55 protein-coding genes (2 of these 55 only partly in view) are annotated in these 56739 nt (G+C 71.9%); 32 read left to right on the forward strand and 23 right to left on the reverse strand.

From position 1 onward, the window contains the following. The 3 genes from AXK61_RS11720 to AXK61_RS11730 form a co-directional block, all read right to left on the reverse strand. On the reverse strand, positions 1 to 839 hold the 5' portion of the coding sequence (locus tag AXK61_RS11720) for an O-antigen ligase family protein (protein WP_082789319.1). It extends 535 nt beyond the left edge of the window; only the first 839 of its 1374 coding nucleotides appear in the window; its start codon is at positions 837 to 839; its stop codon lies off the left edge, out of view. After that, positions 836 to 1612 carry a hypothetical protein gene (locus AXK61_RS11725; protein ID WP_068573537.1) on the reverse strand — a complete coding sequence of 259 codons (777 nt, stop codon included), beginning with the start codon at positions 1610 to 1612 and terminating at the stop codon, positions 836 to 838. Before AXK61_RS11725 ends, AXK61_RS11720 begins: the two co-directional genes overlap by 4 nt. A 77-nt stretch (positions 1613 to 1689) precedes the next feature. After that, positions 1690 to 2403, reverse strand: coding sequence for a hypothetical protein (locus AXK61_RS11730; RefSeq protein WP_139058040.1), 714 nt, complete (start codon positions 2401 to 2403; stop codon positions 1690 to 1692). 169 nt (positions 2404 to 2572) lie between these two features. Between AXK61_RS11730 and AXK61_RS11735 the strand changes: the two genes are divergently transcribed. Then, positions 2573 to 4042 (forward strand): hypothetical protein, encoded by a 1470-nt coding sequence (locus AXK61_RS11735; RefSeq protein WP_068745447.1) that lies wholly within the window; start codon positions 2573 to 2575, stop codon positions 4040 to 4042. A gap of 30 nt (positions 4043 to 4072) precedes the next feature. On the opposite strand, the gene AXK61_RS11740 is transcribed toward AXK61_RS11735, so the two are convergent. Beyond that, entirely contained in the window at positions 4073 to 5374 is a 1302-nt protein-coding gene (locus AXK61_RS11740) for a lipase family protein (protein WP_068573534.1), read from the reverse strand. Positions 5375 to 5548: 174 nt separating this feature from the next. Here AXK61_RS11740 and AXK61_RS24950 point away from each other — a divergent pair, with 174 nt between their 5' ends. Beyond that, positions 5549 to 5692 (forward strand): preprotein translocase subunit YajC, encoded by a 144-nt coding sequence (locus AXK61_RS24950; protein WP_139058039.1) that lies wholly within the window; start codon positions 5549 to 5551, stop codon positions 5690 to 5692. A 20-nt stretch (positions 5693 to 5712) separates the two neighbouring features. On the opposite strand, the gene AXK61_RS11745 is transcribed toward AXK61_RS24950, so the two are convergent. After that, on the reverse strand, positions 5713 to 6339 hold the full coding sequence (locus AXK61_RS11745; protein WP_068573533.1) for a TetR/AcrR family transcriptional regulator: 627 nt from the start codon (positions 6337 to 6339) through the stop codon (positions 5713 to 5715). A gap of 81 nt (positions 6340 to 6420) precedes the next feature. Here AXK61_RS11745 and AXK61_RS11750 point away from each other — a divergent pair, with 81 nt between their 5' ends. The 10 genes from AXK61_RS11750 (at position 6421) to AXK61_RS11795 (ending at position 15875) form a co-directional block, all read left to right on the forward strand. Continuing rightward, on the forward strand, positions 6421 to 7302 hold the full coding sequence (locus tag AXK61_RS11750; RefSeq protein WP_068745449.1) for an SDR family oxidoreductase: 882 nt from the start codon (positions 6421 to 6423) through the stop codon (positions 7300 to 7302). Next, positions 7299 to 8216 (forward strand): patatin-like phospholipase family protein, encoded by a 918-nt coding sequence (locus tag AXK61_RS11755; RefSeq protein WP_068573531.1) that lies wholly within the window; start codon positions 7299 to 7301, stop codon positions 8214 to 8216. The genes AXK61_RS11750 and AXK61_RS11755 overlap by 4 nt, the downstream gene beginning before the upstream one ends. Next, entirely contained in the window at positions 8213 to 9679 is a 1467-nt protein-coding gene (locus AXK61_RS11760; RefSeq protein WP_068745451.1) for a flavin-containing monooxygenase, read from the forward strand. Before AXK61_RS11755 ends, AXK61_RS11760 begins: the two co-directional genes overlap by 4 nt. A 211-nt stretch (positions 9680 to 9890) precedes the next feature. Beyond that, entirely contained in the window at positions 9891 to 10775 is an 885-nt protein-coding gene (locus AXK61_RS11765) for an SDR family NAD(P)-dependent oxidoreductase (protein ID WP_068745453.1), read from the forward strand. After that, the gene (locus AXK61_RS11770) at positions 10772 to 12343 is read left to right on the forward strand and encodes an AMP-binding protein (RefSeq protein ID WP_068745455.1); all 1572 of its coding nucleotides are present in this window, start codon (positions 10772 to 10774) and stop codon (positions 12341 to 12343) included. The genes AXK61_RS11765 and AXK61_RS11770 overlap by 4 nt, the downstream gene beginning before the upstream one ends. Beyond that, a complete protein-coding gene (locus tag AXK61_RS11775; protein WP_068745457.1) occupies positions 12340 to 13119 on the forward strand; it encodes an MBL fold metallo-hydrolase in 780 nt (259 codons plus the stop codon). The genes AXK61_RS11770 and AXK61_RS11775 overlap by 4 nt, the downstream gene beginning before the upstream one ends. Beyond that, positions 13116 to 13847 carry a dienelactone hydrolase family protein gene (locus AXK61_RS11780; RefSeq protein ID WP_068573526.1) on the forward strand — a complete coding sequence of 244 codons (732 nt, stop codon included), beginning with the start codon at positions 13116 to 13118 and terminating at the stop codon, positions 13845 to 13847. The genes AXK61_RS11775 and AXK61_RS11780 overlap by 4 nt, the downstream gene beginning before the upstream one ends. Continuing rightward, positions 13844 to 14641 carry an MBL fold metallo-hydrolase gene (locus AXK61_RS11785; protein ID WP_231855520.1) on the forward strand — a complete coding sequence of 266 codons (798 nt, stop codon included), beginning with the start codon at positions 13844 to 13846 and terminating at the stop codon, positions 14639 to 14641. Before AXK61_RS11780 ends, AXK61_RS11785 begins: the two co-directional genes overlap by 4 nt. Continuing rightward, the gene (locus AXK61_RS11790) at positions 14638 to 15246 is read left to right on the forward strand and encodes a TetR/AcrR family transcriptional regulator (protein WP_068573525.1); all 609 of its coding nucleotides are present in this window, start codon (positions 14638 to 14640) and stop codon (positions 15244 to 15246) included. The genes AXK61_RS11785 and AXK61_RS11790 overlap by 4 nt, the downstream gene beginning before the upstream one ends. A 71-nt stretch (positions 15247 to 15317) precedes the next feature. After that, positions 15318 to 15875: a YdcF family protein gene (locus AXK61_RS11795; RefSeq protein WP_068573524.1), complete on the forward strand. Its 558-nt coding sequence runs from the start codon at positions 15318 to 15320 to the stop codon at positions 15873 to 15875. A 4-nt stretch (positions 15876 to 15879) separates the two neighbouring features. Here AXK61_RS11795 and AXK61_RS11800 read toward each other — a convergent pair whose 3' ends face one another. From AXK61_RS11800 to AXK61_RS11810, 3 genes are read right to left on the reverse strand one after another with little or no spacing between them, the layout of a single operon-like run. Beyond that, positions 15880 to 16623, reverse strand: a complete 744-nt coding sequence (locus tag AXK61_RS11800; RefSeq protein ID WP_068573523.1) for a sulfite exporter TauE/SafE family protein — start codon at positions 16621 to 16623, stop codon at positions 15880 to 15882. A 58-nt stretch (positions 16624 to 16681) separates the two neighbouring features. After that, complete coding sequence (locus AXK61_RS11805) at positions 16682 to 17701, reverse strand: agmatine deiminase family protein (RefSeq protein ID WP_068573522.1); 1020 nt, start codon at positions 17699 to 17701, stop codon at positions 16682 to 16684. Next, positions 17698 to 18672: a nitrilase-related carbon-nitrogen hydrolase gene (locus tag AXK61_RS11810; protein ID WP_068573521.1), complete on the reverse strand. Its 975-nt coding sequence runs from the start codon at positions 18670 to 18672 to the stop codon at positions 17698 to 17700. The genes AXK61_RS11805 and AXK61_RS11810 overlap by 4 nt, the downstream gene beginning before the upstream one ends. 120 nt (positions 18673 to 18792) lie before the next feature. Between AXK61_RS11810 and AXK61_RS11815 the strand changes: the two genes are divergently transcribed. Next, positions 18793 to 19431 (forward strand): TetR/AcrR family transcriptional regulator, encoded by a 639-nt coding sequence (locus AXK61_RS11815; protein ID WP_068573520.1) that lies wholly within the window; start codon positions 18793 to 18795, stop codon positions 19429 to 19431. Here AXK61_RS11815 and AXK61_RS11820 read toward each other — a convergent pair. Then, positions 19402 to 20916: a PucR family transcriptional regulator gene (locus AXK61_RS11820; protein WP_068745459.1), complete on the reverse strand. Its 1515-nt coding sequence runs from the start codon at positions 20914 to 20916 to the stop codon at positions 19402 to 19404. The genes AXK61_RS11815 and AXK61_RS11820 overlap by 30 nt on opposite strands. 125 nt (positions 20917 to 21041) lie before the next feature. Between AXK61_RS11820 and AXK61_RS11825 the strand changes: the two genes are divergently transcribed. From AXK61_RS11825 to AXK61_RS11850, 6 genes are all read left to right on the forward strand, one after another. Further along, positions 21042 to 22469, forward strand: a complete 1428-nt coding sequence (locus AXK61_RS11825) for an aminobutyraldehyde dehydrogenase (RefSeq protein ID WP_068573518.1) — start codon at positions 21042 to 21044, stop codon at positions 22467 to 22469. 31 nt (positions 22470 to 22500) lie between these two features. After that, entirely contained in the window at positions 22501 to 24474 is a 1974-nt protein-coding gene (locus AXK61_RS11830; protein ID WP_068573517.1) for a primary-amine oxidase, read from the forward strand. Then, complete coding sequence (locus tag AXK61_RS11835; protein WP_068573516.1) at positions 24471 to 25337, forward strand: universal stress protein; 867 nt, start codon at positions 24471 to 24473, stop codon at positions 25335 to 25337. Before AXK61_RS11830 ends, AXK61_RS11835 begins: the two co-directional genes overlap by 4 nt. Next, entirely contained in the window at positions 25334 to 26893 is a 1560-nt protein-coding gene (locus AXK61_RS11840; RefSeq protein ID WP_068573515.1) for an APC family permease, read from the forward strand. Before AXK61_RS11835 ends, AXK61_RS11840 begins: the two co-directional genes overlap by 4 nt. Beyond that, entirely contained in the window at positions 26890 to 28254 is a 1365-nt protein-coding gene (gene gabT / locus AXK61_RS11845; RefSeq protein ID WP_068573514.1) for a 4-aminobutyrate--2-oxoglutarate transaminase, read from the forward strand. Before AXK61_RS11840 ends, gabT begins: the two co-directional genes overlap by 4 nt. A 111-nt stretch (positions 28255 to 28365) precedes the next feature. Beyond that, on the forward strand, positions 28366 to 29823 hold the full coding sequence (locus tag AXK61_RS11850) for an NAD-dependent succinate-semialdehyde dehydrogenase (protein WP_068573513.1): 1458 nt from the start codon (positions 28366 to 28368) through the stop codon (positions 29821 to 29823). Between the two features lies 1 nt (position 29824). Here AXK61_RS11850 and AXK61_RS11855 read toward each other — a convergent pair whose 3' ends face one another. The 4 genes from AXK61_RS11855 to AXK61_RS25705 are packed head-to-tail and all read right to left on the reverse strand — an operon-like array spanning position 29825 to position 32288. Next, positions 29825 to 30184: a hypothetical protein gene (locus AXK61_RS11855; protein ID WP_139058037.1), complete on the reverse strand. Its 360-nt coding sequence runs from the start codon at positions 30182 to 30184 to the stop codon at positions 29825 to 29827. After that, positions 30181 to 30594, reverse strand: coding sequence for a hypothetical protein (locus AXK61_RS11860; protein WP_068573511.1), 414 nt, complete (start codon positions 30592 to 30594; stop codon positions 30181 to 30183). The genes AXK61_RS11855 and AXK61_RS11860 overlap by 4 nt, the downstream gene beginning before the upstream one ends. A 20-nt stretch (positions 30595 to 30614) precedes the next feature. Continuing rightward, positions 30615 to 31622 carry a sugar transferase gene (locus AXK61_RS11865; protein ID WP_068745461.1) on the reverse strand — a complete coding sequence of 336 codons (1008 nt, stop codon included), beginning with the start codon at positions 31620 to 31622 and terminating at the stop codon, positions 30615 to 30617. A 36-nt stretch (positions 31623 to 31658) separates the two neighbouring features. Beyond that, positions 31659 to 32288 (reverse strand): hypothetical protein, encoded by a 630-nt coding sequence (locus AXK61_RS25705; protein WP_068745463.1) that lies wholly within the window; start codon positions 32286 to 32288, stop codon positions 31659 to 31661. 453 nt (positions 32289 to 32741) lie between these two features. Here AXK61_RS25705 and AXK61_RS11875 point away from each other — a divergent pair, with 453 nt between their 5' ends. Genes AXK61_RS11875 through AXK61_RS11890 form a run of 4 tightly spaced genes read left to right on the forward strand, consistent with a single transcriptional unit; the run spans position 32742 to position 36439 of the window. Continuing rightward, positions 32742 to 33989: a class I SAM-dependent methyltransferase gene (locus tag AXK61_RS11875; RefSeq protein WP_068573509.1), complete on the forward strand. Its 1248-nt coding sequence runs from the start codon at positions 32742 to 32744 to the stop codon at positions 33987 to 33989. A 1-nt stretch (position 33990) separates the two neighbouring features. After that, complete coding sequence (locus AXK61_RS11880; protein WP_068573508.1) at positions 33991 to 34776, forward strand: glycosyltransferase family protein; 786 nt, start codon at positions 33991 to 33993, stop codon at positions 34774 to 34776. After that, positions 34773 to 35426: a PIG-L deacetylase family protein gene (locus tag AXK61_RS11885; RefSeq protein WP_068745465.1), complete on the forward strand. Its 654-nt coding sequence runs from the start codon at positions 34773 to 34775 to the stop codon at positions 35424 to 35426. Before AXK61_RS11880 ends, AXK61_RS11885 begins: the two co-directional genes overlap by 4 nt. After that, entirely contained in the window at positions 35423 to 36439 is a 1017-nt protein-coding gene (locus AXK61_RS11890; protein WP_068745467.1) for an NAD-dependent epimerase/dehydratase family protein, read from the forward strand. Before AXK61_RS11885 ends, AXK61_RS11890 begins: the two co-directional genes overlap by 4 nt. An 8-nt stretch (positions 36440 to 36447) precedes the next feature. Here AXK61_RS11890 and AXK61_RS11895 read toward each other — a convergent pair whose 3' ends face one another. Then, on the reverse strand, positions 36448 to 37002 hold the full coding sequence (locus AXK61_RS11895) for a dTDP-4-dehydrorhamnose 3,5-epimerase family protein (protein ID WP_068745469.1): 555 nt from the start codon (positions 37000 to 37002) through the stop codon (positions 36448 to 36450). Positions 37003 to 37016: 14 nt separating this feature from the next. Between AXK61_RS11895 and AXK61_RS11900 the strand changes: the two genes are divergently transcribed. From AXK61_RS11900 to AXK61_RS11910, 3 genes are read left to right on the forward strand one after another with little or no spacing between them, the layout of a single operon-like run. Beyond that, the gene (locus AXK61_RS11900) at positions 37017 to 38120 is read left to right on the forward strand and encodes a class I SAM-dependent methyltransferase (RefSeq protein WP_068745471.1); all 1104 of its coding nucleotides are present in this window, start codon (positions 37017 to 37019) and stop codon (positions 38118 to 38120) included. After that, positions 38117 to 39469: a glutamate-1-semialdehyde 2,1-aminomutase gene (locus AXK61_RS11905; RefSeq protein ID WP_068745473.1), complete on the forward strand. Its 1353-nt coding sequence runs from the start codon at positions 38117 to 38119 to the stop codon at positions 39467 to 39469. The genes AXK61_RS11900 and AXK61_RS11905 overlap by 4 nt, the downstream gene beginning before the upstream one ends. Next, positions 39466 to 40548 (forward strand): glycosyltransferase family 4 protein, encoded by a 1083-nt coding sequence (locus tag AXK61_RS11910; protein ID WP_068573502.1) that lies wholly within the window; start codon positions 39466 to 39468, stop codon positions 40546 to 40548. The genes AXK61_RS11905 and AXK61_RS11910 overlap by 4 nt, the downstream gene beginning before the upstream one ends. Here AXK61_RS11910 and AXK61_RS11915 read toward each other — a convergent pair. Genes AXK61_RS11915 through AXK61_RS11925 form a run of 3 tightly spaced genes read right to left on the reverse strand, consistent with a single transcriptional unit; the run spans position 40514 to position 44927 of the window. Continuing rightward, positions 40514 to 41542, reverse strand: coding sequence for a glycosyltransferase family 4 protein (locus AXK61_RS11915; RefSeq protein ID WP_068575225.1), 1029 nt, complete (start codon positions 41540 to 41542; stop codon positions 40514 to 40516). The two genes, AXK61_RS11910 and AXK61_RS11915, sit on opposite strands and share 35 nt — an antisense overlap. Before the next feature lie 8 nt (positions 41543 to 41550). Then, positions 41551 to 43530: a glycosyltransferase gene (locus AXK61_RS11920; RefSeq protein ID WP_068573501.1), complete on the reverse strand. Its 1980-nt coding sequence runs from the start codon at positions 43528 to 43530 to the stop codon at positions 41551 to 41553. Beyond that, the gene (locus AXK61_RS11925; RefSeq protein WP_082778119.1) at positions 43527 to 44927 is read right to left on the reverse strand and encodes a flippase; all 1401 of its coding nucleotides are present in this window, start codon (positions 44925 to 44927) and stop codon (positions 43527 to 43529) included. The genes AXK61_RS11920 and AXK61_RS11925 overlap by 4 nt, the downstream gene beginning before the upstream one ends. A gap of 92 nt (positions 44928 to 45019) precedes the next feature. Between AXK61_RS11925 and AXK61_RS11930 the strand changes: the two genes are divergently transcribed. Next, positions 45020 to 46063, forward strand: a complete 1044-nt coding sequence (locus AXK61_RS11930; RefSeq protein WP_068575223.1) for a glycosyltransferase family 4 protein — start codon at positions 45020 to 45022, stop codon at positions 46061 to 46063. Here the strand turns inward: AXK61_RS11930 and AXK61_RS11935 are convergent. Next, positions 46023 to 46820 (reverse strand): WecB/TagA/CpsF family glycosyltransferase, encoded by a 798-nt coding sequence (locus AXK61_RS11935; protein ID WP_068573500.1) that lies wholly within the window; start codon positions 46818 to 46820, stop codon positions 46023 to 46025. The genes AXK61_RS11930 and AXK61_RS11935 overlap by 41 nt on opposite strands. Before the next feature lie 130 nt (positions 46821 to 46950). On the opposite strand from AXK61_RS11935, the gene AXK61_RS11940 reads away from it, so the two are divergent. Together AXK61_RS11940 and AXK61_RS11945 are read left to right on the forward strand one after the other, a co-directional pair. Continuing rightward, complete coding sequence (locus tag AXK61_RS11940) at positions 46951 to 47940, forward strand: GumC domain-containing protein (protein WP_068573499.1); 990 nt, start codon at positions 46951 to 46953, stop codon at positions 47938 to 47940. Further along, positions 47937 to 49559 carry a hypothetical protein gene (locus AXK61_RS11945; protein WP_068573498.1) on the forward strand — a complete coding sequence of 541 codons (1623 nt, stop codon included), beginning with the start codon at positions 47937 to 47939 and terminating at the stop codon, positions 49557 to 49559. Before AXK61_RS11940 ends, AXK61_RS11945 begins: the two co-directional genes overlap by 4 nt. Positions 49560 to 49572: 13 nt before the next feature. Here AXK61_RS11945 and AXK61_RS11950 read toward each other — a convergent pair whose 3' ends face one another. From AXK61_RS11950 to AXK61_RS11965, 4 genes are all read right to left on the reverse strand, one after another. Then, a complete protein-coding gene (locus AXK61_RS11950) occupies positions 49573 to 50553 on the reverse strand; it encodes an NAD(P)H-dependent flavin oxidoreductase (protein ID WP_068573497.1) in 981 nt (326 codons plus the stop codon). A gap of 157 nt (positions 50554 to 50710) precedes the next feature. After that, positions 50711 to 51637 (reverse strand): metal-dependent hydrolase, encoded by a 927-nt coding sequence (locus AXK61_RS11955; RefSeq protein WP_068573496.1) that lies wholly within the window; start codon positions 51635 to 51637, stop codon positions 50711 to 50713. A gap of 91 nt (positions 51638 to 51728) precedes the next feature. Next, positions 51729 to 52571, reverse strand: coding sequence for a MurR/RpiR family transcriptional regulator (locus AXK61_RS11960; RefSeq protein ID WP_068573495.1), 843 nt, complete (start codon positions 52569 to 52571; stop codon positions 51729 to 51731). Between the two features lie 62 nt (positions 52572 to 52633). Next, on the reverse strand, positions 52634 to 52930 hold the full coding sequence (locus tag AXK61_RS11965; protein ID WP_068745475.1) for a hypothetical protein: 297 nt from the start codon (positions 52928 to 52930) through the stop codon (positions 52634 to 52636). A 73-nt stretch (positions 52931 to 53003) separates the two neighbouring features. Here AXK61_RS11965 and AXK61_RS11970 point away from each other — a divergent pair, with 73 nt between their 5' ends. Further along, positions 53004 to 54416: an MFS transporter gene (locus AXK61_RS11970; protein ID WP_068745477.1), complete on the forward strand. Its 1413-nt coding sequence runs from the start codon at positions 53004 to 53006 to the stop codon at positions 54414 to 54416. An 11-nt stretch (positions 54417 to 54427) separates the two neighbouring features. Continuing rightward, entirely contained in the window at positions 54428 to 55657 is a 1230-nt protein-coding gene (locus tag AXK61_RS11975) for a metal-dependent hydrolase family protein (RefSeq protein ID WP_068745480.1), read from the forward strand. Positions 55658 to 55667: 10 nt separating this feature from the next. Here the strand turns inward: AXK61_RS11975 and AXK61_RS11980 are convergent, their stop codons facing one another. Next, the gene (locus tag AXK61_RS11980) at positions 55668 to 55961 is read right to left on the reverse strand and encodes a hypothetical protein (RefSeq protein ID WP_068745482.1); all 294 of its coding nucleotides are present in this window, start codon (positions 55959 to 55961) and stop codon (positions 55668 to 55670) included. 312 nt (positions 55962 to 56273) lie between these two features. On the opposite strand from AXK61_RS11980, the gene AXK61_RS11985 reads away from it, so the two are divergent. After that, positions 56274 to 56739, forward strand: the 5' end (the start) of a protein-coding gene (locus AXK61_RS11985; RefSeq protein WP_082789322.1) for a LysR family transcriptional regulator. It continues 509 nt past the right edge of the window; 466 of the gene's 975 nt are visible here — the first part of the coding sequence; its start codon is at positions 56274 to 56276; its stop codon lies beyond the right edge, outside the window.

Below are 56739 nucleotides of genomic sequence, written 5' to 3' on the forward strand. Positions count from 1 at the left end.
CGCACCGGCCAGCGCCAGCACATCACGGCCACCGCCGCGGCGCCGCCCACGATCGCCGATCGGGACAGCGAGGCCAGGTCGGCCGCCACGATGATCGCCGTGCACAGCGCCCAGGGCCACACCTTCGCGCCGCGCCTGCGGGCGCTGAGGATCAGCGCCACCCCCAGCGGGACCAGCACCGTGAGCACCGCGCACAGCTCGAGCGCGTGACCCGCGCTGCCCTGCGGACGGTTGAGGCCGGCGCGAGTGAAGTTCTTGATCAGGACGAAGTCACTGGCCTTGGTGATCACCGGGATCCGGAAGTTCGGCGCGAGGTCGAGCCCCGTGGCCGCGTACACGAGCGCGAACAGCGCACTGACCGTCCCGCCGAGAACGAGCCCGCCCAGCACCACCCGCAGCGGGTGCTCCGACCGCACCACCGCGAGGATCAACAGCACCATCCCGACCAGGAGCATGTCGACCATGACATAGCGATCCATGGCATCGACGGTGATGCCGCTCGGTACGCCGCGCGCCATCGCTCCGCCGTAGGAGACGAAGGACGCGAACGCGTAGGCGAGCACCGCGGCCACGATCGACCGGTCGCGCACCATGGGGGCGTAGCCCGTGAACGCCGCGGCCCCCCACACCACGGCGCCGATCGCGAACAGTGTCTGCGCCAGGGTGAGGCCGTAGGTCGCGGGCACCAGGATCGACTGTCGCATCGACAGCAGCGCGAATCCGCCGGCCGCGACGAACACCGCGCCGGGCGGGCCGATCGTCTGCGCGATCCGCCGCGTCACCGTCGACCCGACCTCGACGGGGTCGACCGCCGGCAGCGATTCCCGCAGCCTGCTCACAGCGGGACCCGGTCTCGGCCGTCGGCTCCCGTCGGGGTGCCCGACGGTGCCTCCGGCGCGGAGTCCGGTGCGTCCCCCGTGCCCGGCGGTGCCTTCGGCTCGCCGTTCCCGCCCGACGGATCACCGTCCCCGTCCGGCGGACCATCGCCCTGCGTTCCGCGGACGGCGCTCCGCAGGCCCGCGATCATGACGAAGACGAACATCGTCAGCAGGACGCCGCCCATGGCGTATCCGACGGCGGCGCGCACCGGGTCGGCGCCACTCAGGACGCCGGGCCGCGGTTCCACGCTGACGCGCAGGTCCGCGAGTGTGCCCGGGAGCGCACCGGCCTCCTCCTGCATCGTCTTCAACCGAGTGCGCAGGAAGTCGATCAGCGCGACCGCGGCCTCGCGGGAGGTCCACTGGTCCGGGGCGCGGACGGCGAACAACACCTGCGGCGAGAGCAGGGCGGACGAGCCCTCGCCCGCCACCGTCGAGACCACGTAGTCGGGCGAGCCGCCCTTGGCCTCCACGACCTTGCGGGCGTCCTCGCTGAGCGCGACCGTCGAGAGCACGTGCGCCAGCTGGGCCGTGTTGGACAGATTGGTGAACGGGTTCAATGTGGGGTTGGGGTTACCGGCGCCGGGCGGGATCGCGACGACGGCGCCGACCGACTCGTACTCGACCGTGACGGACTTCCATCCCGCGGCGCCGCACACGACCGCAGCGATGACCGCCACGGCCACCACGACGCGCCGGAGGAAAACGGCGCGAACCATGCCCGCGATGTCCATCTCGTGTCCTTCCTGCCGCCGGCCCGGGCGCCCGTGCCCAGTTCTGTGCGATCGCAATGATAGCCGGGCCGGCCGGCTCATTCCGAGGCCACGCCCGCGGTGCGCCGGTCCGCCGCGGGCGTCGGCGACGACTGCGACGATCCCGCCCGGGGCCGGCGACCACCTGCACGCGCGTTCCGGACGAAGCGCCGGACCAGCAGCAGCGCGACCACGATCACCGCGGCGATCCCACCGTCCTTCAGCGCTGCGATGACGAGTCCGCCGGTGACCTCGTGCGCGGCGGGTGCGGGTACGGCGACCTGCAGTTGCGCCATCCGCTCCGCGGGGATTCCGGCGTCGCTCTGGATGGTGCGGATGGCGTCGCGGATCGCGGCGACGAGCGCATCCGCCCCGCGCTTGGCCGCGTCGGGATCGGGAGCGTTGATCGTGTACTCGATCTGCGCCGCGTTCTGCGCGAAGTTGGCCCGCACCTCGCGGGCCACAGTCTCGATCACGTAGTCGCGCCGGGCGCCGGACGCGGCCACCCGGTCGCGCGTGGCCTCCGACCGCACGTTGGTCGCCACGACGGCGGTGAACTGCGTGGAGTTGTAGAGGTTCGCGAACGGATTCTGGCCGGCGTCCGGGTTGCCCGCCCCCGCCGGCAGCACCACGACCGCGCCCTGCGTCGCGTAGTACGAGTCCGTCGTGCTGTACCCGACGTATCCTCCGGCGACGGCCGCCACCAGGACCAGCGCCACTGCGAGCACCCTGCCCCGCAGGCTGCGGAGCCATCGGGCGAGATCAGTCCACACGTTGCCTCAGCCCTCGGTCGGTCTTCACGATCGCAACCGACTCTAGCGTGCGGCGGCCCGGGGCCCAACCCACGTCGCTTGACCGCCACGGACCGCCACCAGCAGACTGGTCGCTGGTAATCGGCGTTACGAAACCAGCGCTTGTGCAGTCCGAACGATCGGATCCGTCATGAACGCGAAGCACGTGGGCGCGCTGGCAGTCGCCCTCATCACCGTCGCCGGCCTCACGGCGTGCGGCTCGAACGACAAGCCCACGGACAGCTCGGTCGCCTTCTCGCCGACCACCGGGGACGACTTCGGCTCCAACCCGGGCGCCTGGCAGACCGACGGTGTGCCCGTCCCCGGCAAGGGCGTGACGATGGTGGGCGATCCGGTCGCGGCGCAGGCCGTGGCGAACGCGGGTCTGCAGCAGGGCACCGTCACCGCGACGGCCGGAGACGCCACCGTCTACTACCCGAAGGCCCCGGACGTGCCCGGTCTGCCCGTGACTCCGCAGGAGGTCGCGCCGCCCCCGCCGCAGTTCACCCGCCCCGTGAACACCCGGCCGTGGAACTACACGCCGCACCAGATCGACGTGTACCGGCAGATCTGCGAGACGGGCCGCTGGAACGACTGGGTCGCCGGCGTCGAGGTGCAGTCGCAGACCTGCTGGACCGTGTACGGCCGGCAGCTGGGCGTGCGTCCCTGGTACCCCGGACAGCCGAAGCCGTGGGAGCGGCCGAGTTGGCCGAAGCCGTGGTTCGAGGCGAGCTTCCGCGCGGACGTGCCCGTGATGTGGGTGTACCCGCGGGACTGGTCGCAGCCGCGACCGCAGCCGCTGATCTCCGTGTCCATCGGCATCGACGTTCCGCAGAACCCGCACGCCCGGCCCAACCCGCGCTACCGGGACCAGCCCTACTACCCGGTCTGGGCCGCCACGCCGGGCCGCCCGGTCGCGGTGCACGACCAGGGTCGCGTCGTGGCGCCCTGGCTGCCGGCGTACGGCTCGGCGACCGCCGGCTACACCGCCGCGCCCCTCTACCCCGGCGTCGTGCTCGCGCCCATGCCCACGTCGGATCGGGCGGAGGTCGTGACGGCGGTGCCGGGCACGCAGGTCGTCGGCAATCCGTTCCGGGATTCGACGGTGCTGGCCCCGACCGCCGCCGCGATCGCCGGGGCGACGGTCTACAACGGCACGCGGACCCAGCTCGCGCAGGCCCTGGGCGAGGACGTCGACGTGCGGGTCCCGACCAGCGGCCGGGCGTCGGCGCGGACCTCGGACGCGACGACGAGCACGACGACGACCACCCGGTCCGCGACGAAGACGACCACCGAGCCCACCACCTCGGAGAAGGCCACGACCACGTCCGGGACGACTGCGGACCGGACCTCCGACGCGACCACCACCACGAGCACGAAGACCACCACCACGACGCCGAAGACGACGTCACCGTCGGGCTCGACGACGACGGCACCGTCGGCCACGCGGACCACGACGACGGCCCCGAAGACGACCACGACGGAGAAGCCGGCCACCACCACCGAGAAGCCCGCGACCACGACGACTCAGGCGCCGACGACGAAGACGGACACGCCGGCCACGACCACGACCACCACGAAGAAGGTCGTCACCACCACGACGACGAAGCCCGCGCAGTAGCGCGGGCTTCGGGGTCGATCGGTCGAGCGGTCAGATCCGGCGGGCGAGTCCCACGCGGGTCAGCGTGCCGACCAGGCGCAGCGTGCGCCCGACCTGCCGCGGCGAGGCCATGATGGTGCGCTTGTGCGTGTGTCCGGCGTCGGCGACGGGCTTGCCGTCGAGGCGGTCGGCCAGCCAGCCGAGCAGCATGGGTGCCGACAGGAAGTGCATGGAGAAGTGGTCGCTCCACTGGTCGGTGCGGTACTCGACGTGGGTGCCGCCGTCGGCGTAGCGCGCGACGTGCGCCTCCGCGTCCGTCACCGGTGAGATCTGGTCCTTCGTGGACTGCACGACGAGCATCGGCACCGTCGGCGCGGACTGCCCGGGCCGGATGTCGTCGAAGATCTCCAGCAACTTCGGCAGCCGCGCGACCTCCTCGAAGGTCAGATCGGGGCAGTAGTAGCCGAAGTCCTTGTGCGCCATCTTGCGGATCGCGCGCTCGGGCGACCACTCGAGGGCGTCCTCGTAGAACACCTTGCGGCCCTTGTCGTCGACGTGCTCGGCGAGCACCTCGCGCAGCGTCGGGTACTCGCGGGCGAGCGCGGCGATGACCAACGTCGGCAGGCCCGTGAACAGGGTGTTGTTCAGGTAGACGAAGACATTGCCCGGGTCGGAGACGGGCGCGCCCACGGCCCCGGCGATCAGGTTCAGCTCCGGCGCGTACGACGGTGCGATCTCCGCGGCCCAGGAGGTGGCCAGGCCGCCGCCGGAGTAGCCCCAGACGCCGAGGCGGGTGTCGGCCGCGAGGCCCAGCGGCTCGTGCGAGAGGGCGGCGCGCAGACCGTCGAGCACCATGTAGCCGGGTTCGCGGGGGATGCCCCAGCGCCCCGTCTGGCCGCCGTGGTCGGGCACGGAGACGGTCCAACCCTTGGCCACCGCGGCCGCGATGAACAGGTACTCGATCTGCGGGAACGACGCGTCCTCGGTCTTGACGCCGTGCTGCAGCACGTACGACGGGAAGGTCTTGGGGTGCAGCGAGTCGATCGCGCACTGGTAGCTCACCAGCGGGGCGCCCGGCTTCGCGCCGCGCAGCGGGCTGATCACGGTGGTGACGGTGACCTCGGGGACGCCGTGCATGTTGACGGTGCGGTACAGCAGTTGGGTGGCGCGCACCTTCTGCTTGACGCGGCCGAGGAAGCCGATCGACACGTCGCGGTAGCGCAGGACGGTGCCCTCGGGTGCGTCCTCGAAGCCCGACGGGGCCTCGAAGAACGGGTCGACGCCCACCATCTGCGGCTCCGCGGGTGCGGGCCAGTGCTCGGCGAGCTCCGTGCGGTTCTGCACAGCCGTCATGTCGGTCCTCCTGATCGGGGGTTCGGAGCGACTGTACACGCATATGGGACAGATCTGAAGAATCTGTCCCAGGGCTCGCTCGACGGAGTCGGTGAACATCGCGTGAACCGGCCCCGCTTGCCTTTGCAAGCGGCTAATCTTCATCTCGCTGAATGAACGATTGAGGTGAACGACGTGACCCCAGGTGACCGCGTGCAGTTGCGCGACGAGGTGCTGAGCTACGGAACCGTGCTCAGCGCCGATGATGAGGCGGTGTCGGTCAAGCTCGATGACGGACGGGCCGTGGCGGTGCACCGCGAGGCCGTCGTCCTCCTGTAGACGCTGGGCGCGCCCCGGCGTCAGTACACACCCGCCCCGAGCAGCGTCAACGTGCTGCGCAGCGATGCGATCACCGGCTCCGGCGAGATCGTCGGATCGACGGCCCGCTGGATCCCCAACCCGATCGCCGCGGCCAGCATCAGGTCCGCAGTGGAATCGAGCGCGTACAACTCGGCCTCCGCGTCGGCGGCGTCGTCATCGGCGTCGCCGCGCAGCATGGTCCGCAGCATGTCGACGACGGTGCGGTGCGCCGCGGAGCGCAGCTCGACGACCATCGCGAGCAGGCTCGGGTCGGTCCGCGCGACGGTGACGAACTCGAGCTCGAGCATCGTCCAGCCGACGTCGCCCGCCGTCCGCTCGACCCAGGACGCGAGCACGTCGATGCGGTCCTGCAGATCACCGGGCCCGCTCACCAGCGCGCTGAGCTGGCCGACCTTCTCCTCGTGGATCGCCTGCAGCACCTCGCGGCACAGATTCGGCTTGTCGACGAAGTTCGAGTAGACGGCGCCCTTCGAGTAGCCGGCACGGTCCGCGATGTCCTCCAGGCTCGCCGCGGCGTAGCCCACCTCTAGGAACCTGTCCCGCGCGGCGAGCAGCAGGTCGGCGCGCGTCTGCGCGCGCTGCTCGATGCGGGTCAGCCTGGCCATGCGGAGAGAATACCGCCATCGGTATTCAAAAACTGCAAGTATTCGGATACTGTTGGTCCAACCTGATCGAAAGGATCCACCATGGCCCTGTTCTTCGGCCCCTCCGACCGCCATCTCACGCGGCTCGACGGTGCGCTGGTCGTGATCACCGGCGGCGCCCGCGGCATCGGCGCCGCCACCGGCCGCCTGTTCGCGCAGCACGGCGCCCGCGTGGTTCTCGCGGACGTCGATCTCGACGTCGCCGAGGCCACGGCCGCGACCATCCCGGGCGCACGCGCCGTGCGGCTCGACGTCACCGACCGCGACTCCTGGCGGAGCGCACTGACCGAGATCGGCGGCGACATCGACGTCCTCGTCAACAACGCGGGCGTCATGCCGCTCGGCCACTTCGAGGAGGAGTCGGAGCGGACCACCGATCTCATCCTCGACGTCAACATCCGCGGCATGCTCAACGGCATGCGCGCCGCGATCCCCGGAATGGTGGCGCGCGGTCGCGGGCACGTCGTCAACGTCGCGTCGATGGCCGGGATGATCCCGATCCCCGGCATGGTCACCTACAACGCCAGCAAGTACGGGGCGCTCGGCGCGTCCCTCGGCGCGCGCCGGGAGTACGACGGGACCGGCGTCGCCGTGTGCGCGATCCTCCCGTCCGCCGTGCGCACCGAACTCAGCTCAGGAGCACAGCTGGGCGGCGGCATGCCGACCGTCGACCCCGAGGACGTCGCCGCCGCGATCGTCGACACGCTGCGGACCCGCGCGGCCCGCACCTCCGTGCCGAAGTGGGTGGCCCCGGGCTGGAGCCTCGTCGAGGCCTTCGTGCCCGAGCCGATCGAACGACTCGCGCGCAGGCTGGTCGACGACCGGCGCACGCTCGACCTCGACGCGGCCGCGCGGAAGGCGTACACCGACCGCATCGACCGCCACGCCGCGGATCACGCCCTCGACGAGGAGGCCGCCCGATGACCCGCGCCCTCGTGATCGGGTGCGGCGGCACCATCGGCGGCGCGTGGACCATCGCCGCGCTCGCCGCACTCGAGGAGCAGCTCGGCTCCGATCTCCGCGAGCTCGACGTGCTGCAGGGCACCTCCGCCGGCTCGGAGATCATCACCGCGCTCCAGCGCTTCTCGGTGCAGGACCTCGTCGCGATGCAGGAGGGACGCGCGGAATCGCCCGTGCTGCAGCACCACCTGGCCGCGACCCCGCCCTCGCTGCCCCGCATTCCGTTCTCGCTGCCCTCGGACCCGTCCACGCTGTGGACCCGCCGCGGCGGGCACGCGCCGCTCACGGGCATCGCCCCGCGCGGCCGCGGCGACGCGACGTGGCTGGCAGAGCTGGCCGACGCCACCGTCGGGCCCGGCGCGCCGGTCCCGGCGAAGGCCCGCATGGTGGCCTACGAGCCGGTGTCCGGCGAGCGCGTCGCATTCGGCGCACCTGGCGCACCGAAAGCCACTGCCTCCGAGGCGCTCCGCGCATCGTGGGCCATCCCGGCGTGGATGCCTCCCGTCGAGGTCGAAGGTCGCACGTTCGTGGACGGCGGCGCCGCCTCCACGGCCTCGGTCGACCTCATCACCCCCGAGGACGCCGACGAGATCATCGCGGTCGTGTCCATGGCCTCCGCTCCCGGCGTCCGCGGTCCCGGAATCGGCGGACTGATCGAGTACGCCGGGCTGAGAAGGCCCATGTCGCAGGTCTTCTGGGCCGAGGTCGCCGTGGCCCGGGCCCGCGGCCAGAAGGTCACCGTGATCTCGCCCGACGGTGCCGACCTGGCCGGGCTGGGTGCGAACTTCATGGCCCGGGGCCGTCGCGCGGAGGCCTTCGAGGCCGCGCGGAGGACCGCCCCGCTCGCCGTCCGGCGCGGACTGGAGGCAGCGCGATGACCGAGCCCCGCATCGTGGTCATCGGCGCCGGCGTGGCCGGCATCTCGACCGCACACGTCCTGCAGGAGCAGGGATTCACCGACTGGGTCGTGCTGGAGAAGGGCGCCGACGTGGGCGGCGTGTGGTTCTGGAACCACTACCCCGGACTCACGTGCGACGTGCCCTCACAGATCTATCAGTTCGCGTTCGCGCCGAAGCCCGACTGGGAACGGATCTGGGCCACGGGTCCACAGATCCAGCAGTACCACCGCGACGTGGTGGATCAGCTGGGCATCGCAGACCGGATCCGCTGCAACACCGAGGTTCTCGCGGCGGAGTTCGACGACGCCTCGGCCACCTGGGCCCTCACGCTGAACACCGGCGAGACGATGACGGCCGACTTCGTCATCTGCGCGACCGGCGTCCTGCACAATCCGGCGATCCCCGACATCGAGGGCCTCGCGGATTTCGACGGCGACGTGGTGCACACCGCCCGTTGGGACGATGCGCTGACCACCGAGGGCCGAAGGATCGCCGTCATCGGCACGGGATCGACGGGCGTACAGGTGGTCTCGGCGTTGCAGCCGAGGGCGAGGCATCTCACGCACTTCGTCCGCTCGCCGCAGTGGGTCCTGTGGGCGCCGATGCGGCTGCCGCAGATCGCGCCGATCACCGCCCTGTTCGAACGCATTCCGGGACTGATCGACCGGGTGCACCAGGGCCTGCTCTGGGGCTCGGGCATCCTCGCGGACATCGCGACGAAGCCGTCGTGGCGGCGCAGCGCGGTGCAGGCCTACGCCCGGCTGTCGCTCCGCGCGCAGGTGCCGTCCACCCTGCGGCCCGGCCTCACGCCCGAAGACGAGCCGCTGTGCAAACGTCAGGTCGTCTCCGGCACCTACTACTCGGCGATCAAGGCGTGCAACGCCTCCCTCGTCTCGGAGGGCATCGATCGGATCGAGGCGAAGGGCATCCGCACCGCGGACGGGACGCTGCACGAGGCCGACGTCATCGTGCTCGCCACGGGCTTCCGGGCGCACGACTACATGCGGCCGATGCAGGTCACGGGCCGGGACGGGGTCAAGCTGGACGACGCCTGGTCCGGCGGCCCGCGGGCCTACCGGATGACGGCGATCCCGGGTTTCCCCAACCTGTTCACCGTCCTCGGCCCGAACTCGCCGACGGGATCGATCTCCCTCCAGTTCTCCGCCGATCTCACGGCGCGGTACATCGCGCAGTGGCTGGACCGGTTCCGTCGCGGCGAGGTCACCTCGACGGAGGTCACCGAGGCCGCAACCGACACCTTCAACGAGCAGGTCGCCGAGGCCATGGGCCCCACGGTATGGAACACCGGCTGCAACTCCTGGTACTTCACCGAGGGCGGCACCATCGACCTGTGGCCCTTCGACCGGAAGACGATGGTGCGCATGCTGTCCGAGCCCGACGAGGCGGACTTCCACGTCCGACGGTCCGCCGACCGCAGCTGACGATCAGGCGCCCGGACGCAGGGCACCGGAGGGCTCGGTGCCGCACGCGCGGTGCCGGGCCCTCACGTCGTGTCGCCCGCCGAATCCCGCGCGTCGGAGACCCGATCCGTCACTGCGCATACCGATCCGGCGCCGGCCCTTGACACGGCCGTCCGGACCCGCCATTCTGAACATGGTTCATATATGAACATCGTTCAGATTGGGGCAATCCATGACCTCTCCCTCGCTCGCCGGGCGCCTGTCCAGCCCTCGCCGTGAGACCGACCCGCGCCGCCTCGCCGAGGCCGTCTCGGGACGCACCGTCCTCATCACCGGAGCCTCGTTCGGCCTCGGCGCGGCCACGGCCGAACTGTTCGCCGCCGCGGGCGCCACGGTGCTCCTCGTCGCCCGCACCGCCGACAAGCTCGACGAGGTCGCCTCCCGAATCCACGGGAACGGCGGCACCGCCCACACCTTCCCGACGGATCTCTCCGAGCCCGCCGCCGTCGAGGCCCTGGCCACGGCGATCATCGAGCAGCACGGCGCCCCGGACATCGTCATCAACAACGCGGGCAAGTCGATCCGCCGTTCGCTGGACCTCCAGCTCGACCGGCCGCAGGACTTCGTCCGCACGATCGACGTGAACTACCTCGGCCCGGTCCAGCTCCTGCTGCGGCTGATCCCGGCGATGACCGAGGCCGGCGGCGGCCGCATCGTGAACATCTCCACCGTCGGCGTGCGCATGTATCCGGGACCGCGCTGGGGCGCCTACCAGGCCTCCAAGGGCGCGTTCGACACCTGGTTCCGCAGCGTCACGCCCGAACTGCACGCCCGGAAGATCGCCACGAGCTCGATCTACATGGCCCTGATCCACACGCGCATGAGCGCCCCCACGCCGAGCATGCGCAGGCTCCCGGGGCTGGACCCCGAGCACGCCGCGCAGATCGTGGCGGCCGCCGTGGTCGACGGTCGGCGGGTCCTGGCCCCGTGGTGGTCGTGGCCCCTCGACACCGTCTCCGCGGCCGCCGGCGGCGTGTTCGCCGCCGCGTACACGCGGGCGTTCCGGTTCACGGCCGACTCCGCCTCGGCGCGTGCCCGGCACGAGGTGCTCCGGTGAACGCCGCGATCGCCACGGCGCTGGCCGCGGCGCGGTCCGGGCTGCTCGTCCCACCGCCCCCGGCCCGCTGGCCCGGAGTGCTCGACGCGCTGTTCACGGGCCCGCGGGGCATCGGCTCCCTCGTACGCCTGTCCGCGGCGCGACACCCCGACCGGGTCGCGATCGTCGACGACGAGGGCGCGCTCACCTACCGGGAGCTGCTCGCCGAGGTCGATGCGGCCGCCGCCGCGCTCCACTACGGCGAGGGGGTGGGCGCGTTGGGCACCGTCGGCATCATGTGCCGCAACAGCCGGCAGTTCGTCGTCGCGCTGCTGGCATCCACCTCTCTCGGCGCCGACGTGGTGCTGCTCAACACCGACTTCCGGGACCGCGCGCTCGCGGCGTCGCTGGAGGGGCACGACATCTCGCTGGTGATCTGCGACGCCGAGTTCGAGGCGATCGTCGGCGCCGTGCCCGCCACGCGCACCGCGTCGCCGGGCGCGCGCGACCAGGGGCACCGCGCACCGTCGTCCCCGCGCGAGGGACGCCTGATCCTCCTGACCTCGGGCACCACCGGCACCCCGCGCGGCGTCCCGCGCGACCCCGACGTGCGCACCGTCCTCGGGATGACCGCCAGCGTGATCCTGCGCACCGGCGCACGCACGGGCATGCGGACCATGGCGTCCGTGCCCTTCTTCCACGCCTTCGGGTTGGCGGGTCTGCTCATCACGCTGGGCCTCGGCGGGACCCTGCTGACCTGCGCCCGGTTCGACCCGGCCTCCGCGCTGGAGCGCGCCGCGGTCCACGAGGCCGACGCGCTGCTCGTAGTGCCGGTGATGCTCAGCCGCATTCTCGACGCCGTCCCCGAGGGCTCGGAGACCTCCATGCCGCGCATCGTTCTCAGCGGCGGCTCCGCGCTCCTGCCGTCGGTCGCGGAGCGCTTCACCCGCCGCTTCGGCGACCACCTCTACAACGGCTACGGCTCCTCCGAGGTCGCCCTCGCGACGCTGGCCACGCCTTCGGACCTCCGGCGTTCGCCCGGCACGGTCGGTCGGGCCGTCGCCGGCGCCACCGTCGCGATCCTGGGAGACGACGGTGCCGCCGTCGCCCCCGGCAGCACGGGCCGGATCCACGTCGGCGGTGCGCCCGCCGTCGGCACGTACACCAGCGGGCAGCGCAAGGGTGAGGTCGCGGGGCTGATCGCCACGGGCGACAAGGGATTCATGGACCGCGACGGGCTGGTGCACGTCACCGGCCGCGAGGACGACATGATCGTCAGCGGCGGCGAGAACGTCTACCCGCGCGCGCTCGAGAACGTCCTCGCCGGGCACCCGGACATCGTCGACTCGTGCGCGGTCGGCGTGCCCGACGAGCAGTACGGACAACGTCTCGCGGCACTGATCGTCGCCGACACCGAGCGCTTGCGCGAACCGGATCTGCGCTCGTACCTGAAGGATTCGCTGTCGCGGTTCGAGCAGCCGCGCGATGTCCACTTCGTCTCCGCCGTCCCGCGCAACGCCGCGGGCAAGGTCGACCGGCGCGCGACCACCGCCCTCCTCGTCCAACTCTCCCTGGAGGCCTCATCATGACCATCCACCTGTTCGACGTCGCCACACTGCGCCCCCTCGCCGGTGGCGAGGTCCCCACGCTGTGCCTCGTCATCGTCGGCGAGGACCGGGTGATCGCCATCGACGCCGGCTTCCCGGTCTCGGTGTTCGAGGACACCTCGCTGATCGGTTTCGAGCGCCACTTCCTGCGCCTGCGCCGCACTCCCGAGATGGCGCTGGTGAACCGGTTGGCCTCGATCGGCGTCCGCCGCGAGGATCTCACCGACATCGTGCTGACCCACCTGCACAGCGAGCACGCCGCCGGCATCGTCGACTTCCCCGATGCGACGGTGCACGTCTCGGCGACCGAACTGGCCGCGTCCCGCTCGCGCTCGCCCCGCGCCCGGATCTCGTACCGGTCGCGCTTCTTCGAGCACGGCCCGAACTGGGCTCCCCACGACGGCGCCGAGGAATGGCTCGGCGTGCCGGGCTGCTCGTACGTCACGGACGACGTGGTGCTGGTCCCGTTGCCGGGGCACACCGTCGGGCACTGCGGCGTCGCGGTCCGGCGCGGCGACCGGTGGCTCCTGCACACCGGCGACGCCTGGTACCGCGACCCGCTCACCGGATTCGACGCGTCCTTCCCGCTCGGGCTCTACGAGCGGGTCGTCAAGGCCGACGGTGCCCTCCAGGCGCAGACCTGGCGCACGCTCGAGCGGCTCGCGCTCCGGCCCGACGTCGACACGATCTCGTCCCACCGCTTCCCGCCGCGACTGCCGATCTCGCTCGCGGACACGACCGAACGGAGTTCCCGATGACCCCCGCCGTCACGATCGAACGGATCACCGTCGACGGGGGCCCGGCACCCTTCGAGGCCCTCGTCGCCCGCCCCTCCGAGCCCGCCGGGCCGCGCCCGTCCGTGCTGCTCGTGCACGACATCACGGGCGCCGAACCGGACATCGAGCGCAACCTCCGCATCGTCGCCGGCCACGGCTACCTCGCGATGGCGCCGCTGCTGTTCACCGCGGGCAGCAGCCGCGCCGGGTGCATCGTGTCCACCATGCGCTCCCTCGCCACCGGGAAGGGTCCCGCGTTCGGCGTGCTCGAGCGCGCCCGCTCCGTGCTGGCGGGCGACGCGCAGTCCACGGGCGACGTCGCGATCACCGGGTTCTGCATGGGTGGCGGCTTCGCCCTCCTCGAGGGCGACGCCCGCTATGTCGCGGCGGCACCGTTCTACGGCGCGCTCACCACGTACCGGATGGTCACCGCCGACACCTGTCCTGTCGTCGCCTCCTTCGGCCGCCGCGACGCCTTCATCCCGCTCGGCGAGCAGCGACTGCAACGGGTACTCGACCGGCACGGCATCGACTCCGACCTCAAGACCTATCCCGGTGTGGGACACAGCTTCGCGAACCGGATCGAGCTCGCGTCCGACGCCGTGCTCCGCGTGGCCGGCATGCACTACGACGAGGCGGTGTCCGCCGACGCGTGGGCGCGGGTGTTCGCGTTCTTCGACGCGCGCTTCGCGATGGGAGACGTGGCATGACGGTGCGCGTCCATCACCTCAACTGCGGCACGATGCGCCCGCCCGGGACCGTGCCGATGGTGTGTCACGTCCTGTTGGTGGAGACGAACGCGGGCCTGGTCCTCGTCGACACCGGACTCGGAACGGCGGACATCGCGCACCCGAACGCACGGCTCGGTGCCAGTGCACCGGTCATCCGGCCCGCCTTCGACGACGCCGAGACCGCCGTCGCGCAGGTCCGCGCCCTCGGCTACTCCCCCGCGGACGTGACCCACATCGTGGCCACCCACCTCGACTCGGACCACACCGGCGGGATCGACGACTTCCCCGGGGCGAAGGTCCACGTGACCACCACGGAGTACCGCTCGGCGGGTCTCGCGAGCGGCCCGGCGGCGGCGCTGCGGTACCGGCCCTGGCGCTCGTCACCGGCACCCGCCACCGTCACCTACGACCGGTTCCCGGTCGACTGGTTCGGCTTCCCGAGCGCGCCACTGTCCGCGATCGACGAGGACCTGCTCCTGGTGCCGCTGCCGGGGCACACTCCGGGCCACGCCGGGGTCGCGGTCCCGACCGGCGACGGCTGGCTCCTCCACTGCGGCGACGCCTTCTACCACCGTGCGGCGGTCTTCGGCGGGCACGTGCCCGCCACACTCCGGCTCGGCCAGTTCGTCACCGCGACACGACGCCGCGAGGCCCGGGCCACACGGGACCGGCTCGCGGAGGCCTTCTCCGACGGTGCCTCGAACGTGACCCTGGTGTGCGCGCACGATCCGGTGATGTACGCGGATGCGGCGCGGGGCAGTATCGGGGGGTGAACACGAGCAGGCCGGCCACCCAGTGGGGCGATCGCGATCAGCGCCGGATCGACATCCTCCGCGCCGGGGAGCGACTGTTGCGCGAGGGCGGCTACTCCGCTCTACGGATGCGCGATGTCGCCGACGGCGCCGGCATCTCGCTCGGCACCGTCTACACCTACTTCGCGAACAAGGAGAACCTGTTCATCGGCGTCTTCGCCGAGCAGGTGGTCGGTCTCACCGAGCGGCTACGTCCCCAGATCGAGGGCGCGACCGACTTCACGGCGGTGTTCACCGCGGCCGCCACCGAGTACCGCGAGCAGTACCTGGACTTCGGGCGCCAGTTCGACGCGCTGGGCCTCGAGCACGCTCCCGGCACGCTGCAGCCCGCGGTCGAGCAGCACCTCCGGGACGCGACGGGCGGGCTGGTCGCCGTGCTCGGCGCCGCCCTCGTCGACCTCGGTTACGAGGGCGATCCGCGTCCCGCCATGGCCTTGCTCTGGTCCACGGTGACCGGCCTCGCGAACCACTACACCACCGCCCGGCAGGACTTCCTCGGCGTGCCGTGGGATGCCGAGATCGCGTTCGCCGCCGAACGGTTGGGCCGCAGCCTCGGCGTGCTGTGACGCGCCCGCGGGGGCGCGCGACGGACCGGCTCGGGTCGGCGTCCCGGAACCGCCGCCGGTAGGGTGTCCGCGTGCGGCGATTGCAAAGGCTCCTGTGGGTGACGGCGGTGCTCGTCGTCGCCGTGCTCGCGGCGGTCGGCGGCGTCGGATACCTGCTCTTCGGTGTCTCGCACGAGGATCCGCTCCGCAAGGTGGACGCGATCATCGTGCTGGGCGGTGAACACGACTCCCGCGAGTACTACGGGATCCGCCTCGCTCAGGAGGGGTACGCCAAGAACGTCGTGCTCTCGAACCCGTACGCCGCGACCGACCGCACCATGCAGGACCTGTGCGACACCAGGATCGACGACATCGCCGTCACGTGCGAGCGGCCCGCGCCCAGCACGACACGCGGCGAGGCGATGTTCACGCAACGCCTGTCCGAGCAGCACGGCTGGAAGTCGGTGATCGTCATCAGCTGGGGCTACCACCTCACGCGGGCCCGGTACATCTTCGACCGGTGCTACAGCGGCGAGACGGTGCTGCGGGCGGTCCCGCGCTCCTACGACTACGGCCCCGCCGACTGGGAACTCGTCTACCTCTACCAGTTCTTCGGCACCGCGAAGGCCGTCGTACAGGGCTCCTGCTGAGCGGTCAGAACCACACGCGCGCCAGCCACGCCGCGAGCCCCAGCCCGCAGATCGCGACCACCACGCGCAGGCGTCCCGCGTCGATCCGCGCCACGACGGGCGGGCCGCACCAGCCGCCCAGGAACCCGCCGATCGCCATCGCGATCGCCGCCGGCCAGTGCACCGGGCCGAACGCCGCGAAGCCGATGGCCGCCACCAGGTTCGCCAGCCCGAGGACGTAGGCCTTGAGCATCGCCGCGCGCCACAGCGGCTCGGACGTCGCGACCAGGGTGAGCGCCAGGATCATCACCCCGGCGCCCGCGCCGAAGTATCCGCCGTAGATCGCCACGAGGAACACCCCGACGGGGTAGTACCGCGCGAGCCGCGCGACCTCGGGGCGCTCGCGCAGTCGCGGCTGCAGGAGGATCGCCACCGCCGCGATGGCGATGAGCACCGGCACCACCGCCTCGAAGGTGCTCCCCGGAGCCAGTATCAGGAGCGCGGAGCCCACGACGCCGCCGGCCACCGCGAGCGCGGCGAGCAGCCGCATCTGCGGCTTGTTCTTCACCAGCTCGGACGCCGACGAGGCGATGGAGCCGCCGCCCACCGCCACCATCGCGACCGTGTTGGTGACATTGGCCGCCACCGGCGACAGGCCCATCGCGAGCAGCGCCGGGTACGAGACCAGCGAGGCCAGCCCGGTGATGTAGCCGATCAGCCCCGCGGCGAACCCGGCGGCCACCATCGCCGCGATCACCCACACCGTCATCGCCCCGCCTCTCCGACGCGCATCAATCGCAGCGATTGTCGCGCGGCGCGGAGCGGACTCAGACCGCGGGCTGCTGCTGGGTGATGCAGTGGATGCCGCCGCCACGCGCGAACAACGGCCGCGCATCGACGGTGAGGATCTCCCGACCGGGATACGCGGCCGCCAGCACCTCCACTGCCACAGCGTCGTTCGGGTCGTCGAAGGAGCACGCGACCACGGCGTCGTTGACCACGACGTGGTTGATGTAGCTGTAGTCGACGAAGCCCTCGTCGTCGCGGAGCACCGTCGGGGCGGGGACGGAGCGGACCTCCCAGGGCAGGCCCGCGGCGTCCGTCGACGCGGCGAAGACCTCCCGGATGACCCGGCACCGCTCGTGGTCCGGGTGCGCGGGATCGCGCTGGTCGTGCAGCAGAACGGTGCCCGCGGACGGGATGGTCGCGACGATGTCGACGTGGCCGCGGGTGCCGAAGGTGTCGGAGTCGCGGGCGAGCCCGTAGGGCAGCCACACCGCATGCGTCGCGCCGATCGTCCGGGCCAACTCGGCCTCCACGTCGGCCTTCGAGAGCCCCGGGTTCCGGCCCGGATCGAGCTGGACGGTGTCGGTGAGCAGGACGGTGCCGGCACCGTCGACGTTGATACCGCCGCCCTCGCCCACCAGGTCGGACCCGATGTACTCGGCGCCGGCGAGCTCGGCGACGAATGCCCCGATCCGGCTGTCGCGGTCCCATCTCGCCCAGGACTGGCCACCCCAGCCGTTGAACACCCAGTCCACGGCGCCCAGCCGCCCGGCCTCGTCGACGACGAAGGTGGGCCCGATGTCGCGCATCCAGGCGTCGTTGAGCGGCGCCTCCACGACGTCGACGGCGCCGGCCAGATGGCGCAGCGCGGCCTGCCGCTCGTCGGGATCGACCACCACGGTGACGGGCTGGAAGTCGACGATCGCGTTCGCCACCGCCGCCCACGTGGCGCGGGCGGACTCCTGCTCGGATGCCGTGTCGCCGAGCGAGTACCCGGCGGACGGGTAGGCCATCCAGGTGCGGGTCTGGGGCGCCGTCTCCGACGGCATGCGCCACGTCACTTCGCACCGCCCAGGAGACCGTGCGCCGACACCGGCTCCGTCAGCGGCCCGTAGGTGTCCGGCCGGCGGGTGGCGAGGAACGGGAAGAGCGTGAGCCAGTCGCGGCGCTGGTCCAGGTCCAGGTCCGCGACGAGCACGGCGGATGCGTCCCGCGGCGCCTCGACGAGGACGCGGCCGTACGGGTCCGAGATGAACGAGCTGCCGTAGAAGGTGATCGAGCCCTCGTTGCCCCAGCGGTTGGGCACCACCATGAAGGTGCCGCTCGAGATCCCGTTGCCCACGATCACCTGCCGCCACAGGGGCGCGGTGTCGAAGTCGGGGTGGTCGGGCTCGGAGCCGATCGCCGTCGGGTAGGCGATGATGTCGGCGCCGCCCAGCGAATAGGCCCGCGCGACCTCGGGGAACCACTCGTCCCAGCAGGTCGGCAGGCCGAACCGCGCGCCGCCCAGCTCCGACGGTGCGTGGACCGGATAGGGATCGGCGCTGTCCGGCCCGGGGCCGCGCAGGAAGTAGGTGTCCTCGTAGTAGCCGGCGGTCACCGGGATGTGCAGCTTGCGGGTCTTGGCGAGCAGTTCCCCGGACGGCGAGACCATGATCGCGGTGTTGTAGCCCAACGGTTCCGCGTCGGGGTGCCGCTCGTACAGGGAGGCGTGCACGACCACGCCGTGCTTGCGCGCCGCGGCGGCCGCGAAGGTGAAGGTGGGCCCGGTCAGCAGGTCCTCGGCGAGCGCACTCGGCTGCGCGCCGCCCCGCTCGAACGCGGGGTAGCGCAGGAGCGTGATCTCCGACAGGAAGACCACCTGCGCCCCGGCGGCCGCCCCCTGCCCGATGGCGTCGGTGAGCTCGGCAGCGAGTCGCTCGGCATCGTCGTGCCAGCGGTGCTGGACCAGGCCCACCCGCAGCGGAGCGCGTTCCGGCCGATCGACGCGGGCGGGCGACACGGGGATTCCGGGCGCGAGGATGAGGTCCATCTCGTCTCCTGAGGATTTAATCGATAGGCTTTCGATTAAAAGATAGCCCGGTGCGACCGCCGCCACAAGACCCAATCGACAACCTTTCGATTTTCAGCCCCGGCGGGTAGGTTCACGCAGGTGAGCAGACGCGCCGGACGCCCGACCACCCCGCAGCTCGACCGCGCCTCCATCGGTGCGGCGGCGCTGGAGCTGGTCGATCGGGACGGCAACTTCAGCCTCCCCGCACTCGCGCGGCGGCTCGGCGTCACGGTCTCCTCGATCTACCACCACGCGGACGGGCGCGCCGCCGTCGTCGGGCTGGTCCGCGACCTCGTGACCGCGGACATCGACGCCACCTGCTTCGACGCGCTGCCGTGGGACGAGGCCCTCGACACCTGGGCCCGCACCTACCGCGACGCCTTCGCCGCGCACCCGTCGGCGGTGCGGCTGCTCGCGACCGAGACCATCGGCGGCGACCAGAACCTGGCCATGTACACCGCCGCGGCGGCCGCGCTGCTCCGCGCCGGATTCCCCGTCGATCGCGTCATGGGGATCATCGTCGGCGTGGAGAACTTCCTGCTCGGTGCGGCGCTCGACGTGTCCGCTCCCGACGAGCCGATCCACGTCGGGGACGAGCCGGGCGCCGAAGATCTGCGCCGGGCGCTGGCCGCGGCACCGTCGGGCCCGGAACGCTCGCTGCAGGCCTTCGACCTGGGGCTCGCGGCGATGATCGAGGGACTGCGGGCGCTACTCGTCGCCGAGCAACAGCGCCAGTAGGAGCTCGGCGCGCACCCGCGCCGACTTCAGGTCCACACCGAGCACCTCCTCGGCCCGCGCCACCCGTGCCCGCGCGGTGTGCCGGTGCACGCCGAGGGCCGCGGCGGTCCCCTCCCACTGCCCGTGGTTCTCGAGGTACGCGCGGAGCGCCTGCGCCAGATCGCGGTCCTGCGCGCGCAGCGGCTCGAGCAGCGCGCGGTCGAGCGCGGTCAGCGCGCCCCGGGTACCGGGGTCTGTGAAGAGGGTGCGCCCGGCCAGCGCGGAGGCGTCGACGGTGCCCCCGCCGGGCCGGGCCGCGCGGGCGGCGAGCTCGGCCGCGCGCACCGCGTCGGCGACGGCGCCCGCGGCGTGCGGCGCTCCGAGACCCGACTGCAGCCGCGCCCGCTCGCCGGGCGCGAGGCCCGCGACCAGACCGTCCGCGAAGGTCCGCCCGTCGGCGCCGCCGAGCAGTGCGACGACGACACCGTGGGACGCCTCGGCGACGAACACCGGCCGGCCCGCGTCGTGCAACGCCGCCCGCACCGCGGCGACGACGGCCACGGCCTCGCCGCCGCGGACCACGAGCGCGCGTACTCCCCCCGGGTCGGCGGCCTCGTCGACCAGGCGGGCTGCCTCGTCGGAGTCCCCGCCCGCGGACAGCACCAGGCGCAGGGCCGCCGCGTTGATCCGCCACTGCGCGCGCAGCAGGCGCAGCGGACGCTCGAAGTCCAACGCCAGCAACGAGTTCGCGTGCCCGATGAGGACGTGATCGGTGGCCAGCGGCTCGTGCGGCAGCACGACGCCCAGGTGGCCGTGCTCGCGGTCGCCGACGCGGATCGGCTGGGTCACGATCGTCGCACGACCGACCGCATCCGCCGCCGTCACCGGCCCGACCGCGGACGCCGCGCGGTGTGCCCGCGCCAGCTCCCCGACCTCGCGCGACACGGCCGGGTCGACGTCCACGGGGTGGGCCTGCACCACCCGGCCGCTCCGGTCCAGGAGCAGGGCCGTGCCGCCGCAGCCCACCGCCAGCTCGCGCAACGTGGCCGACGGTCCGCCCGCCACGGCGGCGCGGGTCATCCGCTGCTGGGCACGCCCCGCGGCCACCTGGGACCTGTTCGCGCGTCGCGCGATCTCGTCGATGACGGTGCGCGCGACGGCCACGAAAGGGGTCGGCAGTGGCACGTCCACGAGGGCCAGGCCGTACTCGTCGGCTGCCGCGACCAGGGCCGACGGTGCGCTCTCCCGCGAGACGCCGACACCGAACCCCAGGGCCGAGACACCGCGTTCGGTGAGCCGGCGCACGTACTCCCGACAGCCCTCGTCGCCGGGTGGGATGCCGATGCCCGTGGTCAGTAGCATCTCGCCGCCGGCCAACCAGGGCGTGGGATCCGACAGCTCGGTGGTGATGACGAAGGTGATGGGGACATCGGTCGCCGCGGCCCCGGCGCGGAGCCCGAGGCCCAGGTCCCGCTGCGCGAGCAGCCAGCGCACCGTGACGGCCATGCCCACTCCATTCCGTCGAGATGATCCGATCGATTTCGCCATTCTGGCAGATGCCGCGAGAAGTGATCCAGCGCACAGTGAGAGGACCTCACCCGCCCTGTCGCCACCGACGAGAGAGAGCCGCGATGACCGACCGCCTCCAGAACTACATCGACGGAGCCTTCGTCGACTCGACGTCCAGCGCCTCGATCGACATCGTCGATCCCGCGACCGAGAAGGTCGTCGCGGTCTCCCCCGTGTCCACCGACGCCGAGGTGGCGGCGGCGATCGCCGCCGCCGAGCGCGCCTTCCTCACCTGGGGCCGCACCACGCCCAGCGCGCGACAGGCCGCGCTGCTCGCTCTGGCCGACGCCATCGAGGAGCACGCGGACGAGATCGTCGCGGCACAGGTGCGCAACACCGGTCAGATCGCCGCCCTGGTGAAGTCGGAGGAGGTGCTCGTCTGCGCCGACCAGGTGCGGTTCTTCGCGGGCGCGGCCCGGATGCTCGAGGGCCGGTCCGCGGGCGAGTACATGGACGGCTACACCTCCTACGTGCGGCGCGAGCCGATCGGCGTCGTCGGCCAGGTGACGCCGTGGAACTACCCGTTCATGATGGCCATCTGGAAGATCGCCCCCGCCCTCGCCGCGGGCAACACCGTGGTGCTCAAGCCCTCGGACACGACGCCCGAGTCGACCCTGGTGCTGGCGCGGATCACCCAGGACGTCCTGCCCGACGGCGTGCTCAACGTGGTCCTCGGCGACGGAGCCGTCGGCGCCCGACTCGTCGGCGACCCCGCGCTCGGCCTGGTCGCGATCACCGGCTCGGTCCGCGCGGGCGTGGCCGTCGCGACCGCGGCGGCGTCGGACGTCAAGCGCGCGCACCTGGAGCTGGGAGGCAAGGCACCCGCCGTCGTCTTCGCCGACGCGGACCTCGCTCGCGCCGCCGAGGGCATCGCGCAGGCGGCCTTCTTCAACGGCGGCCAGGACTGCACCGCCGCGACGCGGGCGCTGGTCCACGAGTCGGTGCACGACGAATTCGTCGCCGCGCTCGCCGCGCAGGCGCAGTCCTTGCGGCCCGGCGCGCCCGACGATCCGGACGCCTTCTACGGCGCCCTCAACAACGCTCGCCACTTCGGCGCCGTGCTCGACAAGCTCGCCGCCCTGCCCGCGCACGCCGCCGTCGCGACCGGCGGGAAGCGCGTCGGCGAGACGGGCTTCTACGTCGAGCCGACCGTGATCACCGGTGTGCACCAGGACGATCCGATCGTCCAGGAGGAGACCTTCGGCCCGATCATCACGGTTCAGCCCTTCGCCACCGAGGACGAGGCCGTCGCCCTCGCCAACGGCGTCGATTACGGCCTGGCGTCCAGCGTCTGGACCACCGACCACGCCACCGCGAACCGGATGAGCATCCGGATCGACGCGGGCGCGGTGTGGATCAACTGCCACATCCCGCTCGTCGCCGAGATGCCGCACGGCGGATTCAAGCACTCCGGTTACGGCAAAGACCTCTCGGCGTACGGCCTGGAGGACTACACCCGTATCAAGCACGTCATGAGCAGCAACGACTAACCACCCGCACCGTCGGAAAGGCCCTCGCGCGATGACCGCACACTCCCACCCCCTCGACCCGCTCTCCGCCGACGAGATCCGCGCCGTCACCGCGCTGCTCGCGCAGGAGCACGGCGTGGGCGCCACGTGGCGCTACGCGTCGATCGAGATGTTCGAGCCGAGCAAGGCCGAGATCACCGCCTTCGACACCGACGGGACGCCGTGCGAGCGCGTCGCGGTCGCGGTGCTCTTCGATCGCACCGCGAACCACACCTACAAGGCCCGCGTGTCCCTGACGGACGGCACCGTCACCACGTTCGAGCACATCCCGGACGTACAGGCGAACGTCACCGTCGACGAGTGGGACGAGGCCGACCGGGCCCTGCGCGCCCACCCCGACGTGATCGCCGCGCTCGCGGCGCGGGGCGTCACCGACATGTCGCTGGTGTTCATGGACACCTGGACCTACGGCGCGGTGCTCATCCCCGAGGAGTTCGCCGGCCGGCGCATCGGCTGGTCCGATACGTGGGTCCGGGCGTCCGACGGTGCCAACCCCTACGCCGGTCCGGTCAACGGCTTCCACTGCGTGATCGACCTGAACACCATGGAGCTGCTCAAGATCGAGGACACGTTCCACGTGGAACGGCCGGAGATCATGGGCGAGTACGTGCCGCGGATGCTGCCCAAGGAGATCCGTGAGGCGTCGACCCGCCCGGAGCGCAAGCCGCTGGAGATCACCCAGCCCGAGGGCCCCGGCTTCACACTGGAGGGCAACAAGCTGACGTGGCAGAACTGGTCACTGCGCGTGGGTTTCAACTACCGCGAGGGCATGACCCTGCACGCGATCACCTACAACGACAACGGGAACGTGCGCAAGATCGCGCACCGCCTCTCGTTCTCCGAGATGATGGTCCCCTACCGCGATCACTGCGACGACCACTACCGGCGCACCGCCTTCGACATCGGCGAGTGGGGCCTCGGCTTCATGACCACCTCGCTCGCCCTGGGCTGCGACTGCCTCGGCGAGATCCGGTACCTGGACGCCGTCCTGCACGACAGCAAGGGCGAGCCCTACGACATCGCCAACGCGATCTGCATCCACGAGGAGGACAACGCCGTCCTGTGGAAGCACGTCGACCACCACGACGGCGCCGAGGTCCGCCGCATGCGCCGCCTGACGGTGTCCTTCCACGTGACCGTCGCGAACTACGAGTACCTCACGTACTGGCGGTTCTACGAGGACGGCAACATCGAGTGCGAGGTGCGCGCCACCGGCATCATGGTGGTCAGCCACTTCCCCGAGGGCGGATCCCATCCGCACGGCACGCTCGTGGACAACCGCACCTACGCGCCCTTCCACCAGCACTTCATCGTCGCCCGCATGGACCTCGACGTGGACGGCGAGGACAACACCGTCTACCAGTCCGAGACGCGCATGGTGCCCACCGGGCCGGACAACCCCTACGGCCTCTCGCTGCAGCAGGTGAACACCCCCTTGCGCACCGAGGAGGAGGGCAAACAGGACCCGCACTACCCCACGCAGCGATCGTGGAAGGTGGTCAACGACAACGTGAAGACGGGCCTGGGCGTCTCCCCGTCGTACAAGCTCGTCGCCTCCGCGAACGTGCCCGCGATGTTCGACCCGGCCTCCCCCATCCTCGACCGCTGCCGCGCCATCGAGCACACTCTGTGGGTCACGCCCAACGATCGCGAGGAGCGCTGGCCCGCAGGTGAATTCGTGAACCAGGGCGGCGGCGGCATGGGCCTGCCGGCGTGGACCGCGCAGAACCGCTCGATCGAGAACACCGACGTGGTGCTCTGGTACACCTTCGGCATCCACCACATCACCCGTCCCGAGGACTGGCCGATCATGCCGGCCGACACGGTGAACTTCTGGCTCAAGCCCTTCGGCTTCTTCGACCGGAACCCCTCGCTGGACGTGGCGCCCACGCCCGCCAAGTCCGGGTCGTGCTGTTCCACCGAGTCCGACGGTGCCGAATCGTCCTGTTGTGAGGGGGAGAAGTGAAGATCTACGTCGCCTACCTGGCCACCGACGGCGGCCGTGACGCCGTCGCGCTCGGCGTGCAGCTGGCCCGCACCCTCGGCGCCGAGCTCGCGCTCGGCATGGTGGTGCCGCCCGACCAGACCGGGTCCTTCGTCTCCGGCGACCTGACCTCCCAGGTGCTCACCGAGCAGGCGGACGCCTGGCTGACGCAGGCCCGGACGCTGGTGCCGGACGACGTGACCACGAGCACCCATGTGGGCGTGCATGACTCGATCGCCGGCGGCATCATCGCCGAGGCGGAGCGGATCGGCGCCGCGATCGTCGTGACGGGCGCCACCGGTGGAGGGCTGCTCGGCAAGCACTCGCTGGGCCCCGTCGTCAACGACCTCATCCACTCCGCGCCCATGGCCGTGGCGCTGGCCCCGCGCGGGCAGCGCCACTCCAAGGCGGAGCGGGTGCGCTCGGTGACCTGCGCGGTCGGCACCCGGCCGGGCGCCGCGGAGCTGCTGGACGCCGCGATCGCCGGCGCCGAACGCGCCGGGGTCCCCCTCCGGCTCGTCTCGCTCATCGCGGTCGACCTCATGCCCGGCCCGCAGCAGAGCGACGACGGCAAGCTCGACGAGGCCCGCCGCCACTCGCTCGCGGTACTCGACGAGGCCCGCGCCAAGCTGTCCGGATCGGTCGAGGTGACCTCGGCGGTCGTCCTCGGCGACACCGTCGAGGACGCCGTCAACAGCCTCGACTGGCACCCGGGCGACGTGATCCTCGTCGGCTCGAGCCGCCTCGCCGCGCCCCGCCGCCTGTTCCTCGGCTCGACCGCGGCGAAGATGCTCCGCGTCCTCGACGTCCCGATGGTCGTCGTGCCCCGGGCCGGGATCTCATGACCGCCGACGCGGGCCGCGGTCCCGACACCGCGTCCGCGGACGGGAGCGGCGACACCGTCGACAAGGGCCTCGCGAAGGGCCGGATCGGCACCTTCGCCGGTGCGGTCCTGGGCATCTCGACGGTGGCCCCCGGCTACACGCTGACCGCGAGCATCGGCCTCATCGTCGCCTCGGTGGGGCTGAAGATGCCCGCGATCTTCATCGCCGGTTTCATCCCGATGTTCCTCACCGCGTACGCCTACCGCGAGCTCAACTCGCGGGTGCCGGACTGCGGCGCGTCGTTCACCTGGTCCACCAAGGCCTTCGGGCCGTACGTGGGCTGGATGTGCGGATGGGGCATGGTGCTCGCCACCATCATCGTGCTGTCGAACCTGGCGGCGATCGCCGTCGACTACTTCTACCTGTTCCTCGCCCAGGTGATGGGCAACGACTCGATCGCGGACCTGGCGTCGAACAAGCTCGTCAACATCGCGACCACACTGGTGTTCATCGTGATCGCGACCTACATCTCGGGTCGCGGCGTCACCACCAGCGCCGTGGTGCAGTACGCGCTGGTCGGCTTCCAGATGGTGGTGCTGGTGGCCTTCGCGGTCACGGCGATCGTGCGCTCGCACGGCGTGCCCACCGGACTGTCCTTCTCGATCGACTGGTTCAACCCGTTCACGGGGCTGACGATCGCCGCGTTCGTCGTCGGCCTCACGGGCTCGATCTTCGCGTTCTGGGGCTGGGACACCTGTCTCACGCTCGGTGAGGAGTCCAAGGACCCCACGAAGGTCCCCGGCCGCGCCGGGCTGCTCGCCGTGGTGTCGATCCTCATCACCTACCTGCTCGTGGCGATCGCCGTGATGATGTACGCGGGCGTGGGCACCGAGGGCGTGGGCCTGGGCAACCCGGACAACTCCGAGAACGTCTTCCGGCCGCTCGCGAACCCGGTGCTGGGCGGCTTCGGCGGCCTCATGCTGTTCCTCGCGATCTTCGCCTCGTCGATCGCGAGCCTGCAGACCACCTTCCTGCCCGCCGCGCGGACGATGCTCGCGATGGGCAGCTACGGCGCCTTCCCGAAGAAGCTGGCGGCGGTGCACCCGCGCTACCTGGTCCCGACCTACGCGACCGTCGTCTCCGGCATCATCACCGCCGTCTTCTACGCCGTGGTCAAGATGCTTTCGGACCGCGCCCTGCTCGACACCATCGCCGCGCTGGGCATCATGATCTGCTGGTACTACGGCATCACGGCATTCGCCTGCGTCTGGTTCTTCCGTCGCGAGCTGTTCACCAGCGTCCACAACATCGTCTACAAGTTCCTGTTCCCGTTGCTCGGCGGCGCGATCCTGGCGGTCGTCTTCGTCATCTCGGTGCAGGAGAGCCTCAACCCCGAGAACGGCAGCGGCTCCTCGCTGTTCGGGATCGGCCTCGTGTTCTACATCGGCTTCGGCCTGCTCCTGCTGGGGGTCGTGCTGATGTTCGTACGGCGGGCCACCCACCCCGCCTTCTTCCGCGGCGAGACCCTGCGCCGCACCATCGCCCCCGTCGACGTCGACAAGGAGACACTGACATGACCGCATCCACCACCTCGCTGACGTACCGCCTGCCGCAGGTCCGCAACCTCGTCACCGCCCTGCCCGGCCCGGAGTCCGCCCGCCTGGCGGAGCGCCGACGGTCCGCCGTGGCCGGCGGGGTCGGCTCGTCGGTGCCCGTGTACGCCGCGGACGCCGACGGCGGCGTCATCGTGGACGTGGACGGCAACTCGCTGATCGACCTGGGCTCCGGCATCGCCGTGACCAGCGTCGGCGCGTCCGACCCGCGCGTCGCGGAAGCCGTTGCGGCGCAGGCGCAGCACTTCACCCACACCTGCTTCATGGTGACCCCGTACGAGGGCTACGTGGCCGTGGCGGAGCGTCTGAACGCGCTCACCCCCGGCTATCACGACAAGCGCACCGTGCTGTTCAACTCCGGGGCGGAGGCCGTGGAGAACGCGATCAAGGTGGCGCGCCTGGCCACCGGGCGCGATGCGGTGGTCGCCTTCGACCACGCCTACCACGGCCGCACCAACCTGACGATGGCGCTGACCGCGAAGACCATGCCCTACAAGAAGAACTTCGGCCCGTTCGCGCCCGAGGTCTACCGGATGCCGATGTCGTACCCGTACCGGGACGCCGCCGCGGGCCTCGACGCCGACGGCAAGGCCGCCGCCGCCCGCGCCATCACGCAGATCGAGAAGCAGATCGGCAGCGACGCGGTAGCCGCCGTCATCATCGAGCCGATCCAGGGCGAGGGCGGCTTCATCGTTCCCGCACCGGGATTCCTTCCCGCGCTGGCCGCTTGGGCGAAGGAGAACGGCGTCGTCTTCATCGCCGACGAGGTGCAGACCGGCTTCGCCCGCACCGGCGCCTGGTTCGCCTGCGAGGACGAGGGCATCGTGCCGGACATCATCACCATGGCCAAGGGCATCGCGGGCGGCATGCCGCTGTCCGCGATCACCGGCCGCGCCGACCTGCTCGACGCGGTGCACGCCGGCGGGCTCGGCGGCACCTACGGCGGCAACCCCGTCGCCTGCGCCGCGGCGCTCGCCGCACTGGACACCATGGAGGACCTCCACCTCCCGGCGCGCGCCCGGGCCATCGGCGAGAGCGCCACGACCCGGCTGCGCGCCCTCGCGGACGAGATCGGTGTGATCGGCGACGTCCGCGGCCGCGGCGCGATGATCGCGATCGAGCTGGTCCACCCCGGCACCTCGGAGCCGGACGCCGACCTGACGAAGGCCGTCGCCGCGAAGGCCCTCGCCGCCGGAGTCGTGATCCTGACCTGCGGCACCTACGGCAATGTCATCCGCCTGCTCCCGCCGCTGGTGATCGGCGACGCGCTGCTCGACGACGCTCTCACGGTCCTCGAGACCGCGCTCCGCGAGGCCGCGGCCTAGCCGGCTGCTCCATCCCGGCGAACCCGCCCGCGCGCACCGTCCCATCCGGCCGATGCGCGCGGGCACCGTCGCACCCCAGACTGACCGCTACACCCGACTCGAGAGGTCACTGTGAACGTCACCGAACTCCTGAACTCCGTCCCCACCGGCCTGTGGCAGGGGGGCCGCTCCGTGCCGAGCGAGTCCGGCCGCACCTTCGACGTGGTCAACCCCGCCACCGGCGAGGTCCTCGCCTCCGTCGCGAACGCCACTCCCGCCGACGCCCGCGCCGCCCTGGACATGGCGACCGCCGTCGCCGACGACTGGGCCGCCACCCCGGCCCGCACCCGCGCGGAGATCCTGCGCGCGGCATTCGAGGCGGTCACGGCCCGCGCCGACGACTTCGCCCTGCTCATGACCCTCGAGATGGGCAAGATCCTGCCCGAGAGCCGCGGCGAGGTGACCTACGGCGCCGAGTTCCTGCGCTGGTTCTCCGAGGAGGCCGTCCGCATCGGCGGCCGCACCGCGACCGCCCCCGCCGGGACCGGGGAGATCGCCGTCGTCAAGGAACCCGTCGGGCCGTGCCTGGCGATCACGCCGTGGAACTTCCCGCTGGCCATGGGAACCCGCAAGATCGGGCCGGCGCTCGCCGCGGGCTGCACCATGATCGTCAAGCCCGCCGAGGACACCCCGCTCACCATGCTGCTGCTCGCGCAGGTCTTCGCCGAGGTCGGCCTTCCCGCCGGCGTGCTGTCGGTGCTCCCGACCCTCGATGCGCCCACCGTCGTCGGGGAGCTCATGGCCGACGACCGCCTGCGCAAGGTCTCCTTCACCGGCTCCACCGGCGTCGGAAAGATCCTCCTCGCCCAGGCCGCGAACAACGTGCTGCGCACCTCGATGGAGCTCGGCGGCAGCGCCCCGTTCGTCGTCTTCGACGATGCCGACCTCGACAAGGCCGTCGACGGCGCCATGCTCGCCAAGATGCGCAACGGCGGCGAGGCGTGCACCGCCGCCAACCGCATCCTGGTGCAGAGCGGCATCCGCGAGGCCTTCACCGCGAAGCTCACCGAGCGCGTCGCCGCGATGCGCGTCGGGCCGGGCTGGGAGGAGGGCTCCGCCATCGGCCCGATCATCAACGCCAAGCAGCGCGGTTCCATTGCCGCACTCGTCGACGAGGCCGTCGCCGCCGGTGCCACGGTGCGCACCGGCGGCAAGCAGGTCGACGGTGCCGGGTTCTTCTTCGAGCCCACCGTCCTGGACGGCATTCCCGACGGTGCCCGCATCCGCCGCGACGAGATCTTCGGTCCCGTCGCCGCGATCGTCGGCTTCGACACCGAGGAGGAGGGCGTCGCCATGGCCAACGACACCGAGTACGGCCTCGCCGCCTACTTCTTCACGGAGAACCTCGGCCGGGCGCAGCGCGTCGCGCGGAAGCTGCAGGCGGGCATGGTCGGCGTGAACCGCGGCGTGATCTCCGACCCGGCGGCACCGTTCGGCGGGATCAAGCAGTCCGGCCTCGGCTCCGAGGGCGGCAGCGAGGGCATCGAGGAGTACCTCAACACCAAGTACATCGCCCTGCCCGCGGTCTGATTCAGCCGATGCGCGGCAGCTTGAGGTACGCCAGGCCGAGCAGGTCGAAGGAGAGGTAGCCCAGGATCGCGGCGGCGGCGGCGCTCGCCACCACGACGAGCCCCCGCCACCAGGTTCCTCGCGGCGCGGCCTGCAGCCACCAGAGGATGCCGGTGAAGGTCACGATCGGCCCCAGCAGAGCGATCGGCACCGTCGCCAGGCCCGTGTCGCCGACGACCCGGACGACACGGGCCACCGCACCCAGCAGCACTGACAGCGGAACCGTGACCAGCAGCAGCCGCGTCCAGCCCGGACCGGCCGCGATCAGGCGGTATCCCGCTACGGAGCCGGCTGCGCCGGCAAGCGCCACGAGCACGATCACCGGCGGAGCCTCCGTACCGACCACAGCCCCGCCGCTGTTCCGAGCCCGGCGACGACTGGCGCCGCGAACAGGAATCGGACCCCTGCCGACGGCGGCATCCCCAGCAGGCCGACCAGCGCGTAGACCCCCACCGAGGAGACGCCGGCGAGCAGACCGAACACGAGCAGGCCGAAGGCTCGGGGGCCCAATCGGTCCCGCAGGCCGAACAGGACACCGGTGGCGACCGAGACGAGGGCGAGGCCGAGGAGGCGGACGTCGAACTCCGTGCCTCGCCACGCCGGCGCCGACGACAGCTCGCTCACGAACACCGCGGCGAACGCTCCGCCCGCGGCGACCGCCAGGAGGGTTCGACGGTCGGTGGGCAACCGCGCACCGTCGGGCGCGGTCCGGTCCCGGGATCGGTCCTGCACGGAGACGACGATACGGCCCGTCAGTACGCGCCGTCGGAGGTGAGCACCGTCTTGACCGTGCGGGCGATGATGCTGATGTCCTGGCCGAGGGACCAGTTCTCGACGTACCCCACGTCGAGCCGGATCGACTCGTCCCAGGAGAGGTCGGAGCGACCACTGACCTGCCACGCACCAGTCACGCCGGGCTTGACCAGCAGGCGACGCCGCATCACGGGCGGGTACTGCTCGACCTCGTGGGCGAGCGCGGGCCGCGGGCCGACGACGGCCATCTCGCCGCGCAGCACGTTGAAGAACTGCGGCAGCTCGTCGAGGCTGTACCGGCGGATGACACGCCCGACCCGGGTCACCCGCGGGTCGTCCTTCACCTTGAACAGTGGTCCCGCACCGACGTTCTCGCCGGACAGGACGTCGCGGCGCGCGTCGGCGTCGATGTACATGCTGCGGAACTTGATCATGTCGAAGAGGGCGCCGCCGGACCCGACGCGGGTGGCGCGGTAGAAGACCGGCCCGCGGCTGTCGATCTTGATCGCAACGGCGACCGCGACCATCACGGGCGCCGTCAGCACCAGGCCGACTGCGGCCACGGTGAGGTCGAGGAGCCGCTTCCCCAGGCCGAACGACCGGCTCGGCTTCGGGGCCGCGATGTACATCATCGGCGTCTGCCCGAGCGGCTGGCTGACGATCCGGCTGCCTGCGACGTCGGCGATGCCTGCGGTGACGACCAGCTCCACACCGTCCTCGGCGAGCTGCCACATCAGATCACGCACGTCGTCCGGGCCGAGCGAGTCGGTGGCAGTGAGCACGACGACGCCCGCTCCGGTCTCATGAACCGCCTCGAGGACGGTGCGGTCGGTCCCCACGACGGGGATCCGGGCACCGCGCACTTCGATCGCGTCGACGGCCGTCGCGTCACCGGGCGGTAGGCACACCCCGACGATCCGGGCGCCCGCGTACTCGGCGCGCAGCATGCTCCGCACGGAGGCGGTGGCCGACGCGTAGCCGCCGACGATGAGGGTGGGTGCGCCCACGGCGCCCGAGTCCGTGCGACCGAGGCGGCGGCGGAACTAGATGCGGCTGAGCAGGATCCCGCCCAGGGCGACGGGACCGGAGACGACGACGAGGGAGTGCGGCAGGAAGGCGGGGAACAGCACCTCGACCACGACCAACGGGCCGAACACGAGCCGGACGGTGCCGAACACACGCCGTAGTTCGGCCGACCCCAGACGGAGCAGCGGAATGTCCATCGGCCGCGTGCGGGTCAGCTGATGGAACCAGAGCAGATGCACGACGATGACGAGAACGACGAGCAGGGTCGGGTCGGCGCCCTGTCGCAGTCCGACGATCAGGCCCGCGCACGCGGCGATGAAGGCGATCGTGCCGTCCGCGGCGAGGATCCAGCGGGAGAGCCTCGCGCGATACGCGTCCGCGGCCGCGCGGGTCGACGACGAGCCGACGGGGACCGCCACGCCGGCGTCGAGCGCTGCAGGGGGGTCGAGTGCGACCGGGATGTCGAGGGTCGTTACCAGCGGGTCCACGGTGGACTGCGGTGCCGGGGCGCTCGGGCGGACGGCCTCGGGGACCTCCGGCACCGTCGAGGGCGCGGGCAGCGGGGCGGCGTCGGGCGCGGGGGCGATGAGGGTGGTGAGCACGGTGGCTCGCGGCGCACGCGCGTCGGTCCAGGTGTCGATCGACATGTCCCGCCTCTCCGAATCAGGTGCCGGGGCACGCCACGGTGCGAATACCTCGTCGGCAATCACAATCGGCGATCAATGCCATTGCAACTGTGAATTACCAGCGAGGACGCGCCGACACCCGGCCCTCACGCCGCACCGGGTTCGGTGCGCCGCGACGAGGCGCGAAGCCCCGGGGGACGCCGCACCCTCCACCCGCAGGACGAGGGCGGCGACGAGGCCGAAGCGCTGATACTCCGCTGTTGACGGTGCATGCGTCCGCCTACCGACCTCGACCCTCCGGCGTCCGGACCGCCGGTTCTCGACGGTGGACGGAGACGGATTCGAGTGACTGTCGTTAGCCACCGTAGACGTTCAGAATTGCGATCGCAACATCAATAGCCATTTGCAACCAGAAAAGTCTGAGAGACTATGCTCAGATCCCGAAGCGCCCCGTCGACAGTTACGGAATCCATCATGCAGTGCCGTTTGTGCGGTTCGTCGCGACTGCGGAGTGTGGTCGATCTCGGAGCCACACCGCCCTGTGAGAAGTTCCTCACGGCGGACGAGCTCGACCTGCCGGAGCCGACCTATCCGCTGCACCTGCGGATCTGCGAGGAGTGCCTCCTGCTCCAGATCCCCGCCCTGATCATCCCGGAGGAGACCTTCTCGGAGTACGCGTACTTCTCGTCGTTCTCCGCCAGCTGGGTCGACCACGCACGGCGCTTCGTCGAGACGTCCATCGACCGGCTGGGGCTCGACGCCGACAGCCTCGTCGTCGAGGTCGCCAGCAACGACGGCTACCTGCTGCAGCACGCGGTCGCCGCCGGTGTCCCGTGCTTGGGCATCGAACCCTCGGTCAACGTCGGCGAGGCCGCCCGCGAGCGCGGGGTCCCGACGGTGACCGCCTTCCTCGGCCCGGAGACCGCCGCGGCGGTGCGCGCCGAACACGGCCCCGCAGATCTCGTGGTCGCCAACAACGTCTACGCCCACATCCCGGACCTGCTGGGCTTCACGCAGGGCCTGCGCGGGCTCCTGGCCGACGACGGCTGGCTGAGCATCGAGGTGCACCACGCGCTTCCTCTCGTCGCCGAGGGCCAGTTCGACACGATCTATCACGAGCACTTCCAGTACTACTCGGTGCTGACGGCGCAGCGCGCGCTCGCGACCGCGGGGCTGACCGTCGTCGACGTCGAGACGATCCCCACGCACGGCGGCTCGATCCGCGTCTGGGCGCGGCCGGACGGGGTGGCGCAGGCACCGTCGGACCGGGTGCGCGCGGTGCTGCGCGCCGAGGAGGAGGCGGGCCTGCACGACCTCGCCGGGTACGCGGGCGTGCAGGCGCTGGCCGAGCGCGCGCGGCAGGACCTGCTGCGCTTCCTGCTCGAGCGCCGCGCCGAGGGCAAGCGGATCGCGGGCTACGGCGCGCCCGGTAAGGGCAACACCCTGCTGAACTACTGCGGCATCCGGACCGACCTGCTCGAGTACACCGTGGACCGGAACCCGTACAAGCACGGCCGGTTCACGCCCGGCGCGCGGATCCCGATCCACGAGCCCGAGCGCCTCGACTCGGATCGCCCGGACGTCGTGGTGGTCCTGCCGTGGAACCTCGAGACCGAGATCACCGAGCAGCTACGGCATCTCGTCGATGCCGGCACCGAGCTGGTCTATCCGATGCCCCACCTGCACGCCGCGCGGCCGCACGCCGCAGTCACGGAGGTCTGAGATGAAGGTCGTCCTGTTCTGCGGAGGCTACGGCATGCGCATGCGCAACGCCGCCGACGACGCGGTGCCCAAGCCCATGCAGCTCGTCGGGCCGCGACCCCTGATCTGGCACGTCATGCGCTACTACGCGCACTACGGCCACAAGGACTTCGTCCTCTGCCTGGGCTACGGCGCCCAGCACATCAAGGACTACTTCCTGAACTACCGCGAGACCGAGTCCAACGACTTCGTCATGCGCGGCGGCGAGGTGGAGCTGCTGTCGACCGACATGAGCGACTGGTCGATCACCTTCGTCGATACCGGGCTGGAATCGGCCATCGGAGAACGGCTCCGGCGCGCCCGCCCGTACCTCGACGGTGACGAGTACTTCCTCGCGAACTACGCCGACGTGCTGAGCGACGCCCCGATGAACGACATCATCGACCGGGTCCGCGAGACGGGATCGGCCGCCTCGATGCTCCTGGTCCCGCCGCAGTCCTCGTTCCACTGCGTGGACGTCGACGGTGCCTCGAAGGTCACCGGGATCACGCCCGTGTCCGAGTTCCCGATCTGGGAGAACGGCGGGTACTTCGTGCTCACCCAGGAGGTCTTCGACCACCTGCCGCCCGGCGGCGATCTCGTCGCCGACTCGTGCACGGCGCTGGCCAAGGAGGGGAAGCTGTTGGGCTACCAGCACCGCGGCTTCTGGAAGCCCGCCGACACCTTCAAGGAGCGCGCCGACCTCGACGCCGGCTACGCGCGCGGCGACCGGCCGTGGATGGTGTGGCAGACCCCCGTCGCGCCATGATCGACCTGTTCACCGGCCGCCTGTCCGAGATCGCGGTGCTCGGCGCGCACTGCGACGACATCGCGATCGGCATGGGCGGCACGCTCCTTCAACTGGCGGAGGCCAACCCGGGGCTGCGGGTCCGCGCGTTCATCGGTAGCGGCGCCGGCACACCCCGCGAGGCGGAGGAGCGGGCCGCCCTGGCCGCCTTCCTGCCCGAGGCGGAGCTGCACCTGACGGTGCTGGACCTTCCGGACGGCCGGGCGCCGGCCCACTGGGAGCGCGCGAAGTCGCTGCTGTCGACGTTCCGCCGCTCCACCGAGCCCGATGTCGTGTTCGCACCGCACCGCGGCGACGCCCATCAGGACCATCGCCAGCTGGCCGAGCTGGTCCCCACCGAGTTCCGCGACCACCTGGTGCTGGGCTACGAGATCCTCAAGTGGGAGACCGACACTCCGCGGCCCACGCTGCTCAATCCGCTCTCGCCCTACGCCGCGATGGCGAAGGTGCGGCTGCTCGCGGAGCACTATCCGTCGCAGACCGCGCACGACTGGTTCGACGACGACGCCTTCCTCGGCCTGGCCCGGTTGCGCGGCATCCAGTGCCGCGCGACCTACGCCGAGGGATTCATGCTGGAGAAAGCAATCATCCGATTCGGAGGAGATCGATGAAGGTCCTGCTCACGGGCAGCCAGGGGTATCTGGGCACGGTCATGGCGCCGGTCCTGCGCGCCGAGGGGCACGAGGTGACGGGCCTCGACTCGGGCCTGTTCGCCGACCGCGTGCTCGGCCCGGCGGTGGACGACCCGCCGACGCTGACCACGGACCTGCGCGACGTGACGGTCGAGGAGCTCCAGGGTTTCGATGCGGTGATCCACCTCGCGGCCCTGTCGAACGATCCACTCGGCTCGCTCGCGCCGGAGATCACCTACGACATCAACCACTCGGCGTCGAGCCGGCTGGCACGGCTGGCGAAGGAGGCGGGCGTCTCCCGCTTCCTGTACGCCTCGACGTGCTCGGTGTACGGCGCCGCGGGCGAGGGTCTCGTCGACGAGGAGGCGCCGCTCAACCCGATCACCCCGTACGCGATCAGCAAGGTGCGGGTCGAGGACGACGCGGCCGCGCTCGCCGATGCCGACTTCACCCCTGTCTTCCTGCGCAACGCCACCGCCTTCGGCTTCTCGCCCCGCCTGCGCGCGGACATCGTCCTCAACAACCTCATGGGCTACGCCGTGCTGACCGGCGAGGTGCTCGTGCTCTCGGACGGCACGCCGTGGCGACCGCTGGTGCACGCGCAGGACATCGCGCGGGCCTTCGCCGTCTGCCTCACCGCGCCGAAGGAGACGGTCTCGGCGCGCGCCTACAACGTGGGCACGGAGGCCAACAACGTGACGGTCGCGCAGATCGCGCAGTCCGTGGTCGACGTAGTCCCCGGCGCCGCCGTGCGGATCACCGGCGAGGCCGGCAACGACCCGCGCTCGTACCGCGTCGACTTCTCCCGTGCCCGTGGCGAACTGGGCTTCGAGGCGCAGTGGACGGTGCCCGACGGCGCCGCGGAGCTGCACAAGGCGTACACCGAGTACGGGCTCACGGAGCACTCCTTCCACCAGGACTTCACGCGGCTCGCGGTGCTCAAGGGCCTGCAGGCCGGCGGTGCGATCGACGGATCGATGCGTCGTCGATGACGGTGCGCTCAGCCCAGCCGCGACCGCAGGTCGGCCCACGAGCCGGCCGCGCGGTCGCGGGGCGAGACGATCGACGTCGTGAGCGGCCAGTCGAGCGCCAGGTCGGGGTCGGCGTGGTGCACCGCGAGGTCCTCGGCGGGGTCGTGCGGCCGGTCGATCCGGTAGCACACGTCCGCCACGTCGGTCAGGGCCTGGAACCCGTGCAGGAAGCCCGGCGGCACGTACAGGGTGTGGAACTCGATGTCGTCCAGCCGGAAGGCCTGCGATCGACCGAAGGTCGGCGAGTGCGGCCGCGCGTCCACCAGCACGTCATGCACCGCACCTCGGGCGCTGCGCACCAGCTTCGCCTCGCCGCGCCCGGACCGGCCGTGCATCCCGCGCAGCACGCCGCGCACGGACCGCGACTGCGAGTCCTGCACGAATCGCGCTGCGGCACCGTCCTCCCCGAGGTGCGCGTCGAAGACCTCCGCGTCGAACGTGCGGGTGAACAGGCCCCGGTCGTCGACGTGCGGCACGGGGACGAACAGGACCACATCGGCGAGCTCGGTCTCACGGATCTGCATGGGAGTACTGTGCCATGATCTCGTCCCGCACGTGCCGCGGCTGCGGCTCCCCCGACCTGACCCGGGTGCTCGACCTGGGCCGGGTGCCCGCGGCGGACCTGTTCCCGCCCGCCGATTCCCCGGTCTCCCCGGACGAGTCCGCGCACCCGTCGGCCATGGACCTGTGCGGCGACTGCGGTCTCGCGCAGCTCGCCGACGACGACACCGTCGCCGACGAGCCGCGGGGCGTGGAGCCCCGCGCCCTGCGCGAGCAGGCCGCGGACGCGGTGAACCGGGTGGCGGCCGCCGGGCTGTTGGCCGGTTCGACGGTGCGCGAGTTCGGGAGTCCGCACGGCGGGACCTGGCTCCCACTGCTGGCGGACCGGGGGTTCGCCGTCACCGACGATGAGGCGCCCGCGGATGTCGTGCTCGACTGCTTCGGCATCATGCATGAGCCCGACCAACGCGCTGCCTTCGCGGCGCGGGCGGCCGCCGTCGCACCCGGCGGCGTTCTCCTCCTGCAGTATCAGCCCCTCGGATCGATCGTCGCGCACCGGCAGTGGACAGCGCTGCGGCACGGCCACTTCGGCTACTACACGCTCTCCGCGCTGCTGCGACTACTCGGGGATGCCGGTCTGGAGCCGTTGCGCGCCTTCGAGTTCGACCTCTACGGAGGCACCGTACTGCTCGCCATCCGGCACAGCGGGGCCGCGCCGACCCACCGCAGCGCCGGCGTCGAGCGGATCCTGCGGGACGAACGCACCGCACGCCTGACGGAGCCCGAGGGCCTCCGCCCACTGGCCGACGCGCCGCGCGAACAGGCTCGCGCCCTGCGGAACTGGGTCGACCGCGCCGCGGCCGGCGGTGAGACCGTTGCGGCGTACGGCGCCGCCTCCCGCGCCGTCGCGCTGTTCGCCCTGGCCGGGTTGGATCGCAGCAGGATGTCCTGCATCGCCGACGCCTCGCCCACCAAGCAGGGCCGCCGCATGCCCGGCACCGACGTGCCGATCGTCGCGCCCGAGGCGCTCGACGCAACCACGGGCCCCGTGTTCCTGACCCTGCCGGACCTCTACGACGAGATCACCGAGGCGTACCCCGCGCTGCGCGGGCGCCTGGTGACGGAGGACGAACTGTCGTGACCGAGCCCGTCTTCGACGAGTCCCGCCGCCTGCAGGACCGCCTGCACGCCCTCGTGCCGGGCGGCGCGCACACCTACGCCCGCGGCGCGGACCAGTACCCCGAGTTCATGCCGCCGGTGCTCGTCCGCGGCAGCGGCGCACGCGTCTGGGACGCCGACGGCAACGAGTACGTCGAGTACGGCATGGGCCTGCGCGCCGTGACCCTGGGCCACGGCTACGCCCCGGTCGTCGACGCCGTCCGATCGGTCCTCGACGCCGGCGTCAACTTCAGCCGCCCGACGGTGACGGAACTCGCCGCCGCCGAGGACTTCCTGGACCTCGTGCCCACCGCGGAGATGGTGAAGTTCGCCAAGAACGGGTCCGACGCCACCACCGCCGCCCTGCGCCTGGCGCGCGCCGTCACCGGCCGCGACCTGGTCGCCGTCTGCGAGCAGCCCTTCTTCTCGGTGGACGACTGGTTCATCGGCGCCACCGACATGAACGCCGGAATCCCGGCGGCCACCAGCGATCTCACAGTGCGCTTCGGCTACAACGACGCGGCATCCCTGCGCGCCCGGTTCGCGGAGCACCAGGGACGCATCGCCGCCGTCTTCCTGGAAGCTGCGACCGCGCTCGCCGAGCCGGAACCCGGTTTCCTGGAGGAGGTCCGGGCACTGTGCGACGAGCACGGCGCGCTGCTCGTCTTCGACGAGATGATCACCGGCTTCCGCTGGTCGCCGCACGGGGCGCAGTCGGTCTACGGCGTCACTCCCGACCTGTCCTGCTGGGGCAAGGCCATGGGCAACGGCTTCCCGATCGCCGCGCTCGCCGGCAAGCGCGAGTTCATGGAGCTCGGCGGACTGAACACGGACGCCGACCGGGTGTTCCTGCTGTCCACCACGCACGGGCCGGAGTCGATGTCGCTCACCGCCTTCCGCGCCGTGGCCCGCGCTTATCGGGAGACGGACCCGGTGAGTGCGATGGAACGCGCAGGCCGCCGCCTGGCGGACGGCGTGAACGCGGCAGCCGCGGCGGCGGGCGTGGGTGACGCGGTCGCCGCGATCGGCAGGCCCTCGTGCCTGGTGTTCACCACACGCGACGCCGACGGCGCACCGTCGCAGGCGTTCCGCACCCTGTTCCTGCAGGAACTGCTGCGCCGCGGCGTACTGGGCCAGTCCTTCGTCGTCTCCGCCGCGCACACCGACGCCGACATCGACCACACCATCCGCGCGGCCGCCGGCGCGCTGACGGTGTACCGGCAGGCGCTCGAGGCGGGCACCGTCGACGGGCTCCTCCAGGGTCGCCCCGTGGCACCCGCGCTGCGCCGCACCGCCGCGCCGCGGCGCCTGCCCGGCGGAGCCGCCCGGTGACGCCACCGATCCGGGTCCTCGTCGTGGGCCCCGCGCCGCCCGGCCCGACGAGCCGGGGCGGCATGGCCACCGTCATCGGGCACATGGCCGCGATCACCGACCCGGGCATCGAGGTACGACTGCTCACCACCTACGTCGACGCGCCCACCGCGAAACGGATCCGGGTGGGACTGGCGGGCATGGCGCGCGGCACCGTCGCCGTCGCGCGCGGCGATGCGGACGTCCTGCACGTGCACCTCTCACACGGGGGCAGCGTGCTGCGCAAGGCCCCGCTGCTGTGGGCGGCGCGCCTGCGCGGCGTTCCGGCGGTCGTGCACGGGCACAGCTTCGATTTCGGCGGTTGGATGGCCCGGCTGCCCGCCCCCGCTCGGTCCCTCGTCCGGGCGGCGCTGCCGGCCGACCACTGGCTGGTTCTGGGCGCGGGCCTCGCCGTCGAGTACGCCGCGGCACTGCGGCTCGACCCCGCGCGGGTCGAGGTGCTCTACAACCCCGTCCCCCCGGCCGCACTCGACGCTTCCGCACCCGGGCCCGACGGTGCCGCGAGGGTCGAGGTGCTCGCCCTCGGCCGGCTCGGCGTGCGCAAGGGCAGCTACGACCTGATCTCCGCGATCGCGGAACTCGAACCGGCCGTGCGGGACCTGCTGCACGTCACGCTCGCCGGCGACGGCGAGGTCACGCAGGTGCGGGCTGCCGCGGAGCCCCTCGGCGCGGCGGTGACGGTGCGGGACTGGGCCGGCCCCGCCGAGCGCGACGAGCTGCTCGCCGCGGCCGAGGTCCTCGCCCTGCCCAGCTACGACGAGGGCCTGCCGATGGCCCTGCTCGAGGCGATGGCCGCCGGCCTGGTGCCGCTGACCACTCCCGTCGGCGGCATCCCGGAGGCCGTTGTCGACGGCCGCGACGGGCTGCTCGTGCCGCCGGGCGACGTGCCCGCGCTCGCCGCGGCGTTGACCCGTCTCGTCGAGGATCCCGCTCTGCGGCGACGGCTGTCCGACGGTGCCCGCGCTCGCGCCGCCGACTTCGATATCGCCGAGTGGCACGACCGGCTCAGCGCGCTGTGGACCTCGCTCGCGCGGCGATGACCCGCTCCAGTTCGGCTCCGAGCGCCGCAGCGGACACCGTCGAGGCGCAGCGCCGGAGGTAGTGCTCGCGGGCCGCGCCACCGCGCCGCGCGGCGGCCTCCGGGTCGGCGAGCGCATCGAAGGCGCGGGCGAGGCCGGCCACGTCGTCCACACCGATCGGCTCCTCGCCGGGCGGCTGGAACTCCGGCAGGGCACCGGCGTCGGAGACGATCGGGACCACCCCGAGCTGCATCGCCAGCACCTGCACGCCGCTCTGCGTGGCACGCCGGTAGTGGGCCACCGAGCCCTTCGCGGCTGCGAGATCGCCGGTCACCTCGGCGTAGGAGTACGGGCCGCGGCGCCACCGCACAGCCTTCCCGAGGTCCCGGTCCGGGCCGTCGCCGATGAGGACCAGTTCGTCACCGCGCCAACCGGGCCCGTTCACGTGCCGCTCCCACGCCGCGAGCGTCACGTCGAGGTTCTTGTAGGCGGAGAGCCGGCCCACCGCCAGGAAGTTCCGACGGTCCGCCGCCGGCACGACGGGCGGCACCAGGGCGTCGTCGAGGTCGCTGGTGAGCGGCGCGACGGCCGACGCTCCGACCTCGCGGGCGACGAAGTCGCTGAACGCGACCGTCGACGCGGCACGCGCGTTCCACCGCCCGAACAACCGCCGCTCCCAGCCGGGCAGCTCCTCGTCGGCGCCGTGCGGGCGGTCGTCGTGGACGAGGTTCATCCGCGGCGCCGTGCCGGCGAGGGCGATCCACCGCGGGTCGCGGACGAGCTCGGTGACCACCACGTCCGGGCGGAAGGCCCTGGCGCGCCGCAGCTCCCGCGCGAACTCCGGCCACGTGCCGGCGGTCTTGGGCCGCGGGTCGAGGACCCGCTCGTAGGGCCGCGCACCGTCGGACTCGGGGTGCCGGTCCGAGGTGACCAGCACGACCTCCCACCCCGCGGCGATCAGCCGCTCGCAGTAGACGCGGGCCAGCGGCCGCATCCACGGCGAGAGCCAGAGCACCCGGCCGGTCATGTGCGCACCGCCGCCCCGGCGAGGGCGGCCTCGTAGGCGTCGGCCATCGCCTCGACCGTGTACTGCTCGCGCATCCGCGCGAAGCCACGATCCCCCAGGGCCGACCACTCCTGCGTGCGGGAGAGCAGGGCGCGCAGCGCTTCCCGCCAGCCCTCGACGGTGATGTCGTGCACCAGGGCGCCGGCGGCACCGTCGTCGAGCATGTCCGGGACGGCGCACACGGCCGAGGCCGCGACCGGCACGCGCAGGGCCATCGCTTCGAGGATCACCATCGGGAAGGCCTCGGAGCCGCTCGGGACGCACACGAGGTCGGCGTCGGCGAGGGCCTGCTCCGGGCCGGGCGACCAGCCGCGCCAGCGGACCCGGCCCGCGAGCTCGGGCGGGGTGAGCGCCTCGAGCCGCTCGCGATCGGGGCCGTCGCCGAAGATGTCGAGCTCCCAGGCGAATTCGGTGAGTCCGGCCAGCGCCGCCACCAACAGGTGCGGGTTCTTGTGCTCGACGATCCGCGACAGCATCACCAGCCGCGGCACGGCGCCGACCGGACGGCGCACGGGCACCCCGTCGAGCTCGGAACGGGCCGCGACCCCGTTGGGCGCCACGAAGAACCGGCTCGCCACCGCCTGGTGGGCGGAGACGAGGTCGCGGTGCGCGGGCGAGAGGGCCACGAAGCCGTCGGCGCGGCGCATCGCCGCGGCGAGCGGCGCTGAATAGGTGGGCCCGTCCGTCTCCGGCGGGATGTGCGCCCCCACCAGCCACGTCCGGTCCCGACCCCCGGCCCGCCACAGCGTGGCGAAGCCGGTCTCGGTGTTGGTGTCGCCGCTGATCAGCACGGTCGGGCCGGGCGGCAGGTCGAGCAGCGGGCCCCACCACGGCTGGCGCACGACCCGCACCCCCGCGGGCGCCTCCGCGATCAGCGGCCCGAACCGCTGCAGGCAGACGATCGTCACCGAGTACCCGCGCCGCTGCAGCTCGCCCGCGAGGACGAGATGGTGCCGCTCAGCGCCGCCGAACACCAACCGATTGACGGTGAACACCACGTTCGGCCGGCCGCCGTGCGGGGCCACGCGCCGGCTCGCGCGCTTGCTGCGCTGCACCCGGTCCAGGAGCGAATCCCCCAGCAGGAACGCGCCGGCCGCGCGGGCACCCGCCGCGTGCTCGATGTTCAGGGCCATGTTCGCGCGCAGGAGGTCGGCCGAGCGACGCCAGGCGACGGCATCGTCGCGCACGGTGCCGTGCCCCGAATGCTCCACGCCCGCATCGCCCGTCAGCTCCAGCGTCCAGCCCGCGTCGAGCGCGCGCCGCTGCCAGTCCGTCTCCTCGCCGTAGAGGAAGAACTCCTCGTCGAACGGGCCGAGCGCGTCCCACGCATCGCGGCTGATCGCCAGGCACGCGCCCGTGAGGTAGCCCTCGACCCGCTCCGGCGGGGCCGGGTACAGGTCCGAGAACGGCGTCCGGCGCAGCGCCTCCGCGTAGCCGGCGCGGGAGACCAGGCCGCGCACCAGGCCCCGTCGACGGTGCGCGACATCCCAGGTGCGGCCCCGTCCGGACGCGTCGTGGTCGTCGTGGATCACCGGTGCCGCGGCCGCGACGCCGGGCCGGCGCAGCGCAGCGCGGGTCGCGTCGAGACCGCCGCGGAGCAGCGCGTCGGGGTTGAGCAGCAGCAGGTCGTGCCCCGGGGCGAGGGCGGCCAACCGGTTCACCGCCGCGGCGAAGCCGAGGTTACGACCGTCGCCGTGCCAGGAGACCGCCGGGAACGCCGCGCGCACCCCGCCCATGCCCGGATAGTCGGGGCCCGAGTTGTCCCAGACCAGGACCGGCGCACCGGGCAGGTGCGCGGCGACCGCGGTGAGGCAGGCTGCGACATCGGCGGGTACCCGGTAGGCCACGATCAGGACGGCGAGCTCGCGGGTGCTCCCGTCCTGCGGCGGCGGGGCGAGCCGGAGCCCACCCGAGAGCTGAGGGCGTTCGGCGATCATTCCGGCGTTCCTTCCTCGGAGCTGAGCAGGCCGCGGGCGTCGCGCAGCCGCACCGGCCCGAGCACCAGGTTCACGGCCAGGTACGCGACCGCCGCGGCGGCGCCGGTGAGCAGGACCGGCAGGGCGTGTCCGACGACGCAGACCGTCGCGGCCGCGGCGACGGCGGGGATCAGTCGTGCCAGGAACAGCCACGGCGTGCGGTACGGGGTCCGGCCGGCGAGGCGGCGGGTCGCGACGGCCAGGCCGAACAGCTCGCTCACCACCAGGGCCGCCGCGGCGCCCTTCGCGCCGAACTGCGGGATCAACACGACGTTCAGACCGATGTTGAGCAGCAGGCTCACGATGTTGAGCCGCAGCAGGAAGACCTGGTCGTGCGCGGCGAACAGCCCCTGGCTCAGGGTGCCGGTCACCAGGCGGATCGCGACGGCGACGAACAGCAGGCCCAGCGTGCTCCCGCCCGCCGCGACGAAGTCCTCCGAGCCGAGCAGCCGGACCAGCTCGGGCGCGAGCAGCGCACCCGCCACCGCCAGGGGCACCGCGACGAACAGCATGAGCTGGATACTGCGCACGGTGAACCTCGCGAACCGGGCGCGGTCGGTGGCGAACAGGTTCGTCATCGTCGAGAGCGTGGACGCCAGGAACACCGTGGAGATCACCGTCGCGTTGAAGGCGACCGTGTACGCGAGGTTGTAGGCGCCGGTCTCCTCCTTACTGCTGAGGACCGAGAGCAGGACACCGTCCGAACGCCAGTACAGCGCCGCGATGACCAGGACGCCGGTCTGCGGCAGGCTCTCGCGCACGAGCTCCCAGCTCTCGCGGAACGAGAAGATCGGCCGCAGGTCGACGATCCGGCGCGCGACGCCGCCCTGGATCAGCAGCACCACCAGCGGCGGGATCAACTGGACCAGCGCGTACCAGTACAGGTCGGCGCCGACGTGCACGAGCAGGAAGGTCAGCCCGAACGACAGCAGGCGGCCCAGCAGGTCCGACAGCGCGATCGCGCCGAAGCGCACGTCGGTGACGAAGACCGGCTGCACGCAGCTGCTCAGCGTCGTGAGCACGAGGCTGCCGCTGATGATCGCGATCATCCCCACGACCAGCGGATCGTCGCGGTAGAGCAGCCAGCCGGACAGCGACGACGCCGCCCCGAGCGGCAGGCAGTAGGTCAGGGAGAAGCCCGCGTTGACGCGGACCAGACGCGACAGGTCGCCGGTGCCGCCGGTGACCCGCCGCACGATCACCGCGCCGATGCCGAGCTCGGTCAGGCTGCTCCACAGGCCGATGAACATGATCGCCGCGGAGAGCTGCCCGTAGGGCCCGGGTCCGAGCGATCGGGTCGTCAGGGCGACGGTGCCGATCGACGCCACCAGCCCGACGATCCGCGCCACGAACTGCATGCTGAACGCCCGGGCGATCCGGCCGCCCGAGGCACGCCCACGCAACGTGGGTTCGGCCTCGGCGTTAATCTCATCGCCGAGAGGAGGTTCGGATGCGAGTAGTGGTTCCGCTGGCGGGGGGACTGTCGCCGGCTGATTGGGCCGCCCGGCACCGGGCGGGAGAGGTTCCGGATCGCTCACCGTACGGCCTCCATCGGCTGGCCGATCACGGCCTCGACGTGCGCTTCGCCCCGTCGGAACTGGGCGAGCGGTCCCGACTGCTGCAGCGGGTGGCGCGGTCCGTGCGGCACCGCACCGATGGCTACGAGCTGATCGGCGCGCCCTCGCTCGCCGACGCCGATGCCGTCCTCGCGTACGACGAGCGGACCGGCGTGCCCGCGCTGCTGCGGAGCGATGCCCCCGTGGCGGCGGGGATCGGCTGGCTGACCACCCGCGCGGCGGCCGGACGCGTGCACGGCGCGCTCGCCGCCCGCGCCCTCCCCCGCGCGGCCGCAGTGTGGGCGCAGTGCTCCGCGGTGCTCCCCGTCATCGGGAGCGAGTGGAAGATCGCGCCGGAGCGCCTGCATTTCATCCCCCTGGGGATCGACACCGAGTTCTACACCGAGCAGCCGGCCCCGGAGACGGGGTGCACGGTGATGAGCGCGGGCGAGGACCGCTTCCGCGATCATCCGACGCTGGTCGCGGCGGTCGAGGAGGTCCGCCGGACGGTGCCGCACACCACCCTCGAGCTCGCGTCCAGCCTGCCCCTGCACGCACCCGAGGGCCTCGTCACGGTGCACACGGAACGGCTCAACGGCCGCATCCGCGAGCTGTACCGACGCGCCGCCGTCGTGGCGATCGCCCTGCACCCGACGGCGACCGGCTCGGGCCTGACGGTCGTGCTCGAGGCGATGGCCAGCGGCCGTCCGCTGGTGGTCACGGACAACCCCGGCGTCTCCGATTACGTTCAGCACGGCGTGACGGGCCTGCTCGTGCCGCCCGGCGACGCCGACGCGATGGCGGGCGCGATCCGCACGCTGCTGCTCGACGAGGACATGCGCGTGGAGATGGGCCGACGCGCCGCGGCGACCGCGCGCGAGCGGTTCACGACGGAGGTCATGGCAGCTCACCTGGCCGAGATGCTTCGGGCCATGTGACCCGGTCCAGCCGGACCCGACGCAGGCGAAGTGCTGCCCTGGGCCCCTGCAGCAGGTACCGACGCCCCAGCCGGCGCGGCTCCTGCAGCAACCGGTACAGCCATTCCGCTCCCGCGCGCTGCCAGGCCGACGGTGCCCGCGACACGGTGCCCGCGAGGAAGTCCGCGGCCGCACCGAAGGGCAGTAGCACCTGCGCCCCGGTGCCGGGCCCGGCCTCGTCGATCCACTGTTCCTGCCGGGGCTTGCCCAGACCGACGACGAGCACCGTCGGCGTGGCCGACCGGATCTCGTCCTCCAGGCGCGCGGCCGCGGCCGGGTCGTCGATCTCGGCCCGCTCGGGCGCCCAGTAGCCGGCCACCGTCAGCGCCGGATACCGCTCGGCGAGCGCCGGGGCGAGCCGCGCGTGCATCGCGGGGGTGCCACCGACGAATCCGATCCGCCAACCGAGCTCCGCCGCGAGCGCAATGATCGCGGGCAGGAGGTCCGCGCCGGTGACGCGGGGCCACGGATGCCCCGCGGCGAGCGCGCCGCGACCGGCGACGGGCGCACCGTCGGCCACCGAGAGCCACTCGACCCGCGGCCCGAGACTGCGCCGCCCGCGCCCGAAGTGATGCAGGTGGTCGACGTTGACCGAGCACACCGCCAGCGGTCGTGCACCGCCCTCGGCGATCCGGAGCCGGATCCGGTCCAGGACGTCGGTGCCGGTGACGCAGACGACCTGCTCGTCGTCGAGCAGCATCGCGCTGCGCGTGCTCACGGCTCCGGCCGTTCCATGATGCTCACGAAGTCATAGTAAGGTGAAGCGACGGATTGCTGGGAATGCAACCACACACATCATTCGGTTGGGCTCCCGCGCCCCGCCGGGGAGCGAAACGGGGTCGGACCGGATGAATGTCGCAGCCTTCCTCCGCTGGGTGCTCACGAAGCCGCTCGTCATCGTGGTGGTGCTCGCCTGCGCCGTGGCCGGTGGCCTGGTCGGCTACCGCTCGGCGACGGTGCAGTACGAGACAGAGGCGGCCGTGCTGGTGATCCCGCCGTCGATCCCGTCGGTGCCCGGTGCGTCGGACGCAATGCTCAACCCCTTCACCAACCTGTCCGGCAGCACCACGCAGCTGGCGTGGGTACTGGCCAGCTCCGCGCAGTCGGTGCAGGCCCGGGAAGTGGTGAAGCGCACGGGGGCGTCGCCGGACTACACGATCGCTTCGGTCGCCGGTGATTCCAGCTTCTCCCAGCTCTCGCCCCAGATCACGATCAAGATGCCCGCCACGGATCCGCAGGCCGCCAAGGCCGGCGCGCAGGCGCTGATCGCCTTCATGCAGGACCAACTGCGCAGCATCCAGAAGGACGCCGGCGTCAACCCGGGCGTCTACGCCGACCTGCGCACCACCACCGAGCCGCAGGCCGGCGCCCAGGTGAGCAGCACCGCCCTGAGCAACGCGGGCGGGCTGGCGTTGGGCGCCGCGCTGGCGGGCCTGTTGGTCAGCCTGCTCGTCGCGGCCGTCCTCGACACGCGGCGCAAGCGCAGCGCCGAGGCCGCGATCAGCACGAAGGCCGAGGAGACGAGCCCGCTGGGCGGCGTCGTTCCCGCGGCCGGCGAGGCTCCGGTCGAACCTGCTGCCGCATCCGTCGACACCGAGGAGTCCGCGCCGGTCCCCACGTCGCGGCTCGAGATCGCACGCCCGCCGGCGGACGAGGCCGACGCCCCGGCCCGCCCCGCGGCGCCCCGCCCCGCGCGTCCCGCCGGCCGCGCAGAGCAGCGCGCGATGACGCGCTGGCGGGACCGCGTGGAGGTCGTCTCCGAGGAGTCCGAGATCCCGCTCCCCACGTTCGACGGCGACGACGGCGAGGCCACGCGTCGCCTCGGCACCTCGGGGTGAGCGCTGCGCGCTGCGGCGTCGTGCCGAAGCGCGTGGTCGCGCTCCTCCTCACGCTGGCGATCGTCGCCGGGTGCACGTCGCCCCCGCCCGAGCCCGGCACCGTCGACTTCGACGGACCGGACCTGGTCAACCCGATGCGCGGCCAGTACCAGAACATCCTGACCGACCTGTTCCCCCAGGCCAGCGAGCCGAATCGGGACCGCCCGGCGTGGCCGGGGACGCGGTTCGAGAGCGTCCGGATCCCCTGGCGGATCCTGCAACCCAAGGACCCGCGCACCGTCGCCGCCGGCGCGCCCGACACCGAGCGGTACGACTTCACGCGGCTCGACCGAGCCATCGCGGACGCCGCGGCCCAGGGCCGGCAGTTCGGCTTCCGGATCACCGCCTTCGACTCGTGCTGCGACGCGACGGACAAGGGCCAGACGGTGTCGATGGCACCGGACTGGCTGGCCACGACGCCTGGCGCGAGCAGCACCCGCACCGCCGACGGCGTGCACTACGTGCTGCCGGAGTGGAACAACGCCGCCTACCTGGACCGGTTCACGGACCTCATCGCGGCGCTGGGCCGCCGCTACGACCGCGACGAGCGCGTCGCGATGTACGAGATGTCCGGCTACGGCGATTTCAGTGAGAACCACGTGGCGTTCGCGCGGGACACCCTGAAGATCCCGGCACCGTCGCCGGAGAACAGTCGGAAGGAGCTCGGCTACTTCAGCCAGTACCGGGATCAGTACCTCACCTACGCCTCGGCGCAGCGCCTGGTCGACGCGACCCTGCGGGCCTTCCCCAGCACGCAGATCGTCTCGACCATGGGCAACCCCGCGATCGCCGGCCTGCTACTGCGCGACAGCCCCGAGCTGCGCGGGCTGCGGCGCCCCGTCGGCATCCGGTCGGACTCGCTGGGAGCCCTGCCGATCTTGCCCACCTGGGCGGAGAACCGCTGGTCGGAGTACGTGCAGAAGCGCGACCCGCTGATCGGGGTGCTCGCGGAGCGGTTCCGCACCGCCCCGGTCATCACCGAGTGGCCGCCGCAGCTGCTGTCCGGCGGCACCGTGCTCGACTACTACCGCCGGGGCCTGCGCGACGTGGTGAACGGCCACGTCTCCCTGGTCTCCAGCACCGGCTTCCCGGCACAGAGCCGGCCGGAGCGGATCACCGACGAGCAGTACTCGCTGTGGCGGCGGGCCACCGTGTACACCGGCTACCGCTACGCGGCGGACCGGGTCGAGGTCACCGCGACCGGGTCCGGACTGCGCGCGGCCGTGCACTGGGTCAACCGCGGTTCCGCGCCCACCTACGACGGGTGGAAGGTCTCCTACGAGGTGGTCACGGAGTCGGGCCGCCGGGTGGCGCGAGTCGACGGTGCGCCGCCGCTGCGGACCATGGTCTCGACGCAGCCCTACAGCGACCTCGCCGCCACCCCGCCGGTGGCGGAGGCGACGGACACCGTCGACCTGCCCGGCCTGCAGCCCGGGCGGTACATGCTGCGCGCGATCGTGACCTGGGACGAGCACAAGCCCCGCGGTACCCACCGGACGACGATGCCGCCGATGCAGCTCGCGATGGCCGGGCGCGGCAAGGACGGCGGCTACTCGGCCGGCTGGTTCCAGGTGGGCTGAGCCCGGGGAGCCGTCAGCCGACGACGAGACCCGGGAGTCGCCGCGCCATGATCTCCTCGGCCTCGGCGACGACGGTGCCGACCACACCCGCGACGGTGTCCACGGACTCGATGAGGCCCTGGGTCTGGCCGGCCCACCACATCCCGTCGTCCATGCGACCCTCGGCGAGGACGTTGGCGCGGCCGCGGGCGCCGGAGGCCAGCTCGGCGACGTCGTCGAAGACGGCGCCGGGGCGCTCCCCGATCTCGACGATCTGCTCGGAGACGGCGTTGCGCACCACGCGGGCGGTGTTGTGGAAGTTGCGGAACACCAGCACGGTGTCGCGCTCGGAGTTCTCGACCAGCTGGTTCTTCACGTTCTCGTGGATGGGGGCCTCGACGGTGGCCATGAAGCGGGTGCCCATGTTCACCGCGTCGGCACCGAGGGCGAGCGCGGCGGCGAGGCCGCTGCCGGTGGCGATGCCGCCGGACGCGATCACCGGGATCGACAGCTGCCGGACGGCGGCGGGGATGAGGATCAGGCCGGGCACGTCGTCCTCGCCCGGGTGACCGGCGCACTCGAAGCCGTCGATGCTGATGACGTCGACGCCCTTGCGCTCCGCCGAGAGGGCGTGGCGGACGCTGGTCGCCTTGTGGATCACCTTGACGCCGGCGGCCTGGAAGTCGGGCAGGTGCGGCGCGGGGCTCGAGCCCGCGGTCTCGACGACCTTGATGCCGGACTCGATGATCGCGGCGCGGTACTCGTCGTACGGGACGGGGTTGATCGTCGGCAGGATGGTCAGGTTCACGCCGAAGGGCTTGTCGGTGAGCTCCTGCGTGCGCTTGATCTCCGCCGCGAGCGCCTCCGGGCTGGGCTGGGTGAGCGCGGTGAGGAAGCCCAGGGCGCCGGCGTTTGCGACCGCCGAGATGAGCGGGGCGGTACCCAGCCCGGTCATGCCACCGCACACCACGGGGTGGTCGATGCCGAACATCTCGGTGATGCGGGTCCTGATCATGGAGGTCCTCTCGTCGTGCGCCTTTCTCCACAGTCTGTCCGACGACGGTGCGCGCGTCATCGTCGGGAGGCCCCGTCCCGGGCCGCTTCCGGTTGTGCCGGCGCACACCCGTCGGGTGGTGGGCGCCGTCAATGGACGCCCGACGGTGCGCCGTGGGTCAGTGCTCCGCGCCGCGCGCGGCCGGGGAGGTGGCGAGGTAGGCGACGGCCTGCGCGGTGGAGCCGATGGACGCGGGGTCGAAGCTCGGCTTGAAGTAGAGCAGCGTGAACCAGATGACCTGCCGGATCTTCGGGAGCAGCTTCTTGTGGGACGCCTTGAGGTACTCCCACCACAGCCGCGGGTAGGAGTAATCGAAGTTCGGGTCCTTGCGCAGCAGGTACCCCGAGCAACGATGGAGGGTGAGCCCGAGGAAGAAGACCACCGTGAGCATCGCCCGCACACGGTGCAGGTAGCTGGGGTCGAAGTAGGTGGCCACGTCGTGCGCGACGGACCGGTGTTCGACCTCCTCCGCCCCGTGCCAGCGGCAGATGTCCGCCATCACGGGGTTCACGTCGTAGTCGTCCCACGCGTTGTTCAAGCCGAAGACGCCGAGGATCGCGGTGTAGTGCTCGATACCGGCGATCAGCCACAGCCGCTGGACCATGTCGTTGTACTGCGCGCGGTCCGATCGGTAGCGGCGCGGCGCGAGGATGCGACGGAAGATGAACTCGGCCTGGCGGGCGATCGGCGCGGTGTCGATGCCGCACCGCTGGAGGTACTCCGAGAGCGCGCGGTCGTGCGATTCGGCGTGCATCGCCTCCTGGCCGATGAAACCGCGCATGGTCCGCGCCAGGTCCTCGTCCTTCACGTACGGCAGCGCCTCGGCGTAGACCTCGCAGAACCAGCGCTCGCCCTCCGGGAGGATGCCGTGCAGCACGGAGCTGACGATGTCGCTCGCCACCGGCTCGCCGGGGATCCATTCGAGCGGCACGTTCTCCCAGTCGAACTCCACGTCACGGGCGTGGATCTCGACACCCACCGGTTCGGTGGAAGCGTTCGTCTTGCCGCGCAGGGACACCATCGTCGACTCCAACCGTCGGGCCATTCATACAAGCGTGTAGGAACTCGCTCCGAAGTCTGTCGCGGCGCTAGTGATATGTCAAGGGCTGATTTCTATCATCAGTCCGCGAACGGCGTCAGGCCTGGTCGTCCATGAGATCCAGGCTGTTCCACGCCTGTTCGATCCGCCCGGCAGTGCCGCGCCGGTCCGGTTCGGCGAGGGCACGGAGCTCGGCCAGGATCGCCTGGACGACACCCACCATCGCCGTCAGCGACGGTGCCGGGTCGATGCCCTCGATGGGCGTGATCACGGCGTGCGCCGCGTCCGCCGTCAGCGGCGAGGCGCGCAGGTCGGTGAGCACCGCCACTGTCACGCCCTGCTCGGCCGCGATCCGGGTGAGACCGCGGATCGCGCGGGTGAGGCGCCAGACGTTGACGACCACCAAACAGTCCTCGGGGCCGAGCGGCGCGACCTGGACCGCCTGGGTCGTGGGCGGCCCGGCGGCGACCTGGATGTCGTAGCCGTGGAACGAGGCGAGGTACGCCAGGATCTGCGCCGGGCCGGCGCCGCTCCCGGTCGCGATCACGACGGTGCGCCGCGCCGCCGCGATCGCCGCCGCGATCGCCCGGATCGCGGCGATGTTCTCGGTCGTCGCGACACCGGCCAGGTTGGCGGCGTCCTGGTGCAGCATGAGCGCGGCCGCATCATTCGTTGCAGGCGCGACCGACTCCCCGGCCGCCGACGACGCGAGGTAGGCGGCCCGGAGCGACACCCGGAGGTCGGGCCAGCCGTCGAAGCCGATCTGCTGGGCCGTGCGCACCACCGTGGACACGTTCACCCCGGCGCGCTCGGCGACCTCGCGGGCCGAGGCGTACGAGGCCATCTGCGGCGCCCGCGCGAGGGCCTGAACGACCCGTTCGGCCTGCCCGCCCAAGCCGACGCCGGCTGTGCGCTCGCCGAGCCACGCCTCGATCGACACCGCGTCTCCTCCCCGGGTTCGATCACCCGATCCTTCTGCACGACAGCCGATTCGGACGACGGTCAGCAGGCGTGAACGACCCGCAGCTCCTCGGCCCGAGCCGTGATGTCACCGCCGGCCGCGGCGGCGATGCCCGCCGAGAAGGCGTCCCGGCGCGGGTCCCGCTGCCACCGAGCGTATCCGTCGGCGTCCGTCCAGTGCGCGATGCAGGTGATCGACCCCGGCCGAGCGTCGTCGACGAGGAGCTGCGCCGAGGCCGCGCCGGAGACCTCCATGACGCGCTCGGCTCGGTAGTAGGCGACGACGGCGGCGACGCGATCGACCGGGACGTGGAGGGTGAGGACACTGACCGTATGCATGCAACAACTATTGCATGTGCCCTTCAATGCCTCTACTCTTTGCGTGCATCGGATCACAGTCGACGGAGGAACCATGTCGCAGTCACACCCCACCACCGCTCCGCCCGACGAGGCCCTGCTCGCCCGACTGGACGGCCTGGAACCCGGGAAGCCGCACCGGCGCCTCATGGTGATGGGTGGGCTCGGCTACACCTTCGACTCCTTCGACGGCGCTCTCATGGGCTACGCACTCTCGGCGCTGATCGTCGTCTGGCACATCCCGAAGGGCACCGCGGGCTGGCTGCTGTCGTCGATCTTCTTCGGCTACCTGGTGGGCGCACTGCTCGCGGGCGTGCTGGCCGACCGGTTCGGCCGCCGCCGCCTCATGCTGACCTCACTGCTGATCTTCTGCGCGTGCAGCCTGCTCATGGGCACGTCGCACTCGGTCGGTGAGCTGTTCGTCTGGCGCGTCCTCGCGGGAGTGGGTATCGGCGCGGAGACCGCGCTCATCGCCCCGTACATCGCGGAGTTCCTCCCCGCCCGGGTGCGCGGGAAGTTCGTCGCGCGGACCGTCGGGTTCCTGTCCTTCGGCTACATCCTCGCGGGTGTCGTCGCGCCCCTGGTGATCTCGCCGCGTCCGGAGACCGGGTGGCGGATCGCGGCGGTGATCTGCGCCCTGCCCGTGCTCCTTCTGCTCTGGTGGCGGCGCAGCATGCCCGAGTCGCCCCGGTACCTGCTGGCACAGGGCCGCACGCAGGAGGCCGTCGCGGTCGTCGAGCGGTTCGAGCGCGAGTGCGGGGTCGAGCCGGTGGCGCTCGCGACCACCCCCGGGACGGCGGGGACGGATCCGACCCCGCTCCCGCAGCCGTCGGCCCTGGCGCGCCTGAGCGGCCTCTGGGCGGGGCCCATGGCGCGCACCACCCTGGTGATCTGGACCCTGTGGTTCGTGCTCACCGGCGTCAACTACGGCTTCTCGAGCTGGCTGCCGACCCTCCTGGTCACGGAGAAGGGCTTCACCATCACCAAGTCCTTCCTGTTCGCGCTCATCACTGCGATCGCCCAGGTACCGGGCTACTACCTCGCGACCCGGCTCATCGACCGGATGGAGCGCAAGTGGCTGATCGCGGCGTACGCGGCGGGGGCCACCGTGTCGGCGCTGATCATCGCGCTGTCGTCCAGCGAGACGATGCTGCTGGTCGGGGCGTCGCTGCTGGCCGCGTTCGTGAACGGTGCCGCGGCGGTCTACTACACCTACACCGCCGAGCTCTACCCCACCGCGATCCGCGCGACGGGCATGGGCGCGGCCTCGGCCGTGGGCCGGGTCGGCGCCATCCTCGCGCCGATCACCATCGGCTACCTCAGCGCGGCGGGCCTGAGCTTCTCCGCGATCTTCCTGTTCCTGGTCGCGCTGCTGGCCGTCGGCATCATGGTGGTCGTGGCCTTCGGCCCGCGCACCTCGGGCCGCGCCCTCGAAGCCGCGTCCCCGCGCCTGACCGAAACCGTCTGAAGGAGAACATCATGCGCACGCTGATCATCAACGCCCACACCCTCGAGCCCGCCACCGGCGAGCGCGTCGACGGGGCCTGGCTCGACCTCGCCGACGGCGTCATCGCCGCGACCGGCACCGGCGCCCCGCCCGCGGCGCCGGGCGAGGTGCGCGTCATCGACGCCCGCGGCGGCACCGTCATGCCGGGCCTCGTCGACGCGCACGTGCACGTCCTGCTCAGCTCGATCGACCGCGCGGAAGTGGGGAACTGGACGCCCGGCTACGCGACGGTGCGCGCCCTCGGCGCCGCTGGAGCGATGCTGCGACGCGGGTTCACGACGGTCCGCGACGTGGGCGGCGCGGATCACGGCATGGCACGCGCGCTCGACGAGGGCCTGTTCCCCGGCCCGCGGCTGATCTTCGGCGGCAAGGCGATCTCACAGACCGGCGGGCACGGCGACCTGCGACCGCTCAGCGACGACGCGCACCCGTGCTGCCAGTCGCAGCCGGGCTTCTCACGGATCGCCGACGGTGCCGACGCCGTCCGCGCCGCCGCGCGCGACGAGTTCCGCAAGGGCGCACACCATCTCAAGCTCGTCGTGTCCGGCGGCGTGGCCTCGCCCGCCGACGAGATCGACGCGGTGCAGTACACCGAGGAGGAGATCCGCGCGGCCGTGGTCGAGGCCGAGAACCACAACCGGTACGTGACGGTGCACGCCTACCATCCGCGCTCGGTCAATCAGGCCCTCCGGGCGGGCGCGCGGTGCGTGGAGCACGGCAACCTCATCGACGACGAGACCATCGCCCTCATGCTGGAGAAGGAGGCCTTCCTCGTTCCCACCATCATCACGTACGAGGCGATGTTCCAGGCGGGTCCGGCATCCGGGCTCAGTGCCGGCTCGCTGGAGAAGTTGGGCCAGGTGCTCGACGGTGCGGTCGACGCCCTGGACCGCGCGCATCGCGCCGGCGTCGACATCGTCTACGGCAGCGACCTTCTCGGTGGCCTTCAGGTTCGCCAGCTCGACGAGTTCGAGATCCGCACCCGGGTCCAGCCCGTGCTGGACGTGATCCGGGCCGCCACCAGTACCGCGGCCCGGTTGCTGAACATGGAGGGCAGGATCGGGACGCTCGCGCCCGGCGCGGAGGCGGACGTCCTCGTGCTCGACGGTGACCCGCTCGCCGACGTGCGGGTGCTCACGACGCCGGACCGCCACTTGCGGTACGTGATCCGGCGCGGCGAGGCGTTCGGGATCGCCGAGTAGGGCGCGTTTCTCAGGCGGGGCGGGCCGTCAGGTCGGCGGTGTCCGCGAAGACGAGGTCGCCCGCGTCACTGAGCACGGCCCACCGTCGGGCGGGCTCGGCGATCCGCTCGCCGTCGTACTCTGTAGCGACGGGGGTGAACTCGCCGAAGTCCTCGACGATCTCCCCCGCGACCTCACGGTCGGTACCCGCGAAGGCGGTGACGGCCTTCCCGACCGCGTGCCCGGAATCCCCTTCCGCGGGAACGGTCTCGCCGTCTGCGGGGGTGGTGCCGCCCTCGTAGGGGTCGGTGCTCGACGTGGCCATGGTGCGCCTTCCGTGAGGGCTGTTCGGTCCGATGGCTCGCCATCGGATCCGACGGTCCGCGGTACTCCCGCCGGTCGCTCGACGGAATCGATAACGGAGCAAAGATCGCCGACGACGTCCACAATCTTGTTCGTTATCTTCGCGGAAGAATAAACGCACTCGAAGTCTCCGCGGAAACGGATTCAGTACCAGCAACCCATTCCGACCGTTTCCGTGCCATTTCTCGCGACCATTCCGGTGCATCCATTGTCCGGTCGATGCGATCACGCACGAACCAGCACCCGCGCGATCAGACCCGCGCAGACGGTCTTCATGCGATCCTTCACGCGCGGCATGATGAACGTGAACGCCGACCACGAGGAGGGGAACGTGACGGAGCGTGATCTGCAGCGGGTCGATCTGAACCTGCTCGTCGCGTTCGACGTCCTCATGTCCGAACGCAGTGTCACCCGGGCCGCGGCGCGCATGCAGCTGGGCCAACCGGCGATGAGCGCCGCGCTGGCGCGGCTGCGCCGGCTGTTCGACGATCGCCTGCTGGTGCGGGAGGGCCGAACGCTGGTGCCGACCCCCGTCGCGGAGTCGCTCATCGGTCCGGTGCGACAAGCCCTGGCACTCATGGAGAGCGCTCTCGGCCAGCGGTCCGGCTTCGACCCGGCGAAGGACGAGCGGACCTTCACCATCCTCACGAGCGACTACTTCCTCGTCCTGCTGCTCCGCCCCCTCCTCGCCGCGCTCCGGCGCGAGGCTCCGGGCGTGCGCATCCATGCGCGCCAGGTCG

It is taken from the genome of Tsukamurella pseudospumae (genome assembly GCF_001575205.1).
In the GTDB taxonomy this organism is placed as follows: Bacteria; Actinomycetota; Actinomycetes; order Mycobacteriales; family Mycobacteriaceae; genus Tsukamurella; species Tsukamurella pseudospumae.

Coding starts and splice junctions, on each gene's coding strand:
- AXK61_RS11840 (WP_068573515.1), top strand. CDS start 25,334: ATGACCGCCGACGCGGGCCGCGGTCCCGACACCGCGTCCGCGGACGGG.
- AXK61_RS11885 (WP_068745465.1), top strand. CDS start 34,773: ATGATCGACCTGTTCACCGGCCGCCTGTCCGAGATCGCGGTGCTCGGC.
- AXK61_RS11725 (WP_068573537.1), bottom strand. CDS start 1,612: ATGGACATCGCGGGCATGGTTCGCGCCGTTTTCCTCCGGCGCGTCGTG.
- AXK61_RS11765 (WP_068745453.1), top strand. CDS start 9,891: ATGACCTCTCCCTCGCTCGCCGGGCGCCTGTCCAGCCCTCGCCGTGAG.
- AXK61_RS11920 (WP_068573501.1), bottom strand. CDS start 43,530: ATGATCGCCGAACGCCCTCAGCTCTCGGGTGGGCTCCGGCTCGCCCCG.
- AXK61_RS11810 (WP_068573521.1), bottom strand. CDS start 18,672: ATGGACCTCATCCTCGCGCCCGGAATCCCCGTGTCGCCCGCCCGCGTC.
- AXK61_RS11930 (WP_068575223.1), top strand. CDS start 45,020: ATGCGAGTAGTGGTTCCGCTGGCGGGGGGACTGTCGCCGGCTGATTGG.
- AXK61_RS11775 (WP_068745457.1), top strand. CDS start 12,340: ATGACCATCCACCTGTTCGACGTCGCCACACTGCGCCCCCTCGCCGGT.
- AXK61_RS11745 (WP_068573533.1), bottom strand. CDS start 6,339: ATGGCCAGGCTGACCCGCATCGAGCAGCGCGCGCAGACGCGCGCCGAC.
- AXK61_RS11800 (WP_068573523.1), bottom strand. CDS start 16,623: ATGACGGTGTGGGTGATCGCGGCGATGGTGGCCGCCGGGTTCGCCGCG.
- AXK61_RS11780 (WP_068573526.1), top strand. CDS start 13,116: ATGACCCCCGCCGTCACGATCGAACGGATCACCGTCGACGGGGGCCCG.
- AXK61_RS11830 (WP_068573517.1), top strand. CDS start 22,501: ATGACCGCACACTCCCACCCCCTCGACCCGCTCTCCGCCGACGAGATC.
- AXK61_RS11740 (WP_068573534.1), bottom strand. CDS start 5,374: ATGACGGCTGTGCAGAACCGCACGGAGCTCGCCGAGCACTGGCCCGCA.
- AXK61_RS25705 (WP_068745463.1), bottom strand. CDS start 32,288: ATGTCGATCGACACCTGGACCGACGCGCGTGCGCCGCGAGCCACCGTG.
- gabT (WP_068573514.1), top strand. CDS start 26,890: ATGACCGCATCCACCACCTCGCTGACGTACCGCCTGCCGCAGGTCCGC.
- AXK61_RS11750 (WP_068745449.1), top strand. CDS start 6,421: ATGGCCCTGTTCTTCGGCCCCTCCGACCGCCATCTCACGCGGCTCGAC.
- AXK61_RS11890 (WP_068745467.1), top strand. CDS start 35,423: ATGAAGGTCCTGCTCACGGGCAGCCAGGGGTATCTGGGCACGGTCATG.
- AXK61_RS11875 (WP_068573509.1), top strand. CDS start 32,742: ATGCAGTGCCGTTTGTGCGGTTCGTCGCGACTGCGGAGTGTGGTCGAT.
- AXK61_RS11880 (WP_068573508.1), top strand. CDS start 33,991: ATGAAGGTCGTCCTGTTCTGCGGAGGCTACGGCATGCGCATGCGCAAC.
- AXK61_RS11975 (WP_068745480.1), top strand. CDS start 54,428: ATGCGCACGCTGATCATCAACGCCCACACCCTCGAGCCCGCCACCGGC.
- AXK61_RS11955 (WP_068573496.1), bottom strand. CDS start 51,637: ATGGCCCGACGGTTGGAGTCGACGATGGTGTCCCTGCGCGGCAAGACG.
- AXK61_RS11760 (WP_068745451.1), top strand. CDS start 8,213: ATGACCGAGCCCCGCATCGTGGTCATCGGCGCCGGCGTGGCCGGCATC.
- AXK61_RS11970 (WP_068745477.1), top strand. CDS start 53,004: ATGTCGCAGTCACACCCCACCACCGCTCCGCCCGACGAGGCCCTGCTC.
- AXK61_RS11980 (WP_068745482.1), bottom strand. CDS start 55,961: ATGGCCACGTCGAGCACCGACCCCTACGAGGGCGGCACCACCCCCGCA.
- AXK61_RS11900 (WP_068745471.1), top strand. CDS start 37,017: ATGATCTCGTCCCGCACGTGCCGCGGCTGCGGCTCCCCCGACCTGACC.
- AXK61_RS11755 (WP_068573531.1), top strand. CDS start 7,299: ATGACCCGCGCCCTCGTGATCGGGTGCGGCGGCACCATCGGCGGCGCG.
- AXK61_RS11895 (WP_068745469.1), bottom strand. CDS start 37,002: ATGCAGATCCGTGAGACCGAGCTCGCCGATGTGGTCCTGTTCGTCCCC.
- AXK61_RS11820 (WP_068745459.1), bottom strand. CDS start 20,916: ATGGCCGTCACGGTGCGCTGGCTGCTCGCGCAGCGGGACCTGGGCCTC.
- AXK61_RS11825 (WP_068573518.1), top strand. CDS start 21,042: ATGACCGACCGCCTCCAGAACTACATCGACGGAGCCTTCGTCGACTCG.
- AXK61_RS11940 (WP_068573499.1), top strand. CDS start 46,951: ATGAATGTCGCAGCCTTCCTCCGCTGGGTGCTCACGAAGCCGCTCGTC.
- AXK61_RS11735 (WP_068745447.1), top strand. CDS start 2,573: ATGAACGCGAAGCACGTGGGCGCGCTGGCAGTCGCCCTCATCACCGTC.
- AXK61_RS11965 (WP_068745475.1), bottom strand. CDS start 52,930: ATGCATACGGTCAGTGTCCTCACCCTCCACGTCCCGGTCGATCGCGTC.
- AXK61_RS11785 (WP_231855520.1), top strand. CDS start 13,844: ATGACGGTGCGCGTCCATCACCTCAACTGCGGCACGATGCGCCCGCCC.
- AXK61_RS11950 (WP_068573497.1), bottom strand. CDS start 50,553: ATGATCAGGACCCGCATCACCGAGATGTTCGGCATCGACCACCCCGTG.
- AXK61_RS11925 (WP_082778119.1), bottom strand. CDS start 44,927: ATGCAGTTCGTGGCGCGGATCGTCGGGCTGGTGGCGTCGATCGGCACC.